The following is a 53324-nucleotide window of genomic DNA, read 5'->3' as shown; positions in this document are numbered from 1 at the left end:
GCGTCCTGCGTCACAACCTTGATCGCATCGCCGATCGCCGCAACCGACAGCGTCGGCAAGGCATCGTCGAAGCCGAGATTGCCGCCCAGGTCGGCGCTCACCGTCGAGGTCGCCTGGTCGTTGTCGCCATCCGTCACCGTCGCCGTCGCCGACAGCGTCACCAGGCCATTGGCAAGGTCGATGTGGGCGTTGTTGTTGGTGGTGTCGAGGCTCTCGGGCAGGTGGTCGATCTGCTGATACTGCGTCAGCGTCACCGTGCCGGCCGCATTGACGGAGATCATGAAGACATCGCCATGCGTGGCCGTCGTGCCGACGATGTCGTTGCCCACCTTGGACAGCGTGATTGCCTCACCCTGGCTGGTCAGGCCCGAATTCTCGCCGGGAGCTGTCACCGACAGCGTGTAGCCGCTGATCACCGTCGAACCGGCGCCATCCGCGCCATAGCTCGGCGTCACCGCCCCAAGGAAGGCGGCCGCGAAGCTTGCGCTCGCCGTGTCGGTATTGTTGCCGATCGTATCGGCGTCCTGCGTCACCAATGTCAGGGCGCTATCCGCAACCGTCCCGACCGTCACGGAAGGGCCGTCGTCATTGAAGGTAATGGTCAGCGTGCCCGGTGCCGTCGAGCCGTCCGCATCGGTGATCACATAGTCGAGATCGACGGTCGCATTGTTCTCATCGTTCGGGCCTTGGGCCTGAAGCACGTTGTCGACCAGCGTCACCGTGTAGGCGCCAGTTGCCGGGTCGGTCACATGCACCGTGAACAGGACGCCACGAGGGCCTGTCGCGGTCAGTGTGTCACTGCCGGCGTCCCAGCTGTAGGTCACGTTCTCCTGGCCGACCGTGCCATTGGTGCCATCCAACGTTGCGAACGAGAAGCCGTTGGCGCCGGCGCCGTCGCCACCGACGCTGCCGCCGAGCGCTCCGTTATAGGTCTTTTCGCTGGCACTGAACGGAACCTCGCCGAGATTGGCGTCGATATCGCCCAAGGTGCTAGCCGGATTGCCGCCAGCAAGCCCGTCATCGTCAACCGCAGCCGTAGCCGTGCCGCTTGTCGGCGTATTGGCGTCGGTCACCGCAAAGGTGATACCGGCCGTTGCAGTGTCGCCGTCGCCGTCAGTCACCGTGTAGGTCGCCGAAGCCGCACCGGTGCCGAGAACCGAACTGTCGGCGGTGAAGGAGTAGTGGCCGTCAGCCATGACCTTGATCGAGCCATCGCCGATATCGATCGCCTGCGAGTAGCCGTCGTTGCCGAAGACCAGCACAGTAGAGCCGATGTGCGTCACCGTGGCGCCATCGGCGCCGGCCACGAAGTCCAGCGTGCCAGTGATCGTCGCACCCTCGGCAACATTCTGCGAGGCTTCGTCATGCGCCGTCGGCACGTCGTCGGACACCGTCACGTTGACGGTGCCGGTCGCCTGAGTGCCGTCGGTATCGGTGGCAACCACGCCGACATGGCCCAGATCGACCAGGTCGTCGAGATTGATGCCGGGATGCGCGTCGTAATTGTCGTTCAGCGTCGCCGTCACCGTCGCCACATTGTTAGCGACCGAGAGATCCAGCGTCACCACGGTCACGGCGCCGTCCTTGCCCACGACCTGGGTGTCCGACACCCGGGTCCAGGTCAGGTTCGCGGTGTTCAGGCCGCCCAGGTCTGTGCCGAAGACGACCGAGGTGATCGCGTCCGAGCCCGGCGTGAAGGTGATCGAGTTAGAGGCAGAGTCCGGACCGAGTGGCGTCGAGCCGTCACTCAGGTTCTGGTCGTCGAGCGCCAGCGTGATTGGAGCGCCCGCGGTCGGGCCCGCGCCATCCGTGATCGTGAAGGCGATGTTGGCCGTCGAAGTGTCGTGATCGCCGTCCGTCACCGTGTAGGTCGCGTTGACCGCCACGGCACCGCCGCTGTTGTCGACCGAGGCATCGGCCGTGAACGAGTAGGCCCCGTCGGCCTTCACCTGGATGGTGCCGGCGCCGATGTCGATCGACTGCGAATAGCCCGTGCCGGGATCGAAGGTCAGCAGCGTACCGTTGACATGCGTCACTGTCGCGCCGTCCGCGCCGGCCACGAAGTCCAGTGTCCCCGTCACCGCCGGGGCACCTTCCACAACCGCTTGCGAAGCCTCGTCATGGGCCGTCGGCACGTCATCGGACACCGTCAGGTTGACGGTGCCGGTCGCCTGAGTGCCGTCGGTATCGGTGGCAACCACGCCGACATGGCCCAGATCGACCAGGTCGTCGAGATTGATGCCGGGATGCGCGTCGTAATTGTCGTTCAGCGTCGCCGTCACCGTCGCCACATTGTTAGCGACCGAGAGATCCAGCGTCACCACGGTCACGGCGCCGTCCTTGCCCACGACCTGGGTGTCCGACACCCGGGTCCAGGTCAGGTTCGCGGTGTTCAGGCCGCCCAGGTCTGTGCCGAAGACGACCGAGGTGATCGCGTCCGAGCCCGGCGTGAAGGTGATCGAGTTAGAGGCAGAGTCCGGACCGAGTGGCGTCGAGCCGTCACTCAGGTTCTGGTCGTCGAGCGCCAGCGTGATTGGAGCGCCCGCGGTCGGGCCCGCGCCATCCGTGATCGTGAAGGCGATGTTGGCCGTCGAAGTGTCGTGATCGCCGTCCGTCACCGTGTAGGTCGCGTTGACCGCCACGGCACCGCCGCTGTTGTCGACCGAGGCATCGGCCGTGAACGAGTAGGCCCCGTCGGCCTTCACCTGGATGGTGCCGGCGCCGATGTCGATCGACTGCGAATAGCCCGTGCCGGGATCGAAGGTCAGCAGCGTACCGTTGACATGCGTCACTGTCGCGCCGTCCGCGCCGGCCACGAAGTCCAGTGTCCCCGTCACCACCGGGGCACCTTCCACAACCGCTTGCGAAGCCTCGTCATGGGCCGTCGGCACGTCATCGACGATGTTGACGGTGAGCGTGCCATTGGTGCTCTGGAGATCCTGGTCGGTCAGCGTGACAGTGAAGTTCTCGAACAGGCTGTTGGTGCCCTGGACAGAGGTATGTGTCTCGTTGTCGTTGAGCGTGTAGGTATAGCTCACCTCGCCGGTGCCGGCATTGTAGGCCGTCACCGTCAGCGTGTTGCCTAGCGTCGTCGTGAACGAGCTGGCGGTGAACACACCGTCGGTGATGAAAGCGTGGCCATCGATCGACAGATCGTGGATGCCGTCGGGCGAGGAAATGGTGAAGGTGCCGGGGCCGGTCTCGGCCGTGCTTGCCGGATCGGACCCGGGGCCACCAGGCGTGCCGACATTCAAAGCCGCTTCGTTGACGATGACGTCGCCGCCATTGGCTTCCGGCGTCAGGTTGGCGACTACAGGCGTCGAGTTGCCGATCGAGATCGTCAGCGTGGTGTGCGAGGTGTCGCCATCGCCATCCTTGATCGTGTAGGTGAAGACGTCGTTGACGCCTCCGGGTGTGCCCGCATCGCGCACATAGGTATAGCTGCCGTCGCCGTGCAGCGTCAGCTTGCCATATTCACCTTGGATCGGGCTGTTGAGTGTGGTCGTATTGTCCAGAGCGACATTCGTCGTCCCCTTGGCAACGCCCACCACCGTCGCGCCGTCGGCGCCCTGGATGTCGGCAACGCCGTCCGTCGTGTTGGCGTCGCCCGCATCCGTGCCGCCAACCAGCACATTGCCCGTCGCGGGGCCGAACTGGCCGGCTGCGATACTGTCGGTGTCGACAACCGCCGTCGGCACGTCGTCGATGATGGCAACGGTGAAGGTCGTGCTCGCCGTATCGCCGTCGACATCCGTGACGGTGATGCTGAAATTGTCCGGAACCGTATCGTTGGCGTCGTATCCGGTCGTGCTGACGGGATGCGTCACCGACTGGGTCACGGTGTAGTCATACTGGATGGCACCCGTGCCAGGATCGTACGACAGGATCGTGATGTAGCCGAACTGCCCTGAAATTTGCTGGCCGACGCCGGTCACGGTGGTGCCGTTGATGACGATCGAGCCGATGCCATCGGGTGCGTCGATGCTGATCGTCCCGACGCCGGAAGTTTCGGAGTTGGTCGGTGCCTCGCTGCCCGGCGATTGTTGCGCGCCGCCATCGAGTCCGGTTTCGCTGGCCGCCTGATCAGGGTTGGTCAGCGACATGGCCACGACGGAGACGCCTCTGTCGACCAAAGAGGGAAACAGCTCATGCCGCTCGAGCTGCCCAAACTGCAAAGCCGTCGGCGGCAGGAGCGCCGACAGGCCGAAGCCGTCGCCGATCCCGCCGGCAGGCTGTTCGAAATTCCCGCCGGCGCTCGAGGTCGTGCTGCCACCGGCCGATATCGAGCCGTCCGCGCCAAAGGCGACATCGACATGGCTCGCTTCCAGCGCTGCGATCAAGGCCACGCGCGGCACTTCGACGTCGCCGATGATGAAGGTCGGCACATGCAGGGCACCGTCCTTGATGACGATGACCGAGCCGTCCGCCTGCTCGAGCACGAGGTTGTGGCCGTCGACCTTGATGTTGTCGATCGAGACATTGGCGGGAAGTTTGACGACGTTGCTTGCGTCCGCGACGTATTCGTGCGGGGCGTTTGCCGCTGGCGGAGCTGCCGCCGGCGCGCCGCCACCGACATCGACCGGCACAGGCTCGGCCGCGGCCGGCGCTGTTTGGACCGGTGCCGCCGCTTGCTCGGCCGGCGCGGCTTGCGCCACCACCTGGGTCGGCGCTGTCAGGTCGTGATGATCGCTGGAGACGGAATGCTCGTCCCACGAGTTCGAAAGATTGTCCAGTTCAATACTGTTCGCCATAGCTTAAACCCCTCCGGTATTTCCCGGATAGAGACAGGCGGCAGCTTGACTTTGCAACGGTCCGTCAATCCATTCTATATATTTGGATATGCCTTCGATGACTTTTTTTACGCTTGGTAAACTGTGAACATATAATCAGTTATATGTTGTCTGGAAGGCATAGCGCTTCGCCACCGGCGGCGCGGAAAACTTGGTAAATATAAGTATAAATGCATGTAAAATTTTACTAAAATCAGCAAAGCGAATTCGTAGGAAACTTATCCATCTTCCTTTCCAGTAATTTGAGACAAAATTGGTAGCGTCCACAGTCAAAGGTGGGCGTCATGAAAAAACAAAAGAATGCTCCGGGGAAGTGCAAGCTTAAGCTGCTTCTGCTGGCGGTGGGGATAGCCGGCTCGGCGCAGCCAGCCCTTGCCGGGCCCGTCATCAGGAATTTCATGCCCGAAGCAGCACTGCTTGGAATGGTCCAGGCGCCGCCTGGCCTCGGCGGCATTTCGCTGCAGAGATACCAGCCCTGGCAGCCGGCCACCCCCTACCGGATCAGCCTTGTCCTGAACGGATATGGTCCCGTTTCCGCTCAAGACGGGTCCAGCGCCTCGATGGCGCAAGAGGGCAGGGGTATCGACCCGATGCCGACGGCGTCGATCATTCCGGGCGTTTTCGGGTCGGTTGCGCTGTCCATGCGCAATTTTCCCGTTTCGGCGCGCTGGGCACCTGTCTACCAGGCCATAACCGATTGCACCGCGGGCAGCCCCTGTGATCACGAGAGCCCGGCCTTCGCGGCCATGGTCTCGGCCGCCCAAGGCAAGGGGTTCGTCGAAAAACTGTCGTTCATCGACAGCGGCATCAACCACCTGATCGCCTATAAGAAGGACAGCGTCGTTTACGGCAAGCTTGACTATTGGGCGAAGCCTTCGGAGATCCTCGCCAATCGTGCCGGCGACTGCGAGGACTTCGCCATTCTCAAGATGACCGCGTTGCTGAGGGCCGGCATTCCGGCACGCAGCATGTCGCTCGTCGTTCTCCAGGACCGCAAGCGGGGCTTCTTCCACGCCGTGCTTTCGGTCAGCACCGCAAGCGGCGCTTATATTCTCGACAGTCTCAACGATACGGTGCTCAAGGACAGCGCCCTTCCGAATTATCAGCCACTGTACTCGTTCAGCACCGACCGGGCGTGGATCCACGGGTCCAAGTCGGGGGACGCCCAGATGGCCGATGTCAAGGGCGGTTTCGCAACCGTCGCCCCTGGCGAAGGCCTCCAGGCGGAAGTCAAGTAAGGGCCCGCGCGCCGGCTTTCTTGTCCTGGTTGAATGGCGGAACAATTCCTGGAAAAGTCTATTGTTGGTTTTCCGGCGGAATCGCGTCAGCAGATAGGGCGGTTCGGCGTTTGCGTGAAACGATGAACGGCGCTAGCCGTTGAAGACGAAAGCCATCAGCAATTCCAGGTCCAGCACCGGCGCCCGCACCACGTTCAATTGGCCCCGGTAACGGCGTTCGCCGGCTCCAATCACAAATCCGCTCGCAACGGCAACATCGCCATTGGTGTCGAGGCGGGCGAATATATCGGCTACGTTGAGATCCAGCGCCAGCTTCAGGTCCTGGCGCGTGTCTTCGTCGAATGCCGCCGGCAATTGTCGTTTGACCAATTGCTGGAACGGCGCATTGAAGGTCACGATCTTCTTCGTCGAGGCCAAGGCGAAGGCCGGCGACGGGCAGGCAAGCAGAATGGCGTTTATCGTCCTGATCGATGCAAGCCTGCGCAAATTCAGGTTCTCGCGCCCCAACTCGCGTATGCAGGCCACCCGGATTGCCGAGGTCAAGTTTCCTTTCTCCGCGTGACCTTCGGCGATCTCGTCGACCAGCATGCCGATCGTGCATTTGCGGCTTTCAGCCATCTGTTTCAGCGAAACCCAGAAAGCCCGTTCAAGCCGAATGCCGCGCCTGATGCCGCCGCGCGCCACGACGCGGAACTCGAGTTCGAAATCTTCTGTCGGGAGTGGCAGAAGCAAGTGGTCGCTCCGGGTCGCGGGAGAGGTGGCGCTAGCGCTCACTCATTGCCTCCTGGCGGGCTTTGTTGATCGGCTTCAGCAGGTAGCTCAGGATCGTCTTGCGACCGGTCTTGATATCCACGGAACAGATCATGCCGGGGATGATCGAATATGCCTTTCCGTCTCGCTCCAGCGTCGATCTATCGGTTGAAACACGCACCTGATAGTAGGGCTCGCCCGTCTTCTGATCGACCAGGCTGTCGGCGGTTATGTTTGAAACCTTGCCTTCGATGCCGCCAAAGATCGAGAAATCGTAAGCCGTGACTTTGATCAAGGCATCCTGATCTGGGCGGATAAACGCGACATCGCGGGGCGAAACACGTGCTTCGACCAGCAATGTCTCGGAAGTGGGCACGATGCCGGCCACGACAGTACCCGGCTGGACGAAGGCGCCGACGGTGTTCAACTCCATCGTGTTGACGATGCCGTCCACCGGCGAGCGGATATCCGTTCGCGCGACCTTGTCGGTCGCGCCGCGAATGGTTTCGTCCACCACTGAAAGATCGGCCAAGGCCTGCGTCAGGTCATCGAGCGCTTCCTGCTTCAACTGCAGCCCGAGTTCCTCGACCTGGAGCTGCGCCTCGGTGATCGCCGACTTGCCCTTCTTTATCGTCTCGCCGGCCAGGTTCAATTGGCCGTTGAGTTCGGTCTGTTCCTGCTCGACCTTGAGCTGCTCGGTCCTTGCCATCAGACCTTTCTTGACCATCGCCTCGACCAGCTTCGCCTGCTGGTCGCTCACAGCCAGGTTTTTTGTCAGGCGGTCGAGATTGGCGTTCGCCTCGTCCAGTTCTTTTTCGCGCTGGTCGAGTCGCGACTTGAGCACCGACAGCTTGTTGTCGAAGTTTTCGCGCCGGGCAACGAGGAGGTTTTGCTCGTTGTCACAGATTTCCGGCGCCACGGATTGGATGTCCTGCGGACAGGGAAACGATCCGGTGATGCTGCCGCTCTGTTCGTATTTGAGCCTGGCGATGCGTGTTTGCAGGGCCCGCGCCTTGGCTTGCTGTTCGCCGAGGCTGGATGTGTTCAAAGTATTGTCGAGACGGATAATAAGGTCGTTCTTCCTGACGACCTGCCCCACCTTCACGGCGATTTCCTGAACGACGCCCGGCTCGCTGGCTTGAATGACCTGGGTCTTGGAGGCCGGTATGACCTTGCCGTCGCCACGCGCGATCTCGTCGACCTCGGCGAAGGACGACCAAGCGACAAAGGCGGCGAAGAGCGCCCCTATGATGAATATGGACGCCGTCGCGAAAAGCGGCGGGCGGTCTTCCCTGGCAAGCATTTCCCACGCCCCGTTATCATATCGGTTTCAGCCCGATGTAATTTGTTCATTCAGGAATTCGTTCTCTGCAGCGCCTGAATGACTTGTTCTTTTGGCCCGTCGGCAACTATCTTTCCTTGTTCGATAACAATGAGGCGATCAGCCAATTCGAGCATGCTGAAGCGATGCGTCGAGACGATCAGCGTCGTGTTGTGGTCGAAAGCGGTCTTGAGTTGCTTTATCAGTTGCCGTTCCGACGCCAGATCCATCGAGCCGGACGGTTCATCCAGAAAGACGATCTTCGGCTTGGTCAAAAGCAGCCGGGCGATCGCCACCGCCTGTCTCTGCCCGCCGGAAAGATTGGTGCCCCGTTCACCGACGTTCATGTCGTAGCCGCGCGGATGGCGAGACACGAACTCGTCGACGCCGGCGGCTTTCGCGGCTTCGATGATTTGCTCGTCGGTCGCCTCCGGAGATGCCATCAGCAGGTTCTCCTTGATGGTGCCCGAAAACAGATCGCCGGCTTGCGCGACGATGCCGACGGCGGCGCGCACCTCTGACGGGTGATACTGGCGGATGTCGATGCCATCCAGCAGCAATTCGCCGGAGCTTGGCAGAAAAAGCCTGCCGATCAGGCGTCCCATCGTCGTCTTGCCTGACCCGATGCGGCCGATGATGCCGATGCGCTCTCCTGGCTTCACCGAAAAGTTCAGGCCGGACAGAACCTCGTTTTCCGATCCGGGATAGACGAAGCCGACATTCTTGAACGTCATCGCGCCATTGCGAATCGGGCGATTGACAAAGCCCACCGTATCCGGCCGGTCCTCCGGCTGCGCCATGATGGAATTCACCATTCTCAAGGAGAGCATGGCCTGGCGAAATCTCGACAAGGTGATCGCGATCTGGCCGAGCGGAGCCACGGCCCGGCTTGCCAGCATCACCGTTCCGATGATGGCTCCTGTCGAAACATGCCCTTCCGAAAAGGCGTAGGCTCCAGCCACGACCAGGGCTACCGTCACAAGCTGCTGGATGGCCTGGGTGATGTTGCCGGCCGCCGCCGAAAGCTGCTTGATCTTCTCGGAGGTATTGGCCGCATTCTTCGAATGCTCGCCCCACTTCCTCAGCAAATAGGCTTCGGCGCGCAGCGACTTGATCGTTTCCAGCGTGGAGATGGACTCGACCAGTAGAGCCTGGCGCTGGGAGGCTTCATTCATGGATGCGGCGACCCGTTTGCCGATGCGGCGTTGCGTGACCAGGCCAACGACCACCGACGCCACAAATGCGAGGGCCGGGATGACGACCAGCCAGCCGCCGATCGCGTAGATGACGAGCAGGAAGATGAAGACGAAAGCCGTATCGATGAACACGCTGATCGTGTTGGAGGTGAAAAATTCCCTGACGAACTCATATTGGGTGACGCGGTTGGCATATTCGCCTGTCGAGCCCGGGCGCGCGGACAGGGATGAATTCAGCACCTTCTCGAACAGCAGATACGATATCCGCAAGTCCGCCTTGCGCCCGGCATAGTCGATGAGCGAGGCTCGGGCCGTTTTCAAAAGCAGATCGAAGAGAATGACGGCGCCGATGCCGATCGCCAGCACCCAAAGCGTCGATATCGCCTTGTTCGGCAATATGCGGTCATAGACATTCATGGTGAAGATCGGTGAGGCGATGGCCAAAAGATTGATGAAGATCGCCGACAGCACGACCTTGGAATAGGTGCGCCAGAAAGCGCCCATCGTCCCCGTCAGCCAATGGCGCCGCTCGATCTGCTGCGCCGACCCGACCTTCATGCCCTCGGTGGCGTTGGCATAGGTGATCGAGAAGGATACCCCGCCACTGATGTAACTTGCGGCCAGCTCGGATTTGCCGACAGTCGTGCGCCCGTCTTCCTGCGGGGCCGTGAGATACCCGTCGCCGTCGGTTTCCGCCAGCAGGGCGATCGGCAACTGACTGACACGGAAGAGAATTGCCGGAAGATCGACGCGACCGCGCAGGAAGTCGCGATGGTTGAATTCCTGGGTCTCGAGACCGATGCGCTCGGCAAGATGCCGGATCTCGGTGACCTCGATGCGCGTGTCCGAAATCGGCACTCCGGCAAACAGCACGGTCTCGGCGCTCGGCCTGCCGAGATAGGCGGCCACCGCCGAAAAGCAGGCCTTGAACGCCTCCTTGGGCGACAGAATATGTGGCTGCTGATTCACGACCCGCCCGCCAGAACCCTCAACACTCCTTACGGCTCACTTCTTCCTGACAGGGGCGAGGATATCGAAGGGCAGGTCGTTCTTCTGTTCCGACGGGGTCCGTGCATAGGTTTCGGTGTCCGGGATCTCCGGAACCGCGAATTCATCCTTGGCGTAGGCCGCGGCCTGCTTCGGCGGCTGGATGTCCATCGTTTTCAGCAACTGCCCGGTTGCCGCCAGAAGTCGGTATTGGGCAAAGAGGGATGCATAGGACGCGGTGTCCGCCAGCGTTGCTGTGTTGAACCGCGTATTCTGCGCATCCAGCACATCGAGCAGCGAGCGCTGTCCGACCTTGAACTGCTCCCGATAAGAGGCAACCAGCTTCTCGTTGGAAGCGGCTTGCAGCTTCAGGGTCTTTGCCAGGTCGGCTTGCCGGAAGCGGCGATCCCACGACGTGCGAACGGCTTCTTCGATCTCCCGCAGAACCTGATGCAGCCCAAGCCGCTGTTCGCTGGCGCGGCGGATCTGCTCCTGCTCATTCGCTTTGTCGATGCCGCCCCGATACAGGTTCCACCGCAGCACCACCCGTGCCTGCAGATCGGAGGTGTCTCCATTGTCGCCGTCAATGTCGTATCCGGCCCGGGCAACGCCTTCGGCGACGACCGACGGGCCGTATTTCGCCCGAGCGGCGTCAACCTGCGAGCCCGCGGCGGCGATATCGCTATTGGCCATGTGGACGCGCGGGTTGTTCTCCCGCGCAATGCCCAGCGCGTCGTCCAGGGACCTTGGCAGTGCAGAGGAAACGTCGCCTGGCCGCGATGCATTGGTCAGCGGTTTCCCGACGGTCTTGAAGAAGCGTATTCTCGAGGCCTCGAGTTCCTCGGAAGCCTCCTGCATGCGGGCCTTGGCCGCAAACAAGCGCTCCTCGGCCTGTTGCCGGTCTGCTTCGTTCAATCCGCCGCCTGCTATGCCTTCCCTGATGTCGTGGAGAATCGCTTGGTGAAAGCCCAGATTCTTCTTTGCCTCGGCCACGATCGAGGCCTGAAGCATGTATTCCAGGTAATCCTGGACGACAGACAGCCCGATGAACTCAGATCGCTCCAGCACGCGGAATGAGGCGCCATCGACTCGCGAGGCTTGACGGTTGAGTTCGGCTCGCCTTGCGCCACTATCATAAAGCGTCTGCGAAACCGTCAGATCGGTCTCCGCGGGATAAAGCGCATCGTGCTCGATGGAGAGCGCGCGGCGGGAGGAGTTGTCCAGGCGGCGAGCACCAGCGGATGCCTCCAGGTCGACGCTTGGAAGATAGAGCCCTTTTGCTTGCCGCAGTTCGAACTCGATGGCCTCGCGGTTTTCGATGGCCTGGCCGATTTCCGGGTTGGATTCCACCGCGACCGCCATGGCTTCCTTGAGTGTCAGCGCATGCGCGCCCCAGCAGCTCAGCATGGTAGCCGTCATCAAGAGACCAACGCCCATGACCTTGGTCGACAGACCTGTCGTCTTCATTTTCCCACCCACGTTTCCCCGCGCTTTTTAAGAGCGCCCCAGCCGGGCTTGGCGCCTGACCTTGCCACTATCTTGCAAATTAACGTGCGCGTTTCATTATTAAGCTGTGACTAAATCATAGAATTTAGGCAGACGGTCAAAAAATGTAGCAAAAATAGCACACATTTGGGACGCCGGCGGGATCAAATGCCGGTATCGAAACTTGAAGCCCCGAGACAAGATATTGAAGATGGGCAACAGCAAGCCTGTTCTGGCATATGCCGATGAGTACGCATGTCCGCAAACAAAGTTGCTCTCGCGGAGGCAATAAGGCGCCTTCAACAGCTCGGGTGCAGAAGGATTTGGTCCGGCCCACCCAGATTGACGACATGTTCTGGTCGCGCCCGCTGTGGTTTGCGAGATCGCTGACGCACTGCCGAGCGTGACACTTCTTGGTTAAGTCTAGGCTGCAGAGTGTTTGGATCAGGGCTTATTCGGTGCGCGCTTGGGTCTCGAATGGACCGTCTGCGCTTGGCTGGGGCGCCAGGATTCGAACCTGGGAATGTCGGTACCAAAAACCGATGCCTTACCACTTGGCGACGCCCCAATAGCCGTCAGAGTCGCTGTGCGGCGCGTTATTAGCAGAGCAGCCGAAAAGCACAATGCTTATGAACGACCGCGAAGACGCTCGGCTGACCAGCGGTGCAATCGGCGCTAGGTGATCCACAAGCGGACTAGTGGGACCACACAGCCAGCTCGTTGCCGGCTGGATCGACGAAGTGGAAGCGTCGGCCGCCGGGGAATGAGAATATCCGCCTGACGATCGTTCCGCCGGCGCTTTCGACGGCGCGAAGGGTTTCCTCCAGATTGTCACTGTAAAGCACGGGCAACGGCTTGGCCGGTGCTTCCGCGGCATCGGCCTGAAACCCGCCATCCAGGCCCTCGGCGAAGGCCGAATAGGTCGGCCCATAATCTGTGAAAGACCAAGCGAAGGCGGCGCTGTAGAAGGCCTTCAACCGATCCAGCGTGCCGCCGGTCGCCGGCATTTCCAGATAGTCCAGTTTTCCAGGCTGTTTCATGGCGCACCTCTTGTTCCCTTTATGTTCTAGACGTCGAGCCGTGAGGTGGCAAGTCTTTTTGCCACAGGCCCGGGCGGAGTTTTTTCTTAATCGATTGTAGCGGCCGAACGGCTTGCCGACGCCTTGCCTTTCGCACTGCAGCATCATATCGCTCCAAAGTCGGGCACGGATGGAACTTTGCGTTTCGCCAATCTTTCCAATCTCCTGCAACCGGAGAGCAAGCATGACCAAATGGGTTTTCACCTTTGGCGATGGTGCGGCGGAAGGCCGTGCCAGCGACAAGAATCTGCTGGGCGGAAAGGGCGCCAACCTGGCCGAGATGTGCAGCCTGGGGCTGCCAGTACCGCCGGGCTTTACGATCACCACCGAGGTCTGCAATGCCTATTATGCCAACGGTCGCACCCACCCGGCGGGATTGGAGGCTGATGTCGCAGTCGCCCTCGACCATATCGGCCGGCTGACTGGCCGCCGGTTCGGCGACCCGTCGAAGCTGCTCCTGGTTTCGGTGCGTTCCGGCGCCCGGGCGTCGATGCCCGGCATGATGGACACCGTGCTCAATCTCGGATTGAACGACGAGACAGTCGAGGCGCTGGCCGCCGATTCCGGCGATGCGCGCTTTGCCTATGACAGCTACCGCCGTTTCATCCAGATGTATTCCGATGTCGTCATGGGCCTCGATCACGAGGTGTTCGAGGAAATCCTGGAAGACCAGAAAGCCAGCCTCGGCCACGAGCTCGATACCGAACTGACGGCGATCGAATGGCAAGGCGTCATCGCGCTCTACAAGGCCAAGGTCGAGGAGGAACTCGGCAGGCCGTTCCCGCAGGATCCGCACGAGCAACTCTGGGGCGCGATCGGCGCGGTGTTTTCAAGCTGGATGAACAACCGGGCCATCACCTACCGGCGTCTGCACGATATCCCGGAAAGCTGGGGCACGGCGGTCAATGTCCAGGCCATGGTGTTTGGCAATATGGGCGAGACCTCGGCCACCGGCGTTGCCTTCACCCGCAACCCCTCGACCGGTGAAAAAATGCTTTATGGCGAATTCCTGGTGAATGCGCAGGGCGAGGATGTCGTCGCCGGCATCCGCACGCCGCAGAACATTACCGAGGCGGCGCGCATCGCGGCCGGTTCCGACAAGCCTTCGCTGCAGAAGCTGATGCCGGATGCCTTCCAGTCCTTCGTCACCATCTCCGACAGCCTGGAAAAGCACTACCGCGACATGCAGGATCTCGAATTCACCATCGAGCGCGGTAAATTGTGGATGCTGCAGACCCGGTCCGGCAAGCGGACCGCCAAGGCGGCGCTCAGGATCGCGGTTGAAATGGCAAGGGACGGCCTGATCACGAAGCAAGAAGCCGTCGCACGCATCGATCCTGCTTCTCTTGACCAATTGCTCCACCCGACCATCGACCCGAAGGCCGCACGAGACATCATCGGCGTCGGGCTGCCGGCGTCTCCGGGGGCTGCCACCGGCGAGATCGTCTTTTCTTCCGGCGATGCCGAGGATCTGAAGACGCAGGGGCGCAAGGCGATCCTGGTGCGTATCGAGACCAGTCCGGAAGATATCCATGGCATGCATGCGGCCGAAGGCATCCTGACCACGCGCGGCGGCATGACCAGCCACGCCGCGGTCGTCGCGCGCGGCATGGGCAAGCCTTGCGTGTCCGGAGCCGGCTCGCTGCGCGTCGACTACAAGGCAGGCACGCTGGTCTCGATGGGGCAGACCTTCCGCAAGGGCGACATCATCACCATCGATGGGGGCAACGGCCAGGTGCTCAAGGGCGCCGTGGCGATGCTGCAGCCGGAATTGTCCGGCGATTTCGCCGCCATCATGGAATGGGCGGACGCGGTACGCCGCATGAAGGTGCGCACCAATGCCGAAACGCCGCTCGATGCCCGCATGGCGCGCTCCTTCGGCGCCGAGGGCATCGGGCTATGCCGCACCGAGCACATGTTCTTCGACGGCGCCCGCATCGTCGCCATGCGCGAGATGATCCTGGCCGACACCGAGAAGGACCGCCGCGCGGCGCTGGCCAAGCTTCTGCCCATGCAGCGCTCGGATTTCCTGGAGCTGTTCGAGATCATGGCCGGCCTGCCGGTGACGATCCGCCTGCTCGATCCGCCGCTGCACGAATTCCTGCCCAAGACCGAAGCGGAAGTCGCCGAAGTCGCGGCCGCCATGAACGTGTCGGCAGACAAGCTCAGGCAGCGCACCGAGGCCCTGCACGAGTTCAATCCGATGCTAGGCCATCGCGGCTGCCGGCTCGCCGTCTCCTACCCCGAGATCGCCGAGATGCAGGCGCGCGCCATTTTCGAGGCGGCAGTCGAGGCCGGCAAGAAAGCCGGCGCGCTGGTCGTCCCCGAGATCATGGTGCCGCTGGTCGGTCTGGCGAAGGAACTCGATTTTGTGAAGGCACGCATCGACGCCGTCGCCAAGAGCGTCATGGACGAGAGCGGCGTCAACATCGATTACCTGACTGGGACCATGATTGAGCTTCCCCGCGCGGCGATCCGCGCCCATGTCATTGCCGAGTCGGCCGAGTTCTTCTCCTTCGGCACCAACGACCTCACCCAGACCACCTTCGGCATCTCGCGCGACGATGCCGCCTCCTTCCTGGAGACGTATCGCCAGAAAGGCATCATCGAGCAGGATCCGTTCGTTTCGCTCGACATTGAGGGCGTCGGCGAACTGGTGCGCATGGCGGCGCAGAAGGGCAGGGCGACGCGACCCGACATCAAGCTCGGCATCTGCGGCGAACATGGCGGCGATCCCTCGTCGATCCGCTTCTGCGAGGAGGTCGGGCTCGACTATGTCTCCTGCTCGCCCTACCGCGTGCCGATCGCCAGACTGGCAGCGGCGCAGGCCGCGGTGCAGACAACGACCACGGGGCGTGGATAGACCGGTCCGAGCTTACGGTTTTGTATGAAAACTCACGCGAACGTGCTAGAGGTATCGCGCAATCTCGCCATTGTTTCTGACCAATTTCGTGATGATCGCCAACCGTCTCCGGAAACATATGTTGCAGATTTCACCCGCTCCGTTCCGCTCGATCCTGATCATTCAAACGAAGTTCATAGGCGATATCGTCCTCGCTTCGACCCTCGCCAGGAACCTTCGGCTCGAATTCCCCGGTGCCAGGATCGTGTTCCTCTGCGAAGCGCACTTGGAGAGCTTCGTGATTGCGCATGGCATCGCTTCGGAGGTGGTTCCGTTCAGGCGGGCTCGCGCGCGGGGCACCCCGCTGGAGCGCGGAAAAGAGCTCTACGCAACGGTGAAGGCGCTGCGCGGCTTCTGCTTCGATTTGACGATCGACCTGACCGATTCGAAGACCTCTCGGCTTATCAGCGGCTTGGTCAACGCAAAGACGCGCGTCGGCTACAATCCCCCGGAAAGGCCGCTGAAGCTGCTGGAGCGGCAGCCCGCCAATGTGTTTGCCAAACCATTCGGGTTTGGCGGCCAGCATTTTGTTTATCGCTATCTCTCCCCTCTTGAAGCGCTCGGCATCGATCTGCGGGTGACGGTACCGAGCCTCCAGCCGCCGCCATTCGAGGCCGCGAAAGCCTTGGCGCTTCTGGGCACGCACCACATCCGTCCGAACGCCTTCGTCGCTGTCCACGCAGGCGCGAGTTTCAAGGGCCGGCAGTGGCAGCCGGAACGGTTTGCCGAGGCGATTGACCAGATTGCGGCCGAAACCGGACTGGGCATCGTCCTGGTGGGAGGGCCGGGCGAAGGTGAAACCGCCGCGCGGATCGTTGCCGAGACGGCGACGCCGGTAGTGGACCTGGTCGGAGCGCTGTCGCTCGAGACCCTACTGGCCGTCCTGGAACAGGCTCGGCTGTTTGTGGGCAATGAAAGCGGGCCGATGCATATGGCCGCTGCCGCCGGCACCCCGGTTGTCGGCCTTTTCGGCCTGACGCATCCGTCACGCTGGGGACCTGTCGGCGTGCCCAGCATCGCGCTTCGGCCGTCAATGCCATGTGACTGCGTGGCCAAGGATTTGTGTCGCCGAACCGATCCCAGCAAGGCGTGCTGCGTTTGGCGCCTGGAGGTGAAGCCGGTTGTCGAAGCGGCGCGCGAAATTCTCGCGCGCACCGAGCTGAAAAATGAACGCGCTGTCTGAGGGCGATGGAACGGCAAGACTGTCGCTGAACGGCTCGTCGACCAAGTGGGAGGTCAAATTGCCGCGCCAGGCGTTTTTCTGCTATCCCTCGTCCGATTTCCGCCTTCATGCGGGTCTTGGGATGTCGGCTTGAAACCGCCGGTCGGGAACTTGGTTCGATGCATTTGCCGCAAAAACATCTCTGCAGGATCGCCATGTCGGTGGCGCTGATATCCAGCGCCCATGCCACGCCGCTGGTCGAACCCACGCTGCACATCAAGCCGGCTGCAAGCGGAACCGGTCGCGTTGCACTCACGCTCGATGCCTGCGGCGGCAAGACCGACACGCGCATTCTCTCGGCGTTGGTGGACAACAAGATACCGGCTACCATTTTCGTCACCGGCATCTGGCTGAAGCGCAACGCCGAGGCCGTCGCGATCATGCGGGCGCATCCCGACCTGTTCGAGCTGGAAAATCACGGTGGCCGGCATATCCCGGCGGTCGACACGCCACAGAAGATCTATGGCATACGCAGCGCCGGCAGCCCGGAAGCAGTCCTTGCCGAAGTCGAGTCGGGGGCCGCGGCCCTGGCCACGACCGGCGAACCGGCGCCGAAATGGTTCCGTGGCGCAACAGCCGAATACAGTCCCTCGGCCATTGCGATGATCCGCAAGCTCGGCTTCAAGATTGCCGGCTTCTCGATCAATGGCGACGGTGGCTCGCTGCTCGGCGCCAAGGAAACGGCCAGGCGCATCGCCGCCGCCAAGGACGGTGATGTCATCATCTCCCACATCAATCAACCGACCCATGCCGCCGGCGAGGGCGTGGTTCAGGGCCTGCTGGCGCTCAAGGACAAGGGCATGACCTTCGTGCGCCTCGACGATGCCGACGGAACGGGTAATCACGGCACCACCGACTAGGGGCCGGCATCCTGAATGTCGATGCCCCCTGAGCGTCTTCAAGCCGAAGCGTTCAGTCCGGCTTGGCCTCGATGCTGACCTTGCTGGCGTAGAACGCGCCGTGGTCGCGGATGTCGGTCATCTCGTCGAAGGGCTGCCGATAGGCCCACATCGCGTCCTTGCCCGCTTCGCCCGCCGGCAGCACGCTCCAATAGCTGGCATCACCCTTGTAGGGGCAGTGCGTCGCGTGACCCGTTCGGCTGAGCTTGTCGAAATCGATATCGGCGAACGGAATGTAGAAGGCGGCGGGGTAGGGGGCCTCCGTCAGCACCTTCGCCTTGGCGGAAGAAGCGATGACCGTACTGCCGGCGCGGATTGTGACGGTGCCGGAATAGGGCTCTATCGTGATGATCTTGTCGGGATTGCGCTGGAAGCCGGGTGCCGGGTTGGCGATCTTGTCCATGCTGGTTCTCCTTGCCCGACCTTAGGTGTGGTGGGCGACCGGATAGAACAAGGCCCGTGGTCACAAACAAGCAGACACCAAGCGCCCGTGCGTGGCGCAAGACTGGCCTTGGCGTGGCAGCGGAAAATCAGGCAGCGGTTTTGAAGGCGTCCATCAGCCCGGCATAGGCGGCCGCGATGCCCGCCACCGGGTTGCTGCTTCTCGAGATCGTCTCGACCTTCAGCGCCCCTCCGACGGTTGGCAAGGTGAGCAGGAGGAACTGGCGATTGCCGCCATCACCGACGGATGCCGCCGCGACGTGCTGGCCTTCGCCTTCGTTCTGGACGCACATCTTGAACAGCAGTGTGCCGCCGACCGCTTCGAGCGCGCCGCCGACAACTTCGACGAACTCGTCTTCGGAAACGGTCTTTTCGTCCGGCACCAGATCGGCCAGGCTTTCGGCAAGTGTACTCTCGAGAACCTTATCGTCGAGCGCGTCCATGCGAACCTCTTTCAGTCGCCAATCGCACCCCTTTGCCCGTTAACGAAGCTTAACACCGACGATGGCCGGATTATGGCACTTTTTGCTGTTGGTCCGATCACGAGGAGTTTGCGCCAATGGAATCTGTTTGAAGCTCCTGCCATTCGACGGGCGGCAGGGGCCGCCAAATTTCAGGAGCGCTTCAGCAGCGACCAGACGGCCGGAACGAGGCTGGCCGCGAGCGCGACCTTGATGAGATCGCCGACGATGAACGGCACGACGCCGAACTGCCAGGATTTTTCCGGACCGATGAGCAGCGCCAGCCAGGCAAAACCCATCGCCATCATCACCCCTTCGGCAACCAGCATGGCGTTGAAAAGCTTGATCGGATGACGGTCCCAGCCGCGGTCGGCGGCCCAGCCGACAATCGCCGCCATGACCACGAAGCCGGCGAGATAGCCGCCGGTCGAGCCGAGCATATAGGCAATGCCGATGCCTTTTTCCGGCGTGCCCTGGAAGACCGGGAAGCCCATGGCGCCTTCAGCCATGTAGAGCAGCAGGGTGGCGAGGCCGAGCCGCATGCCGAAGGCGGCGGCGATCAGCAGGACGGCGAGCGTCTGCATCGAGAGGTCGACAGGCCCGAGCATCACCTTGGTCTTGGCCGAAAGCGTCAAAAGCAGCGTCCCAGTGATCGCCAGCAAAAACTGCGTTGCCAGTCGCGCGGCACCTTCCTGCGGCAAGGCCAGGAAAACAAGCGGGCGCGTCGTCGTTGCGGTTGTCATGGTCTTCCCCAATCCAAACTTGCCGCGAACCAGAAATCGCGGTCTTGCATTTTCCTATATTGGCTTGCGTGCTATGCGGCAATCGGTTTTGCGTTCCGGGAACAATGCGCCGACATGGCTCTCAAATTCGATACCAGCTTCGACCCTGCTTACGGCCAAGGTGTAAGCGTGGCCCCTGACGTGCAACGCGTCACGGCCCCTAATCCCAGTCCCTTCACTTTCCATGGCACCAACAGCTACGTCGTGGGCCACGATACGCTGGCGGTGATCGATCCGGGGCCCGATGACGAGGCGCATCTTCAGACCTTGCTCGACGTGATCGCGGGCCGGCCGGTGAGCCACATTTTCGTCAGCCACACGCATCGCGACCATTCTCCGCTGGCGGCCCGGTTGAAGGAGCGCACCGGCGCCCAAGTGCTGGCGGAGGGACCGCACCGGCCGGCGAGGCCCTTGCACATTGGCGAAACCAATGCGCTCGACGCCAGCGCCGACACCGCTTTCGTTCCCGACATCGCCTTGCTGGACGGCGAGCTGGTCAGCGGCGACGGCTGGGCGATCCGGACCGTCCTGACGCCCGGCCATACCGCCAACCATGCGGCATTCGCGCTGGAAGGCACCGGCATCCTGTTTTCAGCCGATCACGTCATGGGCTGGGCAACCTCGATCGTCGCGCCGCCGGACGGGGCAATGGCCGACTACATGGCATCGCTGGACCGCCTGATCGAGCGCGGCGACCGGCTGCTGCTGCCTGGCCATGGAGGACCGGTGACGGCGCCGCGCGCTTTCATGCGCGGGCTGAAGACCCATCGCAAGATGCGCGAACGAGCCATATTGGAACGGATCAGGGCCGGCGACAGGACAATCCCCGACATGGTCAAGGCGATCTACAGGGATACCGACCCCCGGCTGCACGGCGCCGCCGGCCTGTCGGTGCTTGCCCATCTGGAGGACCTGGTGGCGCGCGGCGTGGTGGCGACGGACTCCGCTCCCGCCATAGATGGCATTTTCACGCCTGGCCGATAGCCCTGCCGCCGCCCACCCGTTCACTAATCATCGTCGCGGCGCGCGATTTGCTCGAAAAATGGCTATTGTGCCGGCGCCGCGCCGATCTGGCCGGCGACTTCCTGATCGAGCTCCGTGAGGAATTCAGTGATGCGCGCGGCATTGTCGCCAAGGTCATGGCGGCCGTAACGCGAGGCGGAGCGCATGTCGACGATGACCGTGTCGCCGTCATCCGTGACGCGAATGGCGACGTCGGCGGGAAGGCCAAGAACGAAACTCGAGGCGACGGCGGTGATTGTCACCTCCGTCTGTCCGGCGAGTTCGGGATAAGGCTCCGAAAGGTCCCAGCCGCGCCGGTCGAGCACGGTTTCAACGGCATTGACGACGGTCTCGAACGGCAGGTCGTAGCTGCGTGCGGTGACCAATGGATAGCTGTCCGTCTGCAACGTCTGCTCACCCGGCGTCGACGGGGACACTGCGTTCATGTCCTTGGTCCGGTCGCTGACATCGAGCGCGGGCGGTTCATCGAAATCGGTCGAAATGTCCCGCAGTGGCGGATAGATCGTCGCCCAGTAGGCGGCAACGCCGTAGGGGGTGAGCACCAGCAGCGCCAGCAAGGCGCCGACGGTGAGATCACGGCCACCACGGTCACCGAAATTCCACAGCCTCGCAAAGGCCAGGCCGGCAAACAGCAGCGCCAGCGCCGCCAGCAGGGCAGCAATGCCCAGCACCCACAGGAAGACCGGTGTTTGGACGAGGCCGAAGCGATGGCCGACAAAGTTCGTCAGCAAAAGCACCGCTGAAAAGGCGCCCGTGCGCCGCGACCAGCCGGCAGCCTTCGACGTTTGCCGTTCGGGAATGCTAACCATTATTCTCTGCGCTGCCCCAACCCGGATGGAGGTTTAGTGCCTTTTTGCGGAAACACGCAACATCCTCTCAATCCGTCGGCAAGCGATAGTCCCTGAACTGCTGACGCAGGGTGATCTTCTGGATCTTGCCTGTGGCGGTATGCGGTATCTCACCGACGAAAGCGACGTCGTCCGGCATCCACCATTTGGCCACCTTGCCATCCATGAAATCGAGAATCCCGGCCTTGGTCGGTTCCTTGCCCGGCTTGGCAACGACGACCAGCAGAGGCCGCTCGCCCCATTTCGAATGCTTGACGCCGATGGCCGCGGCTTCCGCCACATCGGGATGGCCAACGGCCAGATTCTCCAGGTCGATGGTCGAAATCCATTCGCCGCCGGACTTGATGACGTCCTTGGCACGGTCGGTGATCTGCATGTAGCCGCCGGCATCGATATGGGCGACGTCTCCAGTGTCGAACCAGCCGTCCACGTCGAACTGCTCCGCGCCCGCACCGCCATAATAGGCGCGGGCGACGGCCGGCCCGCGCACCTTCAGCCGGCCGAACGTTTTGCCGTCCCAGGGCTGCGGATTGTTCTCGTCGTCGGTCACCTTCATTTCGACGCCGAAAGGCGGGTAACCCTGCTTGCTCTGGACGTCGAGCCGAGCCTCGCCTTCGAGGCCGGCATAGTCCGGCTTCAAGGTGCACAGCGTGCCGAGCGGCGACATTTCGGTCATGCCCCAGGCATGGATGACCTGGACACCGTAATCGTCCTGGAATTTCGTCATGATCGCGCGCGGGCACGACGAGCCGCCGATCACGACCTTGCCGAGATGGGGAAGCGTCTTGCCAGTCTCCTCCAGATATTGCAGCAGCATCATCCACACGGTCGGCACGGCGGCGCTGAACGTCACCTTTTCCTGATCGAGCAATTCATAGATCGAGGCGCCGTCCATCTTGCAGCCTGGCATGACCAGCTTGGCGCCGATCATCGGGCCGCTCTGGCCAAGACCCCAGGCATTGGCGTGGAACATCGGCACCACCGGCAGAATCGTGTCGCGCGACGACAGGCCCATGGCGTCGGGCATGGCCGCGATCATGGCGTGCAGCACGTTCGAGCGATGACTGTAGACGACCCCCTTGGGATCGCCCGTCGTGCCCGACGTGTAGCACATGCCGGCGGCGGTGCCTTCGTCGAAGCTCCTCCAGGCGAAATCGCCATCGACCTCTCCGAGCCACTCCTCATAGGCGACGGCGTTGGGCAGGGTCGTTTGCGGCATGTGCGCCTTGTCGGTGAGCACGATCACTTTCTTCAGCGATTTGACGGCACCCGCGATCTTCTCGAGCAACGGGATGAAGGTGAGGTCGACGAAGACGGCCTTGTCCTCGGCGTGGTTCATGATCCAGACGATCTGTTCGGGAAACAGGCGCGGATTGAGGGTGTGGTAGATAGCACCGATGCCCATGATGCCGTACCAGGCCTCGATGTGGCGGGCGGTGTTCCAGGCCAGCGTCGCGATGCGGTCGCCCAAGGCAAAACCGTCGCGCTCCAGGCGCTGGGCGACCTTGAGGGAACGGCGATGAAGGTCGGCATAGGTGGTGCGCACGATCGGCCCCTCGATCGAACGCGACACGATCTCCCGCGCACCATGCTGCCGCTCGGCGTTGTCGATCAGCTTGTGGCACAGCAGCGGCCATTCCTGCATCAGTCCCAGCATACCGGGTTCCTCCATCACGCTTTTCACGGTGCGCTTTTGATCGCATTGTGAAGCGAACCGGGGAATTGTCCAGCGTCCACAAGCGCAGCGGGCGAAAGTCGGAGTTCGAACCTGTATCGGCAAACGGTTGAATCCGGACGGCTTTTTGATTTCGCTTGGCTGCATCGGGCCCGGACCGGCCATCGATGGCGATCTGGCCAGGCGGTTGGCCGATTTGGCATGGGCGCTTGGTCGGCACCAAAGACATCAGCTCTATATATCGGCTGAGGGTTCGGCAGGTTTCTCAAGGATTGGAGAATAAGCCGGGACATTAGCCGCGGCTTTTAAATTGCAATGCAGCAATGCTGCCGATCAGAACTTCTGCCAACTATTCCCGCTAAATAGATGCTTGCTGGTGAGGTCGCACTGGCGTAGCTCTTGATCTTCGACTGAGTCGAATCGCCAATGGTGAGGGGTCCGGTTCGCTTTGCGAAGGAACGGCCTGTCAAGTGTAGTGGCGATTGCCGACACGGGCACCTTTCGGGGGAAGGGGAAGAAGTTGAATGTCGCAACATCAACGATTGTCGGAAGCCGGCACTTCCTGTTCAGAATTCGTTTTCAACTCATCGGCGGACTGACATTCGCGATCATCGCGCCAGCACTGATCCGGATAGCATCCTATCCGGACGCGATCTATTCGGCCAATCTGCAGATAACGGTCGCGGCTGCCATCATTGCGCATGTTACCGGCTTTCTTGCCTATCGCCGCATTGGCAATTTTCCGGGCGTGGCCGCGGCCAGCTATATCCTGCCGACATTCGTCCTGTCCTACGGTCTTGTTTTCTTGACGATTTTCTTTTTCCGCTTCGAGTATAGCCGGTTTCAGGCCGCCGCCAGCTTCACGCAGTCCACGCTCTGGTATTTCGGCCTGAGCCTCATGACCCGGCGTCTTGAGCCGTACCGGCTGGCCGTCATTCCCGGCGGCAATGTCGAGCGCCTCAGGGCCCTGCCGGGCGTGCACTGGTTCTGGCTCAAGTCGCCCGGCACCGTTATCGAAAGAGTTAACGGCGTTGTTGTCGATTTGCGTGCGGACCTCGGCGCCGAATGGGAGCGCTACATCGCCGACCGGGCGCTGTCGGGCACGCCCGTCTATCACGTCAAGCAGGTCAGCGAATCGTTGACCGGTCGTGTCGAGATCGAACATCTGTCGGAGAACACGCTCGGCTCGCTCAATCCGAACCAGGCTTATCTCAAGATCAAGCAGGCCATCGACTGGACCTCCGCGCTTGTCCTTGTCGTGGTTCTTTGTCCCGTTCTGCTGCTGGTCGCCCTATCGATCCGGCTGGACTCGGAAGGCCCCGTGCTGTTTCGCCAACCCCGCATGGGCTACCGGGGCAGGATCTGCACCGTCTACAAATTTCGTTCGATGAGGCAGCAGACCGGCTCCGGCAGCGACAAGGACAAGGCGATCACCAAACGGGATGACGATCGCATCACGCGGGTCGGGAGCTTCCTGCGCAAGTTCAGGATCGACGAGCTGCCGCAGGCCATCAACATCCTGCGCGGTGAGATGAGCTGGATCGGGCCACGGCCGGAAGCTGTCGTGCTGTCGCAATGGTATGAGGCGGAATTGCCGTTCTACCGGTACCGGCACATCGTCAGGCCGGGCGTGAGCGGGTGGGCACAAGTAAATCAGGGCCATGTCGCGGCGGTCGGCGATGTCATGGAAAAATTGCACTATGATTTTTACTACATAAAGAACTTCTCACCTTGGTTGGACGTGCTGATCGTTCTCAGGACCATAAAAACGATGTTCACCGGTTTTGGTGCGCGATAGCCAAATCAGGGCCTGAATCCGATCGCACGTGCAGGAAGCAATGGATCTCGCCTCAAGGAAAATAGCTGTCATCGGACTTGGCTATGTCGGTCTGCCGCTGGCTGTGGCCTTCGGGGCGACCAGGGATGTGATCGGCTTCGACATCAACCCGTCGCGCGTGGAGGCACTGAAGCGCGGCGAGGACCATACGTTAGAAGCCAGCGAGGAGGAAATCGCCGCCGCCAGAGGGCTGAAGTTCACCAGCGAGAAAGCCGATCTGCACGACTGCGGAATTTTCATCGTTACCGTGCCCACGCCGATCGACCGGGCCAACAGGCCGGACCTGAAGCCTCTCGTCATGGCGTCGACGACGGTCGGCGAGGTCATATCCCCGGGCGCGGTGGTGATCTTTGAATCCACCGTCTATCCCGGCTGCACGCAGGAAGTCTGCGCACCGCTGATCGAGAAACATTCCGGGCTGCGTTACAACAGCGATTTCTTCCTCGGCTACAGTCCAGAGCGCATCAACCCCGGCGATCGCGAGCACCGGCTGCAGACGATCGTCAAGGTCACCAGCGGTTCCACGCCAGAGGCGGCGGAGGCCATCGACGCGCTCTATGCCTCGATCGTGCCGGCGGGTACGCATCGTGCCTCCAGCATTGCCGTGGCCGAGGCCGCCAAGATCATCGAGAACACGCAGCGCGACTTGAACATCGCCCTGATGAACGAGCTGTCGCTGATCTTCGGCAAGCTGGGCATCGACACGTCGGAGGTGCTGGAGGCGGCCGGCACCAAATGGAATTTCCTGCGCTTCACGCCGGGCCTCGTCGGCGGGCACTGCATCGGCGTCGATCCTTATTATCTCACCCACAAGGCCCAGGAACTCGGCTATCATCCCGAGGTGATTCTCGCTGGCCGCCGCATCAATGACGGCATGGGTCAGCATGCGGCGGACCAGACGGCCCGCCTGATGATGCGCAAGGGCATACCTGTCGTTGGCAGCCGGATTCTGGTCATGGGTGCGGCCTTCAAGGAAAACTGTCCGGACTTGAGGAATTCCAAGGTCGTCGACGTCGTCGCGCAACTGAGGCAGTACAATGCCGGCATCGATATCTGGGACCCTTGGGTCGACGCGCAGGAATGCGCACGCGCTTTCGGCACGGCGAGCGTGAAGGAGATGCCCGCCGCGCGCTATGACGGCGTCATCGTCGCTGTCGGACACGCGCAGTTCCGCAGCTTGGGCGTTGCGGGGCTGAAGTCGCTTTGCAAGGACCCCAGTGTAATCTACGACATCAAGGGGCTGTTCCCTAGGGACGTTACGGACGGGCGCTTCTGATGAAGGTATTGGTCACCGGCGCTGCCGGCTTCATAGGCTATCATGTCGCCAGGCGGCTCCTGGAGCGCGGTGACGAGGTTGTCGGCATCGACAGCATCAACGATTACTACGACCCGCAAATCAAGCAGGCGCGGCTGCGGCTGCTGGACGAGGCGAGCCGCAAGACCAATGCCGGCTATCATTTCATCCACGGCGATCTCGCCGACAGGGGCGTGGTCGACGGCTGCTTTGCCGACCATGCCTTCGACCGGGTGATCCATCTCGCCGCCCAGGCCGGCGTGCGCTACAGCCTGGAAAACCCGCGCGCCTATGTCGAGAGCAACATCATCGCCTACACCAACGTGCTCGAGGCCTGCCGCGGCAGCCGTGTCGGGCACCTGACCTATGCCAGCACCTCGAGCGTCTACGGTGCCAACACCGACATGCCGTTTTCCGAGCATCGGCCGGCCGACCATCCGCTGCAGTTCTACGCCGCCACCAAGCGTGCCAACGAACTGATGGCGCACAGCTACAGCCACCTGTTTGGCCTGCCGACCACGGGGCTACGCTTCTTCACTGTGTACGGTCCCTGGGGCCGCCCTGACATGGCGCTGTTCCTGTTCACCAGGAGCATCCTGGCCGGTGAGCCGATCAAGCTGTTCAACAACGGCAACCACACGCGCGACTTCACCTATGTCGAGGACATCGCCGAGGGCGTGATCCGTGCCAGCGACAGCCCCGCCGCGGCCAACCCGACCTGGGATTCCGGCCGTCCGGACCCGGCGACCAGCAGCGCGCCCTGGCGCATCTTCAACATCGGCAACAACAATCCGGTGAAGCTGACCGCCTATGTCGAGGCGCTGGAAAACGCGCTCGGCCGCAAGGCGGTGATCGAGTTGCTGCCGCTGCAGGCCGGCGACGTGCCCGACACCTTCGCCGACACTTCGGCGCTGCAGGCGGCGGTCGGCTATCGCCCCCGCACCTCCGTCACCGAGGGGGTGGGGCGGTTCGTCGAGTGGTACCAGGATTATTTTGGGCGGGGATAGTGCGAACCGATAAGGAGGCAGTGTCGTTGCTGAGGGGGTTTGTACGCGCGAACGTGGCGGTCTCTGAATATCTTGACAGGGCCTTGCCGCCACGCCTTCGCGCGGACGGTAATAGCACGTTTGCGACCGAAATCGCGCCGGCGCTGCTGTCTCCGGACACATTGGTCTACGATCTGGGTGGAGGCGCAAGACCGCTCGTCAGCCTGCCGCAGAAGCGGTGCCTCGGGCTCGTCGTGGTCGGGCTTGATCTCGCTGCCGAGGAACTGTTCAAGGCCCCCGATGGACTCTATGACGAGCAGATCGAGGCGGACCTTACCGTGTTCAAGGGAAGGCAGGACGCTGATCTGGTCATATGCCAGGCGACCCTGGAACATGTTCGCGACGGAGAGGGCGCGCTTCGCGGCATCGCCAGTTGCGTCAAGCCGGGCGGTTTGGTTGCCATTTTCTCGCCGTCACGCAATGCCGTTTTCGCCAGGTTGAACCTGATTTTGCCAGAGAGGATCAAGCGGCGGCTGCTGTTTGCCATCTATCCCGACAAAGGCAGGGGTCATGACGGATTTCCGGCTTTCTATGACAAATGCCTGCCAAGCGAAGTGGAAAGGATCGCGGCGCAAAATGGGCTGGAGCTTGTCCAGCGGCGCCTGTTCTGGAGAAGTTCATACTTCTATTCCTTCGTGCCGGCTTTCCTAGCCTGGCGCCTCTGGCTTGGCATCGCCGCTCTCTTGCTCGGCAAGGATGCGGCGGAGACCTATGCCTATGTCTTTCGGCGAAAACAGTGATCCGTCGAAGATATTCTCCGCCGGTCCTGGCCCGTTTCCGGTTGCGCCTGCTTTCCAACGGGAGAGCTAGAGCCGAACGAGGCGGTATGGCGGCGACCGGGCTTCGAACCGGATGAAGCGAATGAGGAAAGATAGAAAGTCGCCGGGCGGTCCGGATGCCCGGATCGCCGTCTTCATCCCCTCGCTGCGGGCAGGTGGCACCGAGCGCGCGATGCTTACCCTGGCCCGGGAATTCGATCGGCGTGGGCTGGTGACGGATCTCGTACTTGGGTGTGCGATAGGTGAATATCTTCCCCTGGTTCCCGACACGATAAGGATAGTGGATCTGCAGGCGTCTCGCATGCTGCTTTCCCTGTCCGGCCTTATTCGCTACGTCAAGGCGGAGCAGCCGCGGGTGATGCTGGCGGCGCTGCCTCACGCGAACATCCTGGCAATAGTGTCGTCCTTCCTGTCACGGCAAGGGGTGCGTACGGTCATATCCGAGAGAAGCAACCTGTCCAGGACCCTTGCGGATACGAAACTGATCCGTGAGAGATTTCTGCCGTTCCTCATGCGAATGACATACGGTTATGCTGACAGGATAATAGCCGTCTCACATGGCGTTGCGGACGATCTGATCAGGCGCATCGGGCTCGACCCGAATTCTGTCGAAGTGATCCACAACCCGTTGGATATAGAACACATTCAGGCACAGGCCAGCGCGCCCATCGATCATCCGTTCGCGGACGAGGACGGCAGGTCCCTGCTGGTCGCCGTCGGTCGCCTCGATTTCGCAAAGGACCATGCCACTCTGATTAGCAGCTTTTCACAGGTCGTAAGGAAACGACCCGTCAAACTGGCGATTGTGGGGGAAGGGCCGCTGCGCGCGTCGCTGCAGACGATGATCGATGAACTCGAGTTGCGTTCCTCGGTCGCCCTGGTCGGCTTTTCGAAAAATCCGTATCCGTGGATGCACCGCGCCGCGCTGTTTCTCCATTCGTCGCGAAGGGAGGGCTTTCCCAATACGATTATCGAAGCCATGGCCTGCGGAGCCAGGGTGGTGAGCACAAATTGCGAAAGCGGCCCAGCGGAAATCCTGGAGGACGGCAAGTGGGGGCGGCTTGTCGCGGTGGGCGACGTGCAAGCCTTCGCGGCCGCGATATTGGCCGGCCTCGATGACATCAGCCCACCCGATGTCAGACGTCGAGCCCAGGATTTCAGTGTCGAAAAAGTGGCTGACGCGTATCTGCTCGCGATGGGTATGGGCCTGGCGAGCGCCACCCGAAAGGAGCTCCCGGATTAAAGTCCTGCATGTCATCACCGGGCTGCACAATGGCGGTGCTGAGGCGGCTTTGTTCCGTCTCTGCATGGCCGAGCACACTCATTCGCACGCCGTGGTCTCGCTTTCTGACGAAGGAAAATATGGCCCGCTGCTTCGGGAAGCGGGGGTGCCCCTGACCTGTCTGTCGATGCCGAAGGGAAGGCTAAGCCTCGGCGGGCTGGCGGCATTTCGGCGTGTCTTGTCAGCCCATCCGCCTGATATCGTCCAGTGCTGGATGTACCACGCAAATCTGGTTGGAGGCGTCCTGTCTCGGCTTGCGGGTATCCGGCTGGTGGTTTGGGGAATGCACAATTCCGGTCTGGATCCGCTTGTCGCCCCCTTGGCCACGCGGACGGCGGACCGGGCCTGCGCGCTCATATCCCGGGTGGTCCCGACCCAGATCGTGAGCTGTTCGCAACAGGCATCACGGCGCCATATCAGCGCGGGTTACTCGGCTTCGAACTGGACGATAATTCCGAACGGTTATGATCTGGCTGTCTTCGAGCCGGATGAGAGGGCGCGCAGTCGGCTGCGCCGGGCCTGGTCGATAGAGGAAGGCCAATTCGTCATCGGAAGCGTCGCCCGCTGGCATCCCGACAAGGATCACAGGAATCTCGCCGCTGCCTTGGCCAAGCTGTCGGCGCGCGCCGAGTTCCCTTTCAAATGTATTCTCGCCGGCCCCGGAATCTCTCCTGAAAATACCGACCTTGCCGGACTGCTGGACCGTTACGGCGTTCGCGACAAGGTGATGCTGCTTGGTCCGAGCGACGGTGTTGCCGCTCTCATGAGTGCGTTCGACATCCATGTCCTTGCCTCGAGGCGCGAGGCATTCCCTAACGTTGTCGCCGAAGCCATGGCGTGCGGTACGCCTTGCGTAGCGACGGATGTCGGCGATATCGGCATGATTGTCGGCAACACCGGATGTGTTGTTCCGAGCCAGGATCCCGACGCGCTTTCTCGCGCCATTACAAACATGGCTCTGGAAAACCGTGACTCGCCATCCTGGGAGACAAGACAGCAGGCATGCCGCAACCGCGTCGCGTCCGATTTTTCAGTTGAGCGGATGGCAAGGGCATACAGCGCGCTATGGGAAAGATTGTCTGCCAAGGGCTAGCGCACGGAAACGACCAGGAACAGACAATTATATGTTAAGCTCGCGAGTCATCAGGCAGACGGTGGGGATTGTCATGTTGGAAACCGACAAGCTGTTCGCGGGCTCAATTCCGGAAAACTACGACCGCTACATGGTGCCTTTGATCTTTGAGCCGTTCGCTGCGGATATCGCGCGGCGAGCAGCGGCCCTATCGCCCGGCGCGGTCCTGGAAATCGCCGCGGGCACCGGGGTCGTCACCCGCGCATTGGCGCCAAGACTGTCGCCCGACGCAAGCTATGTCGTGACCGACCTAAACCAGCCGATGCTCGACTACGCTGCTTCGCGACAAACTCCTGATAGCCGCATCGAGTGGCGCCAAGCGGATGCGATGGCGCTGCCATTTGAAGATGCGGCCTTCGATCTTGTCTGTTGTCAGTTCGGTGCGATGTTCTTTCCGAACCGCACGTCTGCTTATCGCGAAGCCAGGCGGGTCCTGAAGCCCGGCGGACGGTTTTTGTTCAATGTATGGGATCGCATCGAGGAGAATGTGTTCGCCGATGACGTGACCAACGCTCTGGCACGGATCTTTCCCGACGATCCCCCGCGCTTCCTGGCACGCACGCCGCACGGCTATCACGACAAGGTGCTGATCCGTCGCGACCTAGAGGATGCAGGCTTCTCTCGAGTGGTGATCGAGACGAGAGCCGAACAGAGCCGCGCATCCTCGCCACGCCTTCCGGCCGTTGCCTACTGTCAAGGCACTGTTCTTCGCACCGAAATCGAGGCCAGGGAAGCTGGAAAACTGGACGCTGCAACCGATTACGCGGCATCCGCCATCGCAGACCGACACGGCAGCGGTGAAGTCGCCGCCAAAATTCAGGCCCATGTAATCATGGCCGAGGTCTAGGTGTCGGCAGGCCCGTTCCGCACGACATGTCGCCCGCCGTACCGCACTCGGATGGCATTCGGAGGGCCGCAGACACCAGCCGGATTTGTGAGCCGCCGGGCGTGAGGATATTGGGAGCTAGGCAATAGGGTGAAGGCGCGGGACGTCAGAAGAGATTACCTGGTTTCACCCTTTGCGCTTACGCCGCAAATGCTTTTGCTTATATCGAGCCTACTTTATTTTGTTCCATTTCTTGCCGGCGGCTTTCAGTACGTTGACGTTGGCGGAAGGAAGTATGATTTTACATATGATTTGGGCACGGGGTATGCCATCGCCGTTTCCATGGTTTGCATCGCCGCGGCGATGGTTGGCTTCGTTCCGAGACGCCAGAGTTTCGAAATTGAGGGAGATAGCCAAGGAGAGTCGTTGATAATAATCGCGATGGTCATTATTTTCGGCGGAATTTCGATTGCGAACCCGGCACTTTTCTCCGCGTCTAAGGCGGATGTTTTATCGTCAACTGGTCGGTTTCAGTATATATTTTACAACGCCTGTATCATCGGCGTGGTCTTTGGGGCTCTGGCCGGGTGGAGGAAATCCAAGCTTGTTATGGCCCTGAGCTGCCTAGGATTAATTTTAACGCTCTATATTGGGCATAGATCCTCGGTTGCGATAACTATCCTATCTTTACTGTATCTAAGATACAGGAATGTTCCGTTGATGATGATAAGAAAACGGTATGTCATCGGCGGATTTTCAGCGTTCTTTTTTCTGGCAGTGTACAAGTCTGTCTACTCCGCGGTGAAGGCGGGGAATTTCGAGCTTGTCGGCCAAAAAATAAAATTCGACCAGTTGTCAGATTCCACCCTTGTCGGGTTGGAGCAGTTCATGACATTGGCTCATTTGGACCTTATCGTAAAATATAACTACACCTTGCCTTGTTCCAATCTCTGGTTGGTGCCACTTTCTTTCATTCCATTTTCGGATGCGGTCTTCGGCAAGGATGGCTGTACTTACAACGAGCAGGTCCAGCCGCTGCTTTTTCCGGGCTACAGTGGCGGTGTGGCGGCAAATATCTGGGCGGAGTTCTATGCAAATTTCGGATACGCCGGATTTCCGCTGCTCGTCATTATTCTTTCCCTGGTCTGTGTCGCCATCGAAGCAATAATCCGCAACGTGCGCAGCGCGACGCTCAAGTCTGGTCTGATCGTGGCGATCATCCACCTCACATTCTACATCCAGCGCAAGGAACTGCTCGGCGCGTTCATCTCCGCCAAGCGGGTCATCCTTGTGTCGCTTTTCATATTCGGGCTGGTGTATGTCCATCGAAAGTGCTTCCCGCAAGCGCCTGCGATGGAAGCGGGAGTGCGGGGCCTGCGCCGGGACCATGGCTGAGCACATGACGGCGATAGCCAAACCTTCTGGATGGATACGCGCGCGCAGGGTCGCTCGGGACGTCACCATGACCACATCCTCAAGTGGAGTGGCGGCTTTGTGTTCCGTCATCGCGTTGGCGCTCAATGCACGCTCGCTCGGCCCCGGAGATTTTGGCACCCTCGCCGTAATCCAGGCCTATGTCACGTTCATCTCCGGCCTCGCTACGTTTGAGAGTTGGCAGCCTGTCATCAGGCTGTCCGCCAGGTCCCGCTCGCGCCTTGGCCGGGCAGCTTCATGCGGGATCGCGCTCGACGTTTCGGCGGCCGTTGTCGCCACTGCGGTGGCGGTTGGTGGGGTCCTGCTGTTTGGGGAGTCGATCGGCGTATCCCACCAGGATCGGCTTCTGGCGCTGATCTATAGTCTCACCTTGCTGGCCAGCCTCGCGGGCACCCCCAAAGGCGTGCTTCGCCTGAATGGGCGGTACGACGTCATTGCCGGCAATCAACTCGCCCAGGGGGCTGCCGTGGTTGTTGCCTCGCTCGTCCTTTGGGCCATCGAAGCGCCTCTGATCGCCTATGTGGCTGTGTTGGCGGCGATCGGTGCGCTCTACAATCTGGCGCTGTTCGTCCGGCTGCTTGTCTATGCCCGACGCGAGAACATCAAACTATTCAATCCGCTTCGTTCCCGTTCCAGGCGGCGTTTCTTTTGGACATTCCTTGTCATGGCCACCGGGACCAGTGTGCTGTCGACCCTGGTGAGTGCTAGACGACATGTAGCCTTGTTCCTTGTCGCCGGTCTTTTAGGAGATGTTGCCGCCGGCGCCTATTCCGTGGCGTCGCGTCTGGCGACGATGATGTCCCGGCTGACTGGGCCCTTGAACCAGGTGATCTTTCCCGAACTCGCGAGACTGTCCAACGAAGAATCTCCGTCCCGCCTAAACAGGCTGAACGCCCGCATCACGATGGTCTCGGCATGTGTCGCCGCGGGCATGGCGGCGGGCGGTGTCGTGCTGCAAAAATTCATCGTGGTTCTGGCCGCCGGTTCGGCCTATGCCGATGCCTCGCTGCTTTTCGCTATCTTGTTCGCGGCCGAGTGTCTCGGCCTGGCCGGAATGCATTTCAATCCTTTGATCCAGGTTCTGGCCGGAACAAAACCGCTTCTCAAGATCATGGCGTCGGCATTCATCGTCTACCTGCCGCTTTCGTTCGTCCTGTCGGGCTGGATCGGAATTCCGGGTATCGCCTGGGCCGGTCTGATCGCATCGGCGCTGGTCTACACGGCAATGATGGTGGTTTCGCAATTATTGCTGAAAAAGCAGATCCGAATCACGGAAAATATCCCAGGTCTGACAGCTTGAGATACTTGTTTTGCCTACCAAGATACCACACCAATGTTGTGCCTTGGGTGCGCATACTGACCTCGGCCGGGCATCATGTTGCAATCGACGTCGTCGAAACAGGGGCAACGGAGAATTACACACTTGTTTCTCCCAATGTAGTGGCACCATCGGCGCTGTCACGAAGAGTTATGCACATGGGTCCGAGCGATATCCCAAACTCACCCTTTTCCTTTCCCGGTCTTGTTTCCTACTGGAGACATCTTCGGGTCGAGAATCCCGATGTGGTGATCGTGCGCGGCGTGACGCGATGGTTCTGCAGGGTCGCCGCGTTGTGTGCGATTTTGCAAGGCCGCAAGCTGGTTATCTACGATCAGGAGGATGTCAGGCCTCAGGCATGGAGCGGCACATGGATCCGCAGAGCTGTCTTTCGGCAACTCGGGATTGCGCACTTCACGTCACGGCTCCCGTCGAATCCTGGCTCCGTCGGTGCGGGAGGCGCCATGCCCCTGCCATTCGGAAATCCCTTCGAGCCGATCCGGATCGGAGCGCTGCGAGGCAGGCCGTTGCATTCGCCGCCCCGAATCCTGATGGTGGCAAAATACCGGGAGCGAAAGGGGCACAGTTTGCTTCTGAGGGCACTGGCGGTGATCTCGGCGTCCACACCATTCTCCATAACGTTGTGCGGCGAGGAGGCGACGCATTCCGACGCGGCTTTTTGTGAGGCCTTGCGGCAAGAGGCCCAAGCGCTTGGACTGGCGGACAGACTTCGGTTTCAAAACAACATAGCTCATGACAGGATGATCTCGATCTATGCCAGCCATGATCTCTTGATATTGCCCTCGCGTACGGAACCTGCCGCGGTATCTCCCGTCGAGGCCGCCTGGGCGGGATGTGCCGTATTGATGTCGCGCGACAGCGGCACGAGGCATTACCTCCCTGCGGGGTCCGGGTTCGACTTTGACCCAGACGACCCGCAAGACATCGCTCGCGCGGTTGCCGGGCTTATTGCCCGGCCCGAGGACCTGCGGCTTGCAAGGGATGCATGTTTCATGCGCATTTCTTCAGTTGCCGATGATGACGTGATCTTGCGGTTGTTCGAGACTTTTGGGACTGGAACCGTGCGGACGCGCGCGTCGATGAGCTGAAGGACATCCGGAGGGGCGGGGAGTGGGGTCCGAGGTGGGAAGGAAGATTGTCATCTCGATCAACACGTCCTGGAACGTGGTCAATTTCCGCAAGGGCCTGATCGAGGCGTTGCGGCGGCGCGGCTATGATGTCGTCGTCGTCGCGCCGAGGGACGAGTATTCATCCTTGATCCCAGGGATGGGTTGCCGCCACGTCGACATCGAAATCGACAATTCCGGCACCTCGCCTGCTCGCGACCTTGCGCTTCTGTGGCGCTACTGGCTTATCCTGCGCCGCGAGAAGCCGCTGGCGTTCGTAGGCTTCACCATCAAGCCCAACGTGTTCGGCTCGATGGCTGCAAACCTGAATGGCATTCCGGTCATAAACAATGTTTCAGGGCTCGGCACTGTCTTCCTCCAGGGCGGCCTTCTCCAGGGAATCGCCAAAGCCCTTTATCGCCTGGCGCTGGCCCGTTCGAAGGTGGTCTTCTTTCAGAACGACGACGACCGGATGCTGTTCGTCGGCGCGCGCATCGTGCGCAAGGAACGGACCGCGCTGCTGCCCGGCTCAGGCGTCGATCTCGCGCGCTTCTCGCCGTCGCCGCGCCAGCGCGCGCCGTCCGGTGCCATCGTATTTCTGCTGGTGGCTAGGCTGCTATGGGACAAGGGTGTCGGTGAGTTCATCGAGGCTGCCCGCCTCGTCCGTCGCCAGGCGCCTGCGGTGCGCTTCCAACTCCTTGGCTTTCTCGATGTCGAGAACCGAACCGCGGTCAGCCGCGCCGAAATCGAGCAATGGGTCGACGAGGGTTTGGTCGAGTATCTCGGTGCCACCGACGACGTTCGCCCTTTCCTGGACGCTGCCGATTGTGTCGTCCTGCCTTCCTACAGGGAGGGTACCCCACGCTCACTGCTCGAGGCGGCCGCGATGGGCAAACCTCTGATCGCCACGGACGTGCCCGGTTGCAAGGAGGTGGTGGACCATGCCGTCAACGGTTTCCTTTGCAAGGTCAGGGATGCCAGCGACCTGTCGGCACGGATGATCGATTTCGTGACGATGGACGGCCACTCCAGGGACGCGATGGGGAACGAGAGCCGGAAAAAGGTTGAACGGCAGTTTTCGGAAACGATCGTCGTCGAGAGCTACATGCATCAGATAGAGAAGCTTACGGCTGCCGCAACGTGATGAGCGGCCATCGCCGGCCGTGAGCCGGCTGACACCGGATCTATTTCCGTCTTAGCGGCCGATCGCCGGGGCTTCATGAGCCGCTGCCAGTCCACGATTGTCCGACCAGGCGCAAGCTGCCGTGGCTGCATCGGTGATGGTGAACCACCTTCCCGTTCGCCAAGTCTGATCAGGAGCGCTCGCGCGCAGTCACGGGGCAAAGGATATCTCAATTGTTTTTCGGGTAATCTGAAATTCGCCGGCGATAATCAGAACTTTTCATGCGCTATTTCTAAAATGGTGAGCTCCCAAAGGCACGAGGCAAGTCAAAATTCTAGCGCCGGCGCGAAACAGGTTGGAATTGTGGCAAAAAACTGTTACGCGCTGATGTCATGAACTTTTGATTTGCAAGTTCCAAGGAGCGGCTTCGAGAGAAGGGCAAAACGAATGAATCTCATCGTCAGAACCGTGGTGGTTGGATTTGTTGTTTCCGTCGGTTTCGGTTCCGCTTCCGCATTTGCTCAGAAAGCATCTTGCAGTTGCGCGACTGCCTATCATGGTGCGTCAAATCCGGTTGGATCCATTGTTTCCGTCAATGGCGATGTGATGGTGTCGCAGGCCGCCGGCTACGGCCCGGCCAAGGCAGGAAATATGCTTGATTCCGGCAGTCGTGTGGTGGTCGGGGCCAAGGGGTCGGCGTCCGTGGCCGTTGGCGGCTGCAACCTGGATGTGCCGGCGAGTTCGAGCCTGGATGTCTCTCGCGTCGAGGGCAACATCTGCCTCAAGCTGGTTGGCTCCGAGCAGACCGCCGCCATCCAGCAGTCTGGCGGAGCGGTCGGCGGTTTCGGTCCGCCCGAGGGAATTTTTTCTGGTGCGCTTCTTGCGACCGGCGTGCTTGCGGCTACGCAGGACGACGACAGCGCTGTCAGCCGTTGAAGGCTGTGGCCCATTGCCGTGATTGGCCGCGGCGCGCCGATAGTGTCTTTAGATGGGTTCGTTAACTATATTGCATTAGTAGTTGTTGAAATAGTGTGGGCGATCCTGGCGGGGAATAGCTGGTTTCGATGGGGCGGAAATGACGGGTCGAGTTGGAGTTGTTATTGCTTTTGTAGCGCTCGCAGCGGGAAATGTATTGTTTGCCGGGTCCGCGGCTTTCGCACAGGCAGCGCAGTGTTCCTGCCTTGCGGCCATACCGGTTTCGGGAAGTGTGGTCGGCCAGTTGACCAACGTCCAGGGTGACGTGCGGATGTCACAGGCTGGCGGTTATACCGGTGTGAATGGCGAGGCGCCGGTCTATTCGGGCGCACGCATCATGACGGGGGCGCAGGCTTCGGCTTCCCTGGTTGTGGGCACCAATTGCGCGTTCAACGTTCCGGCGAATGTGACCGTCCAGATCGACCCTGCCGAGGGCGGTATGTGCGTGTCGTTCGATGCACCGCAAGCCGCTGTCGTGCCGGCCGGTTCCGAGCCCGGCGTTTTGCCGGTTCTCCTCGGTGCCGGTGCGATTGGCGGTGGCGCGGCCCTTCTTCTCGGCCTGCAGGATGACGATGACGCCGTCAGCCGCTAGTCGGTCCCCAGCGTTCCTGTTCTGCGTAAGCTTGTGAAATGCGTCATTCGCCGCCATGCGGGTGATGCGTTTGTATTTTGTCGAGACAGCGGCATCGCTTTGCCTCCATGCAGACAGAAACGCCAATGATTGACCTGCATTCCCATATTCTGCCTGGTCTCGACGATGGCTCTTCCAGTCTGGCTGAATCGCTCGAAATGGCGCGGCTGGCAGCGGCTGATGGGACAACGCATATGGTGTGCACCCCGCACGTCATGCCCGGCGTCTATGAGAACGGCACGACAAATATTGCCCAGGCAGTCGAGGCGCTGGTCAGGGAACTTGCTTGCGCCAGCATCCCGCTTGTCCTCTACGTCGGCGCCGACGTTCATGTTTCGCCTGATCTTCCCGACCGGCTGAAGCTCGGCAAAGTGCCGACGTTGAACGGATCGCGCTATTTCCTCTTTGAGCCACCGCATCACATCTTGCCGCCGCGGCTCGAGGATCTCGCTTCCCGCCTCGTTGGCGCGGGCTATATTCCGATCCTGACCCATCCTGAACGGTTGACCTGGATCAAATCGAACTATGACGTAGTCGAGCGATTGAACGCATTGGGCTGCCTTATCCAGCTCACGGCGGATTCGGTCGTAGGAGCCTTTGGCCGGACCGCTCTCTACTACTCGGAAAAGCTGCTCGACGAAGGCAGGGTGGACATCATCGCATCCGATGCGCACGGCCCGTCGAGGCGTCGGCCGGGGCTTTCCCAGGCGGTGGTCGCCATCGCAAATCGGTGCGGCGAAGATGAAGCCTACAATATGGCGGTGAAACGCCCGGGCGCGATATTGCAGAATCAGCCGCTCGCGCCCATTGGAAAAGTGAGCACCAAGAAATTGTATGCCGGCAGCGCGAGCCGTTTCGGCGGATTGGGTCGGCTGTTCAAGAGCGGGTCTCTGGGATGAACATTTTCGATCTTGCCAGAAACAATGCAGGTATGCCGACGCTGGCCGCGTTGCTTGCACTCTCTGCTTGCGCGAGCTCTTCTTCGACATCATCGACGGCCTCCGTCGAAGCGTTGCAACCGACATCGTCTTCGACGGCCCTTGCCGGCGGTGGTGCGCTGCAGGTGGTGAAAGACCTGCCAGCGCCGCAAAACACGCAAAATGGCAGCGAGCAGCCGCTGTCAGCCAACGACGTGCTCGAAGTCAGCGTCTTCCAGGTCGATAATTTGAACAGGACCGTTCAGGTCGATGCCAGCGGCCAGATTTCCCTTCCGCTCATTGGCGCGATGACCGCGGCCGGCAAGACCGTTCGTCAGCTCGAGAAGGAAATCGAGACCGCGTACGGCGCAAAATATCTGCAATCGCCCGACGTGACGATTTTCGTGAAGGAATCGGTAGGCCAGCGCATTACGGTCGACGGCGAAGTCAACAGGGCAGGCATCTATCCGGTGTCCAGCAGCGCTTCCCTGCTGGATGCGATCGCACTCGCCGGAGGATTCAATGCTGTCGGCGACGCCGGCAAGGTCTTCGTCTATCGCAATTTTGGCCAGAGCAGGCTGGTCGCCAACTACAATGTCGAGGAAATTCGCGCAGGCAAGAATCGCAACCCGCGCATCTACGGCGGCGACGTGATCGTCGTTTTCGCTTCGAAGTCGAAAATCGCGATGAACAATCTCAAGGACGCGTTGGGTCTCGCCTCGAGCGCGGCCCGCATTGCGGTCATTCCATAAGACAGGCACGGCCGGCCACGGACAAACCAGGATGACCTTGCGCCATGCTCGATCGCAACAGGCAGCCCCAAATTGCCGGCCCCGGATATGGCCAAGCCCTGTCCGCGGATCTTTATTACGATGGGGCGCAGAATTATAGCCCGTATGGTCGTGACTATGCCGCCCAGGACGAGGGCTTCAATCCGCTCCGTTTGCTGTTCTATGTCATCCAGTATCGCTGGCTGATCGTCATGATGGCCGTCGCGGGCCTCGTCGCCGGTGTCATTGTGACGATGATGCAGACACCCAAATATCAAGCGACGACGCAGCTGGAGGTTCTGGTCCCTTCGGCAAAGGTCTTCCAGGACATTGAGGTGGTTTCCGAAAACAGTGACGTCCGGGCGTTTCTGACCGCCCGGGAGAAATTGAAGAGCAGGGCCTTGGCGCAGCGCGTGGTCTTTCAACTGGGCCTAGCCGAAAAGCCGGACTTCCTGTTTCCGACTCCGAGTTTTTCAATAGGCAACATCTTCTACCGCGCCTTCGGAATTTCCAAATCGCTCTCGATCCAGGAAAAGACGCCCGAAGAGCGGGAAGGCATGGCGATCAAGCGCGTCCTCGATGACCTCACGGTCAATCTGGTGACGAACACCAGCCTGCTGTCGATCACCTTCGTCGACCAGAAGCCGAAATATGCGAGCGATGTCGCCAATCAGGTCGCCCAGAGCTTCATCGATCAACGTCTCGACCAGACCAGCGAGACGTCGGATCTGGCAAGGCAGTTCATTCAGGAGCAGGTCCTGCAGGTCAAACAGAAGCTGCAGAAGTCCGAGGAGGAACTGGTCGCCTATGCCAAGGATGCCGGCATTACCGTCACCGGCGACAAATCGCTGATCGGGTCAAACATCGAGGCCCTCAACACGGCACTCGCGACCGCAATCCAGGAGCGTCTCGATGCCGGGCGGATGGTGGATCAGGTGGACAAGGGGCGTGGCGCCAGTCTCGGTCCGGTTCTGGAGAGCGAAGGCCTGCAGAAGCTCAGTGAAAAGCTCGCGGACCTCACAAGCCAATACCAGCAGAAATTAGGCATCCTGAAACCTGGCTTTCCAGAAATGCAGCAGTTGCAGTCGCAGATCAAGGAACTGCAGCGGCTCTACAACAATGGCGTACTGGCGATAACGGACTCGCTACGGTTGAAATTTCAGGAAGCGCAGAACAAGGAAGCCGACCTCAAGGCCAAGCTCACGGAGCTGGAAAAGCAGCAGATCGTCTTCAACGACAAGAACATCAAATACACCATCCTCAAGCGCGAGGTCGATTCCAACCGGTCGCAGTATGACGGCCTGATCGCCAAGCTGAACGAAGTCGGCGTGAGTTCTGAGCTCAAGACGCAAAGCGCTGCCGTTGTCGATTTCGCGACCCGGCCCTTGAGCCCTTATTCTCCTCGCCTCAGCATCAATCTTGCAATAGCCCTGGCGCTGTTCATGGCCTTGAGTGCGTCGATCATCTACATCGTCGAATTGCTCAACAACACCTTCACAAATCCGGAGCAGATCGAAAAAGAACTCGGATTGGCCATGCTCGGCATCTTGCCGCTCGTCGATGACCGGGAACTCATAGCCAGCATAGCCGATCAGAAGTCGGGGCTTTCGGAGGCCTATCGTTCGTTGCGGACGTCGCTGCAATTCTCAGGAGCGGAAGGGGCGCCGCGTTCGCTGCTGGTGACCAGCTCCGAACCGTCGGAGGGTAAATCGACCACATCGTTCAAGCTTGGCCAGGATTTTGCCGCTCTCGGCGCAAAGGTTCTGCTTGTCGACGGTGATTTGCGCAAACCCAATCTGCATCGGCTGTTCGGCCTCGACAACGCGATCGGCTTGAGCAATCTCCTGACAAACACCGTTCGCAAGGAAGATCTGGCCGGTATCTTCAGAGCGACGAAATATCCCAATGTGACTGTTCTGACGTCGGGGACGATACCGCCGAACCCGGCGGACCTGCTCTCTTCGCCCAAAATGGCGCTGATCATCACCAATCTCGGCAAGCGCTTCGATCTGGTCATCATAGATGCGCCGCCCGTCGTTGGCCTTTCGGATGCGCCGATCCTCGGCCGGCTTGCCGAAGGCACGCTGATGGTGATTTCCACCAACCAGGTAACCCGCAAATCCGCCAAAACGGCTCTGAAGCGTCTACGAGCAGCCGGAGCGAATGTCATCGGGGCAGCGATGTCGAAATTCCAGGTGAACAAGTTCGACTACAACTACGCCTACAAATACATGAATTCCCAGTATTACGAATACGGCACGAATACCCCGAAAATCGAGGGCAAAGTCGATGGTGGAGCAGGCCAGCCCGCGCATGCAAAGTCTCCTGCGTTCAGGCGTTTGGTTCGTCGCCTCCGTTCTGGTGTTGATGGCTTCGTCGACCGGGCTAAGTCGTCTTCTTGAGACGGGAACGCCAAGCGTCTCTCTCGCGCTGGATCCGTTGAACGTGGATGCTTTGATAGGCGAGATCGCCGGCGAACTGAACCAGACGAACGACGGTGCCGATCTCGACGGGTTGGCCGCAAAGGCCCGGAATGCGCTTCGCTTCAACGTCGCGGATGCACGCCTCTATAGCCTAATCGGTGAGATCAAGTATCGCCAGGGCGAGAAGGACCAGGCGTTCGAACTCTTTGATCGAGCTCGAATGCTGTCCAAGACCGAAATACACGCATTGCAGAGATCCATCGATCGCTCCGTCGCGACGGGCAACCTGGTAAGGGCTGTAGCCGAGATCGATATCTTGCTGCGTCGGTGGCCTGATCAATTTTCAACCGTGGCCGCCGGTTGGCCCGCCATTCTCGCCAATCCCGACGGGTACGGGGCCGTGCTCGCCGCCATCCGGGCGGAGGCGCCATGGCGGGGCAAGCTTTTTTCGACCCTTGGCCAGAACCCCCAGGGTTTGGCAGCCGCAAACCAACTGTTGCTCGATCTCGCGGGGTCCCCGACGTCTCCAACGTCCAACGAATTGTCGGCCGTGATCGATGGCTACATCAAGCAAAGGCAATATGACCCGGCCTATCGGCTGTTTCTCTTCAGCCTGTCCGACGAGGAACGGAAACTGGGCGGCTACATTTTCAACGGCGGCTTCGAACCGGTCCACAGCGGCAAACCATTCGACTGGGTGATACACGACCGGTCGGGTATGGAGATCACCTTCGCCGGATCGCGGGATGCAGGTGAAAGCGACAGCGGAGCGACGATTCGATTTCTGAACACGCCCGTCAAGAACGCGGCGCTTCAGCAATTTATCGAACTTCCTCCTGGCTCCTACAGGATTTCCCTGAACGCTTCGGCCACGAATCTCAAACTGCCGAAGGATTTGTTCTGGTCTCTCAGATGCGTCGCTCCCTCACACGAGATCGCGCGCTTCAACATACCGGAAGGCACCTTCAACAGGCGAAGCCTGAGCCTGGACTTCACGGTTGGGCCGGCGGCGTGCCCGATGCAGTTGCTGAGACTGGAAACGGCCGCGATCGCACAGAGTTGGCGGTTTCGGTATGTCGGGACGTTGGTCATGCACAAATTGAGCATCGAAAGAGTATCGTCGTGAGGGAACGGTCGCGACAGCCCACGCAGTGGGATAAATATCTGCTTGGCTCGGTGCTCTTTCTATCGATGCTGATTGGTGGCGGCACCGCGAGCGGTCTGTACACCGAGACGCTGATCGAGATTGCGGCGGTCATCTGCGCCGCGGCGATCCTCTCGAGGCCGTCGGAACAGGCAATTCCCCGCGCCGTGTTGTGGTTGCTTGCTCTTGTGGTTGCGGTGTTCTGTTTTCAGGTCGTGCCGCTGCCCGCGACCCTGCTCGAGGGGGTACGGCCCGCGGTGCTGCTTGCGGATCCATGGCTGGATGGCGAAAGCCGGTTGCGCTTCGTCAGCGTCGGAGTGGGGCGCACCATCGAGTGCATGCTCTATTTTGTCGCGGCCGCGGCGTTCTTCCTCGCCGTCCTGCGCCTGCGCGCCGAGCAGGTCCACGGTCTTCTGCCGTTCTTTTTCATGGGGGTGATCTGCAATGGCCTGGCGGCGGCGATCCAGTATTCGCTCTCCGATACCGTCGCCATCGAGGGACTGCTGCCGTTTACCATCAATGCGGGTCTCTTTGCCAACCAGAACCACTTCTCGGCCTTGCTCTTCGTCTCGATCCCCTTCGTGGTATATTATGGCTTGTTCCGCGGCCACCTTCTGTCAGGAGCGCTCGGTCTGGTAACCCTCCTGCTGCTGCTTCTGGCCGCCGGTTCGCGGGCCGGCATTTTGATCGGGCTGGCGATCACCGCCATCTCCGTTGTCTTCCTGTCCGCGCGCTCGAGGGTTGGTGGTTATGTCATCCTCGCGGTTTTCATCGGCCTTTCGATCTACACGATCGGCGCGTGGGCAAAGATCGATGCCAAATTGGTCGACCCGGCCTTCGGACGAGCCGAATTCGCACGGACCACGATTGAGGGAATTGAGCAGAATTGGACCATCGGTGTCGGATTTGGTGCTTTTCAGAAGGTTTACCAGATCCATGAAAAAGGCAGCATGATCTTCAAGTCTTATGTCAATCATGCGCACAACGATTATCTGGAATTGGCGTTGGAGGGCGGTTTGCCAGTTATCTTGCTGATGGTTGCCTATGCGGTGCTGCTGTCCGCATCGTCCGCCAGAATTCGCGGGGAACCATTGCAGAAGGCGGCTTTTCTGTCGCTAGCTTTTCTGCTCGTTCATTCCCTCGTCGATTATCCCCTGCGAACCGCCGCCCTTGCGATGACGTTTGCCTGTTTGAACGGTATTGTCTTTCACCGCGGTTTTGCCGATCGGCTCAACCAGAGGGATGAATTGGGCAAGGCCAGCCGCCGCGACGAGGACAATCTGCTTGTCCCGGCCAGGGCATCGGCCTTGCCAGGTTCGGCCGAAGCGGGAGGCGCCGGTAGACCGGTATCGAACCCAGCCGATGCGTTTGTTGCTTGCCGCGATTGACAAGCCAATGCATGAAACCTAAGCACAGGCCCTGAGGGGAGGGACTTAGGCATGGCAAGGAGAGCTTCTTGAAAGGAATCATCCTTGCTGGAGGCAGCGGAACGCGTCTTTATCCGTTGACCTTGGCAGTCTCTAAGCAAATACTCCCAATATACGACAAGCCCATGATCTATTATCCGCTGAGCGTTTTGATGCTCGCCGGAATCCGCGAGATTTTGGTCATTTCCACGCCACGGGATCTGCCGGTTTTCCGCGATCTGCTAGGCAACGGATCGGAATTTGGGCTTGAGCTGACCTATGCCGAGCAGCCGCATCCCAATGGTCTGGCGGAAGCCTTCATCATCGGCCGTGATTTCATTGGTGCGGATAGCGTATCGATGATCCTGGGCGACAACATTTATTTTGGCGATGGGTTGTCGAAGCTTTGCCGCACGGCGGCATCGCGTGAAAGCGGCGCTTCGGTGTTCGCCTATCATGTCGAGGATCCCGAGCGCTATGGCGTGGTGTCTTTCGACAAGGCGACCGGAACCGCGCTGACGATCGAGGAAAAGCCACAAAAGCCGAAGTCCAACTGGGCCGTCACGGGTCTCTATTTCTACGACAACGATGTTGTTGAAATCGCCTCGACGATCCGGCCCTCGGCGAGAGGCGAGCTCGAAATCACGGCGGTCAACAATGCCTATCTCGAGCGTGGCCAGTTGCAGGTGCATCGGCTGGGACGCGGTTATGCCTGGCTCGACACAGGCACCCATGACAGCCTGGATGACGCTTCTTCGTTCGTGCGCACAATCGAACGCCGCCAAGGCATCAAGGTTGCCTGTCCGGAGGAAATCGCCTTCGAACAAGGGTGGCTGAGCGCTGACGAGGTGTTGCAGCGTGCAACTCGCCTGGGAAGGAACGAATACGCCGCCTATCTACGCCGACGTGTCGTCGAGCTGTCGGAGGGCTAAATGCTCGAGGTGAGATCCCTTGGCATCGAAGGTCTGCTGGAAATCATTCCCAAACGCCATGGGGACGCGCGCGGTTTCTTCATGGAAACCTACAATGCCGAGCGTTTTTCGCAGGCCGGCATCGACCTGGTTTTCGTGCAGGACAACCACTCCTATTCCGCCGCCGCGGGCGTGCTGCGCGGGCTCCATTACCAGCTAGCGCCGCGTGCCCAGGACAAGCTGCTGCGGGTGATCCGCGGCAGCATTCTCGATGTCGCCGTCGACATCCGCCGCGCCTCGAAGACCTTCGGAAAATGGGTCCCCCTCGAAGTGTCGGCGCAAAAAGGCAACCAGATCCTGGTGCCCAGGGGCTTCGCGCACGGCTTCGTCACGCTCGTGCCCGACACCGAGGTGCTGTACAAGGTGACCGACACCTATTCGCCCGAGCACGACCGGTCGATCCGTTTCGACGATCCTGCCATCGATATCGAGTGGCCGTCGCTGGCCGGCGGCTTCCAGCTTTCGGACAAGGACCTCAAGGCGCCGCTGCTCGCCGTCGCCGAGGTATTCGCCTGATGGGTGTTTGCGTGAGGACTGCGGTATGAATTTTCTGGTGACGGGCGGTGCCGGCTTCATCGGCTCGGCGGTGTGCCGGCATTTGTGCGCCAACCCGGCCTACCGGGTGACCAATCTCGACAAGCTGACCTATGCGGGCAACCTGGCCTCGCTGCGGCCGATCGAGAACGCCCATAATTACAGCTTCGCCCAGGCCGACATCTGTGACGAGAGGGCGGTGCTCGACCTTCTGCGCCGGCACGACATCGACATCGTCATGAACCTGGCCGCCGAGAGCCATGTCGACCGCTCGATCGACGGACCGGGCGCCTTCATCGAGACCAACATCGTCGGCACCTACAAGATCCTCAACGCCGCGCTGGAATACTGGCGTGGCCTGTCCGACGACAGGAAAAGCCGCTTCCGCTTCCATCACGTCTCCACCGACGAGGTGTTCGGCGACCTGCCTTTCGACGGCGGCATGTTCGTCGAGGAGACGCCCTACGCGCCGTCCTCGCCCTATTCCGCGTCGAAGGCGGCCTCGGACCATCTGGTGCGCGCCTGGCACGAGACCTACGGCCTGCCGGTCGTGCTTTCCAACTGTTCGAACAATTACGGCCCCTATCATTTTCCCGAGAAGCTGATCCCCCTCGTCATCCTCAACGCGCTCGACGAAAAGCCGCTGCCGGTCTATGGCGCCGGCGCCAATGTGCGCGACTGGCTGTTCGTCGAGGATCACGCGCGCGCCCTGGAACTCGTCGCCACGAAAGGGCAACCGGGCGAGAGCTACAATGTCGGCGGCAATTCGGAACGCACCAACCTTGCCGTCGTCGAGACGATCTGCGACCTGCTCGACACCAGGCGTCCGCGCGCCGGCGGCAGGCGCTATCGCGAGCTGATCTCCTTCGTCACCGACCGTCCCGGCCACGACCGCCGCTACGCCATCGACGCCACCAAGATAAGCCGCGAGCTCGGCTGGACACCCAGGGAGAATTTCGACAGCGGCCTTGCCAGGACCGTGGACTGGTTCCTCGACAACGAATGGTGGTGGGGGCCGATCCGCGAACAGCGCTATGCCGGCGAAAGACTGGGCGAAGCCCGCAAGGTGGGCGCGTGAGGCTGCTTGTCACCGGACGCGACGGCCAGGTCGCGGCAAGCCTGCTCGCGGCCGGCCAGGCGCGCGCGGGCGTGGAGGTCGTCGCCATCGGTCGCCCGGAGCTTGACCTGGCATGGCCCGACACCATCATCGACGCCATCGCGGGTGCCAAGCCTGATATCGTCGTATCCGCTGCCGCCTACACCGCCGTCGACCAGGCCGAGGACGAGCCCGATCTGGCCTTTGCGGTTAACGCGACCGGTGCCGGCAAGGTGGCGGAGGCCGCGGCGAGGCTGGGCGTGCCGGTCATCTATCTTTCGACCGACTATGTCTTCGATGGAACCAAGGCCGATGCCTATATCGAAACCGACCCGACGGCGCCGCTCGGTGTCTACGGCGCCTCCAAGCTAGCCGGCGAGCAGGCGGTGGCATCAGCCAATCCGCGCCACCTGATCCTGCGCACCGCCTGGGTCTACAGTCCGTTTGGCAAGAATTTCGTGAAAACCATGCTGCGGCTCGCCGCCGACCGCGATGAGATTTCGGTGGTATCAGATCAATGGGGAAATCCCACATCCGCGCTTGATGTCGCCGACGCGATCCTGCATGCGGCCACCATGCTGCACCGCAACAAGGACTTCGCCGGGTTCGGCATCTGTCATCTGGCCGGCAGTGGCGAGACCAACTGGAGCGGCTTCGCCGGTCATATCCTCGACACAAGCCTGAAGTTTGGTGGTCCCTGGGCGCGGGTACGGGATATCACGACGATGGACTACCCAACCAAGGCGCGCCGCCCTGTCAACTCGCGGCTATCGAGCGCGAAATTTGGCGCGGCATTCGGATGGACGGCGCCGGACTGGCAGAAGTCGGCCCGAGAAGTGGTCCATCGTCTCGTAAGCGGGGGCTCCAACGGTCCCTAACTGCATGACCAAGCAGCGGCCGGTGGAGGGTTGTCGCGGCGCAAAGCCGCTTCAGCGGCGGCCACTATCGAGCTGGCGGTAGAGATCGGCATAAGCCTTTCCCATCCTGTCGGCTGTAAAGAGCCTGATGTAGCGATCACGGGCAGCTTGCCCCCAATTCGCTGCTTCGACGGGCGAATCGACGATCTGGTTGATGGCTTCGGCCAGGCGTGCTGGATTTGAAGGCGGAACGACTAGCCCCGTCTCGCCGGCTTTGTTCACATAACTTGTTCCCGTTCCAATTTCGCACGAAATCATCGGTTTGCCGCACATGGCAGCCTCCACCAGTGAAAGCCCGTAGGCTTCCGACCTCTGGTTAGACGGAAAAACGAAGCCGAGGCAGTTGCGCAGGAGCGCCATCTTATGCTGCTCCATGACCTCGCCAAGAAACATCACATTGTTGCGGCGCAACGTCTTGGCCTGAAGCTTGAGGCTCTCCTCGATAGGCCCCGACCCGGCAATAACGATCTTGCACCTGATCCTGTCGGCTGCCTCAATCAGCACGTCCAGCCCCTTGTAATAGCGCAAGACGCCGACGAATAGCACGAAAGGCTCCGCCACAGCCGCTTGGCACCAGCTGTTGTCGGCTTCGGTCGGCGTGGGATAAGCCATTTCATCTATGCCGATGGGAATGATGGTTGATTTGCCCTCCAAGGCTCTGAGAACGGGGCTCGATTTCAAATAGTCCGGAGACGTCGCAACGACAGCGTCCACGTCCTTCAGGAAGCGCAGCATCAGCGGTCGATAAAGTGGCAGGATAAGTTTCTGTTTGACGATATCGGAATGGTAAGTGACGACCGTCGGTTTGCCGTGACGGGCGTGAAAATGCACGATGTCCATGAACGGCCATGGAAAATGGTAATGTATCAGGTCGGCATTTCTGGCGAGCGCTCTGAATTCCCGAAAGACCTCGCGTGAAAAACCGGTCGATGCCAGCTCGAAATCCAGTTTGGCCTTGCGGGCCATATGCCCATCGAAAGCCCGTGTGTTCTCGCCAGGGCTTCGGCTCAACGAAAGCACTTCGGTTTCGATGCCGTGGCGCGCCGTGCTTTGCGCGATGGCATGGATCGTCCGCTCCACGCCGCCAAACGTATCCGGCCAGTAGGTCTTGAAGAAGTGCAGGACTTTCAAACGCGGGTCTTCCGTCTTTGCTCGATGGCCTGCTCAAAAATTTGCAGCATGCCCTTGGCGTGGTTCTCCCAGGTGAAGCGCCCGGCATTTTTCTTCGCATCCGCAGCGATCCCGTTCCGGAATTCCACATCGGTACAGAGGCGGTGGAATGCAGCGGCGATTGCCGCAGGATCTTCCGGGTCGACGAGCACGGCATTGCTTCCCGCCACTTCAGGCATTGACGAGGTGTTCGACGTCAGCACCGGTTTGCCGAAAGACTGTGCCTCGACGATCGGAAAGCCAAACCCCTCGTAAAGCGATGGCATCGCCAGAAAGAGGCAATTCGCATAGAGCGTGGCGAGCGTCGCGTCATCGACGAAGCCGGTAAACTTGATATTCGCCTCAAGTGCGCTGTCGCGCACGTCGCCGGCCAGGCTCGTCTGCTTCCAGCCCGTGCCGCCGACGATAACCAGGTCACAGCGCGACCGGGCGCTCTGCGGCAGGAGGCCATAGGCCTTAACCAGGTTGCCGAGGTTCTTTCGCGGCTCGAGCGTGCCGACGAAAAGCGCGTAGGGCTTGGTGATGCCGAGGGGCGCCAAACTCGAAAAATCGCTCGGAGCCGGCAACGCGGTCGTGCCGGGTGCGACCGTCTTGATCGGCGATTTCAGCCAGGGAAACTCGGCGGTCAAGGCGGCGGCCGTTGCTGTCGAATCCGCGACCACGACATCAGCGGTTTTCAGCGCGGGCTTCATCATCAAGCGGTCGCCCAGCCAGGTCCGGGTCCGCATGGTCTGTGCGGCGTACAGCCAGACGAGGTCATGAATCGTGACCACCCTTCCGATGCGCCTGTCCAGGATGAAGGGCAGGCGATGGGACGGCCCCCACAAGACATCCACCCGATCGCGCAAGGCCCAGGAGGGCAGGACTGCCTGTCCCCAGAACACCCTCGCGTAGGGACCATTGAAGTTGGCGACCTGGACGGAAACGCCAGGCGGAATATCATAACTCGCATTGATCTTGCTCGGCGCATAGACAAACACATCGGCGCCGAGCGCCACCAGCGCTTTGACCGAATTGTGCACGAACCTGCCAATTCCATCGGTGGCTGATCCGAGATTCCTGCCGTCGATCCCTATTTTCAATCGTCTCTCCGGAAGCGAATTAGGCAAAGAATGCCGGACATTTTTGCGGCGATAGCAGGACAACGCTGCGAGGGATGATCATGCGGCAGATCATTATGAAGCAACGCTAATATACATTTCGCAGGTTCCGTGGTTCGAAATGGGAAATACGGTTTTCCCGAGGAAAATCATTTGCGCCTCAGCCCGATGGTGGTAGACGCACGGAGTGTCAGGATCCAATTCGAGAGTACGCCGCTGCCAAAGCTGATTATCCAGATTCCTTGCTATAACGAAGCCGAGACGCTTGCGACAGCGCTGAGTGATCTGCCGCGGACCGTCACCGGGTTTGACAGCGTCGAATGGCTGGTCATCGATGACGGCAGCAGCGACGAGACGGTGAGGGTCGCCGAGGAAAACGGCGTAAACCACATTGTGCGTCATACCAGCAACCGCGGTCTCGCCTATGCCTTCATGACCGGCATCGAAGCTTGCCTCGCGCGCGGCGCCGACGTGATTGTCAACACCGATGCGGACAACCAGTATCGCGCCGCCGACATTCCGGCGATCACCAGGCCGGTGCTGGAGGGGCGTGCGGATATGGTCGTGGGCGCGCGGCCGATATCGGAGATAGAGCACTTCTCCCCGGTGAAGAAGCTTCTGCAGAAGTTGGGCAGCTGGGTCGTGCGGGTGACCAGCGGCACTGATGTGCGGGATGCCCCGAGCGGCTTTCGCGCGATCTCGAAAAACGCGGCCCAGCGCCTGATCGTGTTCAACAACTATACCTATACGCTGGAAACCATCATCCAGGCCGGGCGCAAGAACATGCGCGTGGTCTCGGTTCCGATCCGAGTCAATGGTGATTTGCGGCCGTCAAGGTTGGTGAAGAGCATTCCTTCCTATCTGAAGCGCTCCATCTTCACGATCATACGTATCTTCGTCATTTACCAGCCGGCTCGGTTTTTCGGCTGGATCGCGGCTATCCTCTTCAGCCTTGGTTTTTTGCTCGGCCTGCGCTTCCTTTATTTCTATTTGACCGAAGGGGTTAGCGGCCATATTCAGTCGGTGGTCCTGGCGGGCGTGCTGATGACGATGGGTTTCCAGTCCCTTCTCGTCGCCTTTCTGGCCGACGTGATCGCCGCCAACCGCAAGCTTCTCGAAGACATTCGTTATACGCAGCGTTCCACGCAGGGAGAGAATGGCAACTACGCAGAAGCCCGCTTCAGCAGGAAAGCAGGATAGGAAGATGAAGGTAGCTGGCGGGCAGGCGGAAGACGGTATCGTCATAGGCAACACCTATGACAAATATGGCACGCGCAACCCGATCGCCCGCCGGATGGTGCAAGGTTTCGAAGCGGCATTGTCCAGCTTGGTGACTAAGGTGAGGCCCGCTACTATTCACGAAGTCGGATGCGGAGAAGGCTATTGGGTCATGCGCTGGCTGGAGCAGGGTATCGACGCGCGAGGCACCGATTTCTCTGCCCAAGTCATCAGAATGGCAAAGGAGAACGCGCGCGGAAAGGATGTTGACCACCGGCGTTTCGCTGTCCGCAGTATTTATGAGGTGGCCCCTGAACCAGACAGCGCCGATCTCATCGTATGTTGCGAAGTAATGGAGCATCTCGAGGAGCCGCGGAAGGCATTGCAAGCGCTGGAGCGTATCGTCAGGTCGGACCTGATCCTCAGTGTACCCCGGGAGCCGATCTGGCGTGTCCTGAACTTGGCGCGCGGGAAATACATCTCGGCCTTGGGCAACACGCCCGGCCATCTGCAGCACTGGTCGCAGCGCGGCATCGTCGCGCTGGCTTCAGAGTTTTTCGATGTGGTCGAGGTTCTGTCTCCGCTGCCATGGACCATGATGCACTGCAAGCCGAAGAAAAGGCATTGATCGTGGCGCTTGGCCCTCGTGCCAAGACCTGGCTCAATCGCATTGGAGCCTTCCTGGGGTTGGCCGGTGTTGTTTTCGTAGGGATCAGACTCCAGGGGTACACCGGCGAGATCGATTTTCGCCGCATGGGAGCAGCCAGCTACACCGCCATTATAGCCTTGGCCGGCGTCTATGGAGTGTCGAACCTGCTGCTTGCTCTCGGCTGGCGACATCTTCTGCACCACCTTGGTGCTCCCGTCTCGCGGCCCTGGGCGATCCGCACCTATGCCATTTCGCAACTCGCCAAATATGTTCCCGGCAATATCTTTCAATTCGCAGGACGGCAGGTGATCGGCGTGGCGGCCGGCATCGGCAACGGACCGCTCGTCAAGTCGACCGCCTATGAACTGGCGGCCCTCATTGTCTGCGGACTTCTCTTTTCACCACTAGTGCTGCCGCTTGTTCTGGCCGGCTTGCCGAGTTGGTTCGGCTGGATTTCGTTCGTCGCGACAGTAGCTATCGCGTTTTCGCTGATTGGCCGTCTCGGCGGCGCCGTTTTTTGCCACGCCGCTATCTGCTATTTCGGGTTTCTCGGGCTTTCGGGCCTAGTCTTCGTCGCAGTCTTCGACCTTGCAGGTGGAGCTCGCGAATTCGCACTCTACCCGGCAATCGCTGGAGCATATATCTTGGCCTGGCTTTTGGGGCTTCTAACTCCGGGTGCGCCGGCCGGGCTCGGCGTCAGGGAGGCGGTACTGCTCTTTTTGCTTGGAGGGCTCAGCTCGAGCCCGGTCATTTTGCTGGCAGTGGTAATCGGGCGAGCGATCACTGTCCTGGGCGATCTTCTCTTTTTCGCCGGCGGGCACTCAATTACCGCGTAGCCTTGCGCGCCAGTCCAGGATTTCGCCGTTTAAGCCTTCCTAAAACGCAACACGCAGCACGCCTTCCTGGTCATGAGGTGCGAAACATAAGAAACATAAATAGACACTGGCCTCGCCGGACCAAGTCGGCTAAGAGCGCCGGTAGCCTGGAGGGCTCTATGTCGGTCAATATTAAGGCCCTTGTGGCGGCAGCTTTTTTGTTGTCGCTCGTACTGATCGTCAATGGCGCTATTCCCGGCTATCTAAGCCCCACCACAGGACAGGTTTTCT

General features: G+C 60.7%; 45 protein-coding genes and 1 tRNA gene (1 of these 46 running past the window's edge). 32 read left to right on the top strand and 14 right to left on the bottom strand.

Annotated features, from left to right (window positions below; genetic code table 11):
* A partial coding sequence (locus LB555_RS21285) for a beta strand repeat-containing protein (protein ID WP_224683678.1) occupies positions 1–4751 on the bottom strand: 4751 nt, incomplete at its 3' end.
* A 323-nt stretch (positions 4752–5074) separates the two neighbouring features.
* On the opposite strand from LB555_RS21285, the gene LB555_RS21280 reads away from it, so the two are divergent.
* Positions 5075–6028, top strand: coding sequence for a transglutaminase-like cysteine peptidase (locus LB555_RS21280; protein WP_224683677.1), 954 nt, complete (start codon positions 5075–5077; stop codon positions 6026–6028).
* 132 nt (positions 6029–6160) lie between these two features.
* Here the strand turns inward: LB555_RS21280 and LB555_RS21275 are convergent, their stop codons facing one another.
* From LB555_RS21275 to LB555_RS21250, 6 genes are all read right to left on the bottom strand, one after another.
* Positions 6161–6802, bottom strand: coding sequence for a ribbon-helix-helix domain-containing protein (locus tag LB555_RS21275; RefSeq protein WP_140618714.1), 642 nt, complete (start codon positions 6800–6802; stop codon positions 6161–6163).
* Positions 6792–8081 carry an HlyD family type I secretion periplasmic adaptor subunit gene (locus LB555_RS21270; RefSeq protein ID WP_015318757.1) on the bottom strand — a complete coding sequence of 430 codons (1290 nt, stop codon included), beginning with the start codon at positions 8079–8081 and terminating at the stop codon, positions 6792–6794. The genes LB555_RS21275 and LB555_RS21270 overlap by 11 nt, the downstream gene beginning before the upstream one ends.
* A gap of 50 nt (positions 8082–8131) precedes the next feature.
* Complete coding sequence (locus LB555_RS21265; RefSeq protein ID WP_224683676.1) at positions 8132–10264, bottom strand: type I secretion system permease/ATPase; 2133 nt, start codon at positions 10262–10264, stop codon at positions 8132–8134.
* A gap of 36 nt (positions 10265–10300) precedes the next feature.
* On the bottom strand, positions 10301–11749 hold the full coding sequence (locus LB555_RS21260; protein WP_015318755.1) for a TolC family protein: 1449 nt from the start codon (positions 11747–11749) through the stop codon (positions 10301–10303).
* Positions 11750–12260: 511 nt separating this feature from the next.
* Positions 12261–12335: transfer RNA gene (locus LB555_RS21255), tRNA-Gln, on the bottom strand.
* Positions 12336–12462: 127 nt separating this feature from the next.
* Positions 12463–12807: a VOC family protein gene (locus LB555_RS21250; RefSeq protein WP_015318754.1), complete on the bottom strand. Its 345-nt coding sequence runs from the start codon at positions 12805–12807 to the stop codon at positions 12463–12465.
* Between the two features lie 223 nt (positions 12808–13030).
* On the opposite strand from LB555_RS21250, the gene ppdK reads away from it, so the two are divergent.
* The 4 genes from ppdK (at position 13031) to LB555_RS21230 (ending at position 17830) form a co-directional block, all read left to right on the top strand.
* Positions 13031–15709 carry a pyruvate, phosphate dikinase gene (gene ppdK, locus LB555_RS21245; RefSeq protein WP_140726501.1) on the top strand — a complete coding sequence of 893 codons (2679 nt, stop codon included), beginning with the start codon at positions 13031–13033 and terminating at the stop codon, positions 15707–15709.
* Positions 15710–15779: 70 nt separating this feature from the next.
* Complete coding sequence (locus tag LB555_RS21240; protein WP_224683675.1) at positions 15780–16931, top strand: glycosyltransferase family 9 protein; 1152 nt, start codon at positions 15780–15782, stop codon at positions 16929–16931.
* Entirely contained in the window at positions 16915–17064 is a 150-nt protein-coding gene (locus LB555_RS21235; RefSeq protein ID WP_015318751.1) for a hypothetical protein, read from the top strand. The genes LB555_RS21240 and LB555_RS21235 overlap by 17 nt, the downstream gene beginning before the upstream one ends.
* A 25-nt stretch (positions 17065–17089) precedes the next feature.
* Positions 17090–17830: a polysaccharide deacetylase family protein gene (locus LB555_RS21230; RefSeq protein WP_224683674.1), complete on the top strand. Its 741-nt coding sequence runs from the start codon at positions 17090–17092 to the stop codon at positions 17828–17830.
* A gap of 52 nt (positions 17831–17882) precedes the next feature.
* On the opposite strand, the gene LB555_RS21225 is transcribed toward LB555_RS21230, so the two are convergent.
* The 3 genes from LB555_RS21225 to LB555_RS21215 form a co-directional block, all read right to left on the bottom strand.
* On the bottom strand, positions 17883–18272 hold the full coding sequence (locus LB555_RS21225) for a DUF427 domain-containing protein (RefSeq protein ID WP_224683673.1): 390 nt from the start codon (positions 18270–18272) through the stop codon (positions 17883–17885).
* A gap of 127 nt (positions 18273–18399) precedes the next feature.
* Entirely contained in the window at positions 18400–18753 is a 354-nt protein-coding gene (locus tag LB555_RS21220; protein ID WP_015318748.1) for a hypothetical protein, read from the bottom strand.
* Between the two features lie 170 nt (positions 18754–18923).
* The gene (locus LB555_RS21215) at positions 18924–19514 is read right to left on the bottom strand and encodes a biotin transporter BioY (RefSeq protein ID WP_224683672.1); all 591 of its coding nucleotides are present in this window, start codon (positions 19512–19514) and stop codon (positions 18924–18926) included.
* Between the two features lie 114 nt (positions 19515–19628).
* Between LB555_RS21215 and LB555_RS21210 the strand changes: the two genes are divergently transcribed.
* On the top strand, positions 19629–20537 hold the full coding sequence (locus LB555_RS21210) for an MBL fold metallo-hydrolase (RefSeq protein ID WP_224683671.1): 909 nt from the start codon (positions 19629–19631) through the stop codon (positions 20535–20537).
* A gap of 62 nt (positions 20538–20599) precedes the next feature.
* On the opposite strand, the gene LB555_RS21205 is transcribed toward LB555_RS21210, so the two are convergent.
* Both LB555_RS21205 and LB555_RS21200 read right to left on the bottom strand, forming a co-directional pair.
* Positions 20600–21385 carry a DUF1499 domain-containing protein gene (locus LB555_RS21205; RefSeq protein WP_140663254.1) on the bottom strand — a complete coding sequence of 262 codons (786 nt, stop codon included), beginning with the start codon at positions 21383–21385 and terminating at the stop codon, positions 20600–20602.
* Positions 21386–21452: 67 nt separating this feature from the next.
* Positions 21453–23081, bottom strand: a complete 1629-nt coding sequence (locus LB555_RS21200; protein ID WP_015318744.1) for a fatty-acid--CoA ligase — start codon at positions 23079–23081, stop codon at positions 21453–21455.
* Between the two features lie 538 nt (positions 23082–23619).
* Here LB555_RS21200 and LB555_RS21195 point away from each other — a divergent pair.
* The 22 genes from LB555_RS21195 (at position 23620) to rfbD (ending at position 48042) form a co-directional block, all read left to right on the top strand.
* Positions 23620–24897 carry a sugar transferase gene (locus LB555_RS21195; RefSeq protein WP_224526043.1) on the top strand — a complete coding sequence of 426 codons (1278 nt, stop codon included), beginning with the start codon at positions 23620–23622 and terminating at the stop codon, positions 24895–24897.
* Positions 24898–24937: 40 nt separating this feature from the next.
* On the top strand, positions 24938–26212 hold the full coding sequence (locus tag LB555_RS21190) for a nucleotide sugar dehydrogenase (RefSeq protein ID WP_140793441.1): 1275 nt from the start codon (positions 24938–24940) through the stop codon (positions 26210–26212).
* A complete protein-coding gene (locus tag LB555_RS21185) occupies positions 26212–27237 on the top strand; it encodes an NAD-dependent epimerase (protein WP_224683670.1) in 1026 nt (341 codons plus the stop codon). The genes LB555_RS21190 and LB555_RS21185 overlap by 1 nt, the downstream gene beginning before the upstream one ends.
* An 83-nt stretch (positions 27238–27320) precedes the next feature.
* The gene (locus LB555_RS21180) at positions 27321–28016 is read left to right on the top strand and encodes a class I SAM-dependent methyltransferase (RefSeq protein WP_224683669.1); all 696 of its coding nucleotides are present in this window, start codon (positions 27321–27323) and stop codon (positions 28014–28016) included.
* 121 nt (positions 28017–28137) lie between these two features.
* Positions 28138–29298 carry a glycosyltransferase gene (locus tag LB555_RS21175; RefSeq protein WP_224683668.1) on the top strand — a complete coding sequence of 387 codons (1161 nt, stop codon included), beginning with the start codon at positions 28138–28140 and terminating at the stop codon, positions 29296–29298.
* Entirely contained in the window at positions 29189–30430 is a 1242-nt protein-coding gene (locus LB555_RS21170) for a glycosyltransferase (protein WP_224683667.1), read from the top strand. The genes LB555_RS21175 and LB555_RS21170 overlap by 110 nt, the downstream gene beginning before the upstream one ends.
* 73 nt (positions 30431–30503) lie before the next feature.
* A complete protein-coding gene (locus LB555_RS21165) occupies positions 30504–31316 on the top strand; it encodes a class I SAM-dependent methyltransferase (protein WP_140663246.1) in 813 nt (270 codons plus the stop codon).
* Positions 31317–31445: 129 nt separating this feature from the next.
* Positions 31446–32690, top strand: a complete 1245-nt coding sequence (locus LB555_RS21160) for a hypothetical protein (protein WP_224683666.1) — start codon at positions 31446–31448, stop codon at positions 32688–32690.
* Positions 32614–34029 (top strand): lipopolysaccharide biosynthesis protein, encoded by a 1416-nt coding sequence (locus LB555_RS21155; RefSeq protein WP_318013028.1) that lies wholly within the window; start codon positions 32614–32616, stop codon positions 34027–34029. Before LB555_RS21160 ends, LB555_RS21155 begins: the two co-directional genes overlap by 77 nt.
* Positions 34030–34205: 176 nt before the next feature.
* Positions 34206–35156, top strand: a complete 951-nt coding sequence (locus LB555_RS21150) for a glycosyltransferase family 4 protein (protein WP_224683665.1) — start codon at positions 34206–34208, stop codon at positions 35154–35156.
* A gap of 34 nt (positions 35157–35190) precedes the next feature.
* On the top strand, positions 35191–36318 hold the full coding sequence (locus LB555_RS29395; protein WP_224643574.1) for a glycosyltransferase family 4 protein: 1128 nt from the start codon (positions 35191–35193) through the stop codon (positions 36316–36318).
* Between the two features lie 426 nt (positions 36319–36744).
* On the top strand, positions 36745–37233 hold the full coding sequence (locus LB555_RS21140) for a hypothetical protein (RefSeq protein WP_015318732.1): 489 nt from the start codon (positions 36745–36747) through the stop codon (positions 37231–37233).
* Positions 37234–37429: 196 nt separating this feature from the next.
* The gene (locus tag LB555_RS21135) at positions 37430–37864 is read left to right on the top strand and encodes a hypothetical protein (RefSeq protein WP_224683664.1); all 435 of its coding nucleotides are present in this window, start codon (positions 37430–37432) and stop codon (positions 37862–37864) included.
* A gap of 125 nt (positions 37865–37989) precedes the next feature.
* Entirely contained in the window at positions 37990–38802 is an 813-nt protein-coding gene (locus tag LB555_RS21130) for a tyrosine-protein phosphatase (protein WP_224643572.1), read from the top strand.
* Positions 38799–39572 (top strand): polysaccharide biosynthesis/export family protein, encoded by a 774-nt coding sequence (locus tag LB555_RS21125; RefSeq protein ID WP_140618675.1) that lies wholly within the window; start codon positions 38799–38801, stop codon positions 39570–39572. The genes LB555_RS21130 and LB555_RS21125 overlap by 4 nt, the downstream gene beginning before the upstream one ends.
* A gap of 44 nt (positions 39573–39616) precedes the next feature.
* On the top strand, positions 39617–41992 hold the full coding sequence (locus LB555_RS21120) for a GumC family protein (protein WP_224683663.1): 2376 nt from the start codon (positions 39617–39619) through the stop codon (positions 41990–41992).
* Positions 41880–43139 (top strand): hypothetical protein, encoded by a 1260-nt coding sequence (locus LB555_RS21115; RefSeq protein WP_224683662.1) that lies wholly within the window; start codon positions 41880–41882, stop codon positions 43137–43139. Before LB555_RS21120 ends, LB555_RS21115 begins: the two co-directional genes overlap by 113 nt.
* A complete protein-coding gene (locus tag LB555_RS21110; protein ID WP_224683661.1) occupies positions 43136–44545 on the top strand; it encodes an O-antigen ligase family protein in 1410 nt (469 codons plus the stop codon). Before LB555_RS21115 ends, LB555_RS21110 begins: the two co-directional genes overlap by 4 nt.
* Before the next feature lie 68 nt (positions 44546–44613).
* Positions 44614–45495: a glucose-1-phosphate thymidylyltransferase RfbA gene (gene rfbA / locus LB555_RS21105; protein WP_141907199.1), complete on the top strand. Its 882-nt coding sequence runs from the start codon at positions 44614–44616 to the stop codon at positions 45493–45495.
* Complete coding sequence (rfbC, locus tag LB555_RS21100) at positions 45496–46050, top strand: dTDP-4-dehydrorhamnose 3,5-epimerase (protein ID WP_015318724.1); 555 nt, start codon at positions 45496–45498, stop codon at positions 46048–46050.
* A 25-nt stretch (positions 46051–46075) separates the two neighbouring features.
* Positions 46076–47146 (top strand): dTDP-glucose 4,6-dehydratase, encoded by a 1071-nt coding sequence (gene rfbB, locus LB555_RS21095; protein ID WP_140726552.1) that lies wholly within the window; start codon positions 46076–46078, stop codon positions 47144–47146.
* The gene (gene rfbD, locus LB555_RS21090; RefSeq protein ID WP_224683660.1) at positions 47143–48042 is read left to right on the top strand and encodes a dTDP-4-dehydrorhamnose reductase; all 900 of its coding nucleotides are present in this window, start codon (positions 47143–47145) and stop codon (positions 48040–48042) included. Before rfbB ends, rfbD begins: the two co-directional genes overlap by 4 nt.
* Before the next feature lie 51 nt (positions 48043–48093).
* Here rfbD and LB555_RS21085 read toward each other — a convergent pair whose 3' ends face one another.
* Complete coding sequence (locus LB555_RS21085) at positions 48094–49212, bottom strand: glycosyltransferase (protein WP_224683659.1); 1119 nt, start codon at positions 49210–49212, stop codon at positions 48094–48096.
* On the bottom strand, positions 49209–50333 hold the full coding sequence (locus LB555_RS21080; RefSeq protein ID WP_224683658.1) for a glycosyltransferase family 4 protein: 1125 nt from the start codon (positions 50331–50333) through the stop codon (positions 49209–49211). Before LB555_RS21080 ends, LB555_RS21085 begins: the two co-directional genes overlap by 4 nt.
* 171 nt (positions 50334–50504) lie before the next feature.
* On the opposite strand from LB555_RS21080, the gene LB555_RS21075 reads away from it, so the two are divergent.
* From LB555_RS21075 to LB555_RS21060, 4 genes are all read left to right on the top strand, one after another.
* Complete coding sequence (locus LB555_RS21075) at positions 50505–51551, top strand: glycosyltransferase family 2 protein (protein WP_224683657.1); 1047 nt, start codon at positions 50505–50507, stop codon at positions 51549–51551.
* A 4-nt stretch (positions 51552–51555) separates the two neighbouring features.
* The gene (locus LB555_RS21070; protein WP_224683656.1) at positions 51556–52197 is read left to right on the top strand and encodes a class I SAM-dependent methyltransferase; all 642 of its coding nucleotides are present in this window, start codon (positions 51556–51558) and stop codon (positions 52195–52197) included.
* Positions 52158–53054 carry a hypothetical protein gene (locus tag LB555_RS21065; RefSeq protein ID WP_224683655.1) on the top strand — a complete coding sequence of 299 codons (897 nt, stop codon included), beginning with the start codon at positions 52158–52160 and terminating at the stop codon, positions 53052–53054. The genes LB555_RS21070 and LB555_RS21065 overlap by 40 nt, the downstream gene beginning before the upstream one ends.
* A 158-nt stretch (positions 53055–53212) precedes the next feature.
* Positions 53213–53324: the start of a hypothetical protein gene (locus LB555_RS21060; protein WP_224683654.1), read on the top strand. It continues 1631 nt past the right edge of the window; the window shows 112 of its 1743 coding nt (coding positions 1–112); its start codon is at positions 53213–53215; the stop codon falls past the right edge of the window.

Origin of the sequence: Mesorhizobium sp. BR-1-1-10 (assembly GCF_020165595.1) — a bacterium.
In the GTDB taxonomy this organism is placed as follows: Bacteria; Pseudomonadota; Alphaproteobacteria; order Rhizobiales; family Rhizobiaceae; genus Mesorhizobium; species Mesorhizobium australicum.
Note: the sequence above shows the minus strand (reverse complement) of the source record. Positions and strands in the feature narration are given on the sequence as shown.

Excerpts from the sequence above, each read along its gene's own strand:
- LB555_RS21280 (WP_224683677.1), top strand. The coding sequence starts at position 5,075 with ATGAAAAAACAAAAGAATGCTCCGGGGAAGTGCAAGCTTAAGCTGCTT.
- LB555_RS21270 (WP_015318757.1), bottom strand. The coding sequence starts at position 8,081 with ATGCTTGCCAGGGAAGACCGCCCGCCGCTTTTCGCGACGGCGTCCATA.
- LB555_RS21260 (WP_015318755.1), bottom strand. The coding sequence starts at position 11,749 with ATGAAGACGACAGGTCTGTCGACCAAGGTCATGGGCGTTGGTCTCTTG.
- LB555_RS21250 (WP_015318754.1), bottom strand. The coding sequence starts at position 12,807 with ATGAAACAGCCTGGAAAACTGGACTATCTGGAAATGCCGGCGACCGGC.
- ppdK (WP_140726501.1), top strand. The coding sequence starts at position 13,031 with ATGACCAAATGGGTTTTCACCTTTGGCGATGGTGCGGCGGAAGGCCGT.
- LB555_RS21235 (WP_015318751.1), top strand. The coding sequence starts at position 16,915 with ATGAACGCGCTGTCTGAGGGCGATGGAACGGCAAGACTGTCGCTGAAC.
- LB555_RS21230 (WP_224683674.1), top strand. The coding sequence starts at position 17,090 with ATGCATTTGCCGCAAAAACATCTCTGCAGGATCGCCATGTCGGTGGCG.
- LB555_RS21225 (WP_224683673.1), bottom strand. The coding sequence starts at position 18,272 with ATGGACAAGATCGCCAACCCGGCACCCGGCTTCCAGCGCAATCCCGAC.
- LB555_RS21220 (WP_015318748.1), bottom strand. The coding sequence starts at position 18,753 with ATGGACGCGCTCGACGATAAGGTTCTCGAGAGTACACTTGCCGAAAGC.
- LB555_RS21215 (WP_224683672.1), bottom strand. The coding sequence starts at position 19,514 with ATGACAACCGCAACGACGACGCGCCCGCTTGTTTTCCTGGCCTTGCCG.
- LB555_RS21210 (WP_224683671.1), top strand. The coding sequence starts at position 19,629 with ATGGCTCTCAAATTCGATACCAGCTTCGACCCTGCTTACGGCCAAGGT.
- LB555_RS21205 (WP_140663254.1), bottom strand. The coding sequence starts at position 21,385 with ATGGTTAGCATTCCCGAACGGCAAACGTCGAAGGCTGCCGGCTGGTCG.
- LB555_RS21200 (WP_015318744.1), bottom strand. The coding sequence starts at position 23,081 with ATGCTGGGACTGATGCAGGAATGGCCGCTGCTGTGCCACAAGCTGATC.
- LB555_RS21190 (WP_140793441.1), top strand. The coding sequence starts at position 24,938 with ATGGATCTCGCCTCAAGGAAAATAGCTGTCATCGGACTTGGCTATGTC.
- LB555_RS21185 (WP_224683670.1), top strand. The coding sequence starts at position 26,212 with ATGAAGGTATTGGTCACCGGCGCTGCCGGCTTCATAGGCTATCATGTC.
- LB555_RS21175 (WP_224683668.1), top strand. The coding sequence starts at position 28,138 with ATGAGGAAAGATAGAAAGTCGCCGGGCGGTCCGGATGCCCGGATCGCC.
- LB555_RS21170 (WP_224683667.1), top strand. The coding sequence starts at position 29,189 with ATGTCAGACGTCGAGCCCAGGATTTCAGTGTCGAAAAAGTGGCTGACG.
- LB555_RS21165 (WP_140663246.1), top strand. The coding sequence starts at position 30,504 with ATGTTGGAAACCGACAAGCTGTTCGCGGGCTCAATTCCGGAAAACTAC.
- LB555_RS21155 (WP_318013028.1), top strand. The coding sequence starts at position 32,614 with ATGTCCATCGAAAGTGCTTCCCGCAAGCGCCTGCGATGGAAGCGGGAG.
- LB555_RS21150 (WP_224683665.1), top strand. The coding sequence starts at position 34,206 with ATGGGTCCGAGCGATATCCCAAACTCACCCTTTTCCTTTCCCGGTCTT.
- LB555_RS21140 (WP_015318732.1), top strand. The coding sequence starts at position 36,745 with ATGAATCTCATCGTCAGAACCGTGGTGGTTGGATTTGTTGTTTCCGTC.
- LB555_RS21130 (WP_224643572.1), top strand. The coding sequence starts at position 37,990 with ATGATTGACCTGCATTCCCATATTCTGCCTGGTCTCGACGATGGCTCT.
- LB555_RS21125 (WP_140618675.1), top strand. The coding sequence starts at position 38,799 with ATGAACATTTTCGATCTTGCCAGAAACAATGCAGGTATGCCGACGCTG.
- LB555_RS21120 (WP_224683663.1), top strand. The coding sequence starts at position 39,617 with ATGCTCGATCGCAACAGGCAGCCCCAAATTGCCGGCCCCGGATATGGC.
- LB555_RS21115 (WP_224683662.1), top strand. The coding sequence starts at position 41,880 with ATGGTGGAGCAGGCCAGCCCGCGCATGCAAAGTCTCCTGCGTTCAGGC.
- rfbC (WP_015318724.1), top strand. The coding sequence starts at position 45,496 with ATGCTCGAGGTGAGATCCCTTGGCATCGAAGGTCTGCTGGAAATCATT.
- rfbB (WP_140726552.1), top strand. The coding sequence starts at position 46,076 with ATGAATTTTCTGGTGACGGGCGGTGCCGGCTTCATCGGCTCGGCGGTG.
- LB555_RS21070 (WP_224683656.1), top strand. The coding sequence starts at position 51,556 with ATGAAGGTAGCTGGCGGGCAGGCGGAAGACGGTATCGTCATAGGCAAC.
- LB555_RS21065 (WP_224683655.1), top strand. The coding sequence starts at position 52,158 with ATGGACCATGATGCACTGCAAGCCGAAGAAAAGGCATTGATCGTGGCG.